The 57,671-nt window shown below is 45.6% G+C and carries 46 protein-coding genes, 2 pseudogenes and 1 riboswitch (2 of these 49 cut by a window edge); of the genes and pseudogenes, 41 read left to right on the top strand and 7 right to left on the bottom strand.

Annotated elements, in window-relative coordinates:
- The 14 genes and pseudogenes from MCG98_RS16265 to MCG98_RS16195 form a co-directional block, all read left to right on the top strand.
- Nucleotides 1-429, top strand: the 3' portion of a protein-coding gene (locus MCG98_RS16265; protein ID WP_240302930.1) for an FRG domain-containing protein. The gene continues 417 nt to the left of window position 1, outside the view; the window shows 429 of its 846 coding nt (coding positions 418-846); the start codon falls outside the window, past its left edge; its stop codon occupies nucleotides 427-429.
- A gap of 3 nt (nucleotides 430-432) precedes the next feature.
- Nucleotides 433-3,456: a type I restriction endonuclease subunit R gene (locus MCG98_RS16260; RefSeq protein ID WP_240302929.1), complete on the top strand. Its 3,024-nt coding sequence runs from the start codon at nucleotides 433-435 to the stop codon at nucleotides 3,454-3,456.
- Nucleotides 3,457-3,942: 486 nt separating this feature from the next.
- The gene (locus MCG98_RS16250) at nucleotides 3,943-4,578 is read left to right on the top strand and encodes an N-acetyltransferase (RefSeq protein ID WP_240302928.1); all 636 of its coding nucleotides are present in this window, start codon (nucleotides 3,943-3,945) and stop codon (nucleotides 4,576-4,578) included.
- Between the two features lie 181 nt (nucleotides 4,579-4,759).
- Nucleotides 4,760-5,020, top strand: a pseudogene (locus MCG98_RS16245) (DUF1905 domain-containing protein); the annotation flags it as partial.
- Nucleotides 5,021-5,092: 72 nt separating this feature from the next.
- The gene (locus MCG98_RS16240; protein ID WP_240303471.1) at nucleotides 5,093-5,383 is read left to right on the top strand and encodes a DUF1801 domain-containing protein; all 291 of its coding nucleotides are present in this window, start codon (nucleotides 5,093-5,095) and stop codon (nucleotides 5,381-5,383) included.
- Between the two features lie 3 nt (nucleotides 5,384-5,386).
- Entirely contained in the window at nucleotides 5,387-5,815 is a 429-nt protein-coding gene (locus MCG98_RS16235; protein WP_240302927.1) for a DUF3795 domain-containing protein, read from the top strand.
- A complete protein-coding gene (locus tag MCG98_RS16230) occupies nucleotides 5,816-6,337 on the top strand; it encodes an isoprenylcysteine carboxylmethyltransferase family protein (RefSeq protein WP_240302926.1) in 522 nt (173 codons plus the stop codon).
- 103 nt (nucleotides 6,338-6,440) lie between these two features.
- Nucleotides 6,441-6,513: riboswitch (Fluoride riboswitch) on the top strand.
- 53 nt (nucleotides 6,514-6,566) lie between these two features.
- The gene (locus tag MCG98_RS16225; RefSeq protein ID WP_240302925.1) at nucleotides 6,567-7,748 is read left to right on the top strand and encodes a cation:proton antiporter; all 1,182 of its coding nucleotides are present in this window, start codon (nucleotides 6,567-6,569) and stop codon (nucleotides 7,746-7,748) included.
- Nucleotides 7,749-7,941: 193 nt separating this feature from the next.
- Entirely contained in the window at nucleotides 7,942-8,688 is a 747-nt protein-coding gene (locus MCG98_RS16220; RefSeq protein WP_240302924.1) for an alpha/beta hydrolase, read from the top strand.
- Nucleotides 8,689-9,110: 422 nt separating this feature from the next.
- Complete coding sequence (locus tag MCG98_RS16215; RefSeq protein WP_240303470.1) at nucleotides 9,111-10,325, top strand: aminotransferase class I/II-fold pyridoxal phosphate-dependent enzyme; 1,215 nt, start codon at nucleotides 9,111-9,113, stop codon at nucleotides 10,323-10,325.
- A gap of 150 nt (nucleotides 10,326-10,475) precedes the next feature.
- The gene (locus tag MCG98_RS16210) at nucleotides 10,476-14,747 is read left to right on the top strand and encodes a PAS domain S-box protein (protein WP_240302923.1); all 4,272 of its coding nucleotides are present in this window, start codon (nucleotides 10,476-10,478) and stop codon (nucleotides 14,745-14,747) included.
- Nucleotides 14,740-15,441: an HAD family hydrolase gene (locus MCG98_RS16205; RefSeq protein ID WP_240302922.1), complete on the top strand. Its 702-nt coding sequence runs from the start codon at nucleotides 14,740-14,742 to the stop codon at nucleotides 15,439-15,441. Before MCG98_RS16210 ends, MCG98_RS16205 begins: the two co-directional genes overlap by 8 nt.
- Entirely contained in the window at nucleotides 15,438-18,242 is a 2,805-nt protein-coding gene (locus MCG98_RS16200) for an ATP-binding protein (RefSeq protein WP_240302921.1), read from the top strand. The genes MCG98_RS16205 and MCG98_RS16200 overlap by 4 nt, the downstream gene beginning before the upstream one ends.
- Before the next feature lie 14 nt (nucleotides 18,243-18,256).
- Complete coding sequence (locus MCG98_RS16195; RefSeq protein WP_240302920.1) at nucleotides 18,257-20,545, top strand: EAL domain-containing protein; 2,289 nt, start codon at nucleotides 18,257-18,259, stop codon at nucleotides 20,543-20,545.
- Between the two features lie 26 nt (nucleotides 20,546-20,571).
- Here the strand turns inward: MCG98_RS16195 and MCG98_RS16190 are convergent, their stop codons facing one another.
- Nucleotides 20,572-20,904: a sporulation initiation factor Spo0A C-terminal domain-containing protein gene (locus MCG98_RS16190; protein ID WP_240302919.1), complete on the bottom strand. Its 333-nt coding sequence runs from the start codon at nucleotides 20,902-20,904 to the stop codon at nucleotides 20,572-20,574.
- A gap of 172 nt (nucleotides 20,905-21,076) precedes the next feature.
- Between MCG98_RS16190 and MCG98_RS16185 the strand changes: the two genes are divergently transcribed.
- From MCG98_RS16185 to MCG98_RS16160, 6 genes are all read left to right on the top strand, one after another.
- Nucleotides 21,077-22,003, top strand: coding sequence for a dipicolinate synthase subunit DpsA (locus MCG98_RS16185; RefSeq protein ID WP_240302918.1), 927 nt, complete (start codon nucleotides 21,077-21,079; stop codon nucleotides 22,001-22,003).
- A complete protein-coding gene (locus MCG98_RS16180; protein ID WP_240302917.1) occupies nucleotides 21,994-22,578 on the top strand; it encodes a dipicolinate synthase subunit B in 585 nt (194 codons plus the stop codon). The genes MCG98_RS16185 and MCG98_RS16180 overlap by 10 nt, the downstream gene beginning before the upstream one ends.
- A gap of 2 nt (nucleotides 22,579-22,580) precedes the next feature.
- Nucleotides 22,581-24,431 carry an asparagine synthase (glutamine-hydrolyzing) gene (gene asnB, locus MCG98_RS16175; RefSeq protein ID WP_240302916.1) on the top strand — a complete coding sequence of 617 codons (1,851 nt, stop codon included), beginning with the start codon at nucleotides 22,581-22,583 and terminating at the stop codon, nucleotides 24,429-24,431.
- 167 nt (nucleotides 24,432-24,598) lie between these two features.
- The gene (locus MCG98_RS16170; protein WP_240302915.1) at nucleotides 24,599-25,111 is read left to right on the top strand and encodes a pyridoxamine 5'-phosphate oxidase family protein; all 513 of its coding nucleotides are present in this window, start codon (nucleotides 24,599-24,601) and stop codon (nucleotides 25,109-25,111) included.
- Nucleotides 25,112-25,461: 350 nt separating this feature from the next.
- Nucleotides 25,462-26,304, top strand: coding sequence for a DUF368 domain-containing protein (locus tag MCG98_RS16165; RefSeq protein WP_240302914.1), 843 nt, complete (start codon nucleotides 25,462-25,464; stop codon nucleotides 26,302-26,304).
- A gap of 63 nt (nucleotides 26,305-26,367) precedes the next feature.
- The gene (locus MCG98_RS16160) at nucleotides 26,368-26,724 is read left to right on the top strand and encodes a hypothetical protein (RefSeq protein WP_240302913.1); all 357 of its coding nucleotides are present in this window, start codon (nucleotides 26,368-26,370) and stop codon (nucleotides 26,722-26,724) included.
- Nucleotides 26,725-27,025: 301 nt separating this feature from the next.
- Here MCG98_RS16160 and MCG98_RS16155 read toward each other — a convergent pair whose 3' ends face one another.
- Nucleotides 27,026-28,942, bottom strand: a complete 1,917-nt coding sequence (locus tag MCG98_RS16155) for a glycine cleavage T C-terminal barrel domain-containing protein (RefSeq protein ID WP_240302912.1) — start codon at nucleotides 28,940-28,942, stop codon at nucleotides 27,026-27,028.
- A gap of 652 nt (nucleotides 28,943-29,594) precedes the next feature.
- Here MCG98_RS16155 and MCG98_RS16150 point away from each other — a divergent pair.
- Both MCG98_RS16150 and MCG98_RS16145 read left to right on the top strand, forming a co-directional pair.
- On the top strand, nucleotides 29,595-29,831 hold the full coding sequence (locus MCG98_RS16150; RefSeq protein WP_275891437.1) for a FeoA family protein: 237 nt from the start codon (nucleotides 29,595-29,597) through the stop codon (nucleotides 29,829-29,831).
- Nucleotides 29,828-29,920 (top strand): annotated as a pseudogene (locus tag MCG98_RS16145) (FeoB small GTPase domain-containing protein); the annotation flags it as partial. The gene MCG98_RS16150 and the pseudogene MCG98_RS16145, both read left to right, overlap by 4 nt.
- Nucleotides 29,921-29,942: 22 nt before the next feature.
- Here the strand turns inward: MCG98_RS16145 and MCG98_RS16140 are convergent.
- Nucleotides 29,943-31,313, bottom strand: coding sequence for a recombinase family protein (locus MCG98_RS16140; protein ID WP_240302909.1), 1,371 nt, complete (start codon nucleotides 31,311-31,313; stop codon nucleotides 29,943-29,945).
- A gap of 114 nt (nucleotides 31,314-31,427) precedes the next feature.
- Here MCG98_RS16140 and MCG98_RS18890 point away from each other — a divergent pair, with 114 nt between their 5' ends.
- Nucleotides 31,428-31,559 (top strand): hypothetical protein, encoded by a 132-nt coding sequence (locus tag MCG98_RS18890; RefSeq protein ID WP_275891342.1) that lies wholly within the window; start codon nucleotides 31,428-31,430, stop codon nucleotides 31,557-31,559.
- Nucleotides 31,560-31,612: 53 nt separating this feature from the next.
- Here the strand turns inward: MCG98_RS18890 and MCG98_RS16135 are convergent, their stop codons facing one another.
- Nucleotides 31,613-31,768, bottom strand: coding sequence for a hypothetical protein (locus MCG98_RS16135; RefSeq protein WP_240302908.1), 156 nt, complete (start codon nucleotides 31,766-31,768; stop codon nucleotides 31,613-31,615).
- Between the two features lie 2 nt (nucleotides 31,769-31,770).
- Nucleotides 31,771-31,917, bottom strand: coding sequence for a hypothetical protein (locus tag MCG98_RS16130; RefSeq protein WP_240302907.1), 147 nt, complete (start codon nucleotides 31,915-31,917; stop codon nucleotides 31,771-31,773).
- A 74-nt stretch (nucleotides 31,918-31,991) separates the two neighbouring features.
- Between MCG98_RS16130 and feoB the strand changes: the two genes are divergently transcribed.
- From feoB to aguB, 12 genes are all read left to right on the top strand, one after another.
- The gene (gene feoB, locus MCG98_RS16125; RefSeq protein WP_240302906.1) at nucleotides 31,992-34,010 is read left to right on the top strand and encodes a ferrous iron transport protein B; all 2,019 of its coding nucleotides are present in this window, start codon (nucleotides 31,992-31,994) and stop codon (nucleotides 34,008-34,010) included.
- 510 nt (nucleotides 34,011-34,520) lie between these two features.
- Nucleotides 34,521-36,149, top strand: a complete 1,629-nt coding sequence (locus MCG98_RS16120) for an FAD-dependent oxidoreductase (RefSeq protein ID WP_240302905.1) — start codon at nucleotides 34,521-34,523, stop codon at nucleotides 36,147-36,149.
- 14 nt (nucleotides 36,150-36,163) lie between these two features.
- On the top strand, nucleotides 36,164-37,117 hold the full coding sequence (locus MCG98_RS16115; protein WP_240302904.1) for a 4Fe-4S binding protein: 954 nt from the start codon (nucleotides 36,164-36,166) through the stop codon (nucleotides 37,115-37,117).
- 194 nt (nucleotides 37,118-37,311) lie between these two features.
- Entirely contained in the window at nucleotides 37,312-38,625 is a 1,314-nt protein-coding gene (locus MCG98_RS16110; RefSeq protein ID WP_240302903.1) for a potassium transporter TrkG, read from the top strand.
- A 19-nt stretch (nucleotides 38,626-38,644) separates the two neighbouring features.
- Complete coding sequence (locus MCG98_RS16105) at nucleotides 38,645-39,316, top strand: TrkA family potassium uptake protein (RefSeq protein WP_240302902.1); 672 nt, start codon at nucleotides 38,645-38,647, stop codon at nucleotides 39,314-39,316.
- 402 nt (nucleotides 39,317-39,718) lie between these two features.
- Complete coding sequence (gene abc-f, locus MCG98_RS16100; protein WP_240302901.1) at nucleotides 39,719-41,206, top strand: ribosomal protection-like ABC-F family protein; 1,488 nt, start codon at nucleotides 39,719-39,721, stop codon at nucleotides 41,204-41,206.
- Between the two features lie 444 nt (nucleotides 41,207-41,650).
- Nucleotides 41,651-43,102: an aminotransferase class I/II-fold pyridoxal phosphate-dependent enzyme gene (locus MCG98_RS16095; RefSeq protein WP_240302900.1), complete on the top strand. Its 1,452-nt coding sequence runs from the start codon at nucleotides 41,651-41,653 to the stop codon at nucleotides 43,100-43,102.
- A 6-nt stretch (nucleotides 43,103-43,108) separates the two neighbouring features.
- Complete coding sequence (speE, locus tag MCG98_RS16090; RefSeq protein WP_240302899.1) at nucleotides 43,109-43,969, top strand: polyamine aminopropyltransferase; 861 nt, start codon at nucleotides 43,109-43,111, stop codon at nucleotides 43,967-43,969.
- Nucleotides 43,966-45,225 carry a saccharopine dehydrogenase family protein gene (locus MCG98_RS16085; protein WP_240302898.1) on the top strand — a complete coding sequence of 420 codons (1,260 nt, stop codon included), beginning with the start codon at nucleotides 43,966-43,968 and terminating at the stop codon, nucleotides 45,223-45,225. The genes speE and MCG98_RS16085 overlap by 4 nt, the downstream gene beginning before the upstream one ends.
- On the top strand, nucleotides 45,225-46,346 hold the full coding sequence (nspC, locus tag MCG98_RS16080; RefSeq protein ID WP_240302897.1) for a carboxynorspermidine decarboxylase: 1,122 nt from the start codon (nucleotides 45,225-45,227) through the stop codon (nucleotides 46,344-46,346). The genes MCG98_RS16085 and nspC overlap by 1 nt, the downstream gene beginning before the upstream one ends.
- Before the next feature lie 15 nt (nucleotides 46,347-46,361).
- On the top strand, nucleotides 46,362-47,498 hold the full coding sequence (gene aguA, locus MCG98_RS16075; RefSeq protein WP_345891685.1) for an agmatine deiminase: 1,137 nt from the start codon (nucleotides 46,362-46,364) through the stop codon (nucleotides 47,496-47,498).
- Between the two features lie 6 nt (nucleotides 47,499-47,504).
- The gene (gene aguB, locus MCG98_RS16070) at nucleotides 47,505-48,383 is read left to right on the top strand and encodes an N-carbamoylputrescine amidase (RefSeq protein ID WP_240302896.1); all 879 of its coding nucleotides are present in this window, start codon (nucleotides 47,505-47,507) and stop codon (nucleotides 48,381-48,383) included.
- Here the strand turns inward: aguB and MCG98_RS16065 are convergent.
- Nucleotides 48,377-48,748 (bottom strand): hypothetical protein, encoded by a 372-nt coding sequence (locus MCG98_RS16065; protein WP_240302895.1) that lies wholly within the window; start codon nucleotides 48,746-48,748, stop codon nucleotides 48,377-48,379. The genes aguB and MCG98_RS16065 overlap by 7 nt on opposite strands.
- An 87-nt stretch (nucleotides 48,749-48,835) precedes the next feature.
- Nucleotides 48,836-50,023, bottom strand: coding sequence for a DUF4317 domain-containing protein (locus tag MCG98_RS16060; RefSeq protein WP_240302894.1), 1,188 nt, complete (start codon nucleotides 50,021-50,023; stop codon nucleotides 48,836-48,838).
- 114 nt (nucleotides 50,024-50,137) lie between these two features.
- Here MCG98_RS16060 and MCG98_RS16055 point away from each other — a divergent pair, with 114 nt between their 5' ends.
- From MCG98_RS16055 to MCG98_RS16030, 6 genes are all read left to right on the top strand, one after another.
- Nucleotides 50,138-50,884 (top strand): LytTR family DNA-binding domain-containing protein, encoded by a 747-nt coding sequence (locus tag MCG98_RS16055; RefSeq protein WP_240302893.1) that lies wholly within the window; start codon nucleotides 50,138-50,140, stop codon nucleotides 50,882-50,884.
- Nucleotides 50,872-52,437, top strand: coding sequence for a GHKL domain-containing protein (locus MCG98_RS18995; protein ID WP_240302892.1), 1,566 nt, complete (start codon nucleotides 50,872-50,874; stop codon nucleotides 52,435-52,437). Before MCG98_RS16055 ends, MCG98_RS18995 begins: the two co-directional genes overlap by 13 nt.
- Nucleotides 52,438-52,552: 115 nt before the next feature.
- On the top strand, nucleotides 52,553-54,049 hold the full coding sequence (locus MCG98_RS16045; RefSeq protein ID WP_240302891.1) for a VanZ family protein: 1,497 nt from the start codon (nucleotides 52,553-52,555) through the stop codon (nucleotides 54,047-54,049).
- Nucleotides 54,050-54,146: 97 nt separating this feature from the next.
- The gene (locus MCG98_RS16040; RefSeq protein ID WP_240302890.1) at nucleotides 54,147-55,166 is read left to right on the top strand and encodes a diguanylate cyclase; all 1,020 of its coding nucleotides are present in this window, start codon (nucleotides 54,147-54,149) and stop codon (nucleotides 55,164-55,166) included.
- Between the two features lie 153 nt (nucleotides 55,167-55,319).
- Nucleotides 55,320-56,159 carry an NAD(+) diphosphatase gene (gene nudC, locus MCG98_RS16035; protein WP_240302889.1) on the top strand — a complete coding sequence of 280 codons (840 nt, stop codon included), beginning with the start codon at nucleotides 55,320-55,322 and terminating at the stop codon, nucleotides 56,157-56,159.
- A 232-nt stretch (nucleotides 56,160-56,391) separates the two neighbouring features.
- Nucleotides 56,392-57,671 carry the start of an EAL domain-containing protein gene (locus tag MCG98_RS16030; RefSeq protein ID WP_240302888.1) on the top strand. 1,729 nt of this gene lie beyond the right edge of the window, so the window shows 1,280 of its 3,009 coding nt (coding positions 1-1,280); it begins with the start codon at nucleotides 56,392-56,394; its stop codon lies off the right edge, out of view.

The raw sequence follows: 57,671 nt of genomic DNA, 5'->3' as shown, positions 1-57,671 counted from the left end.
AATGATATAAATTGTAAGTGTATTGTTGAGTTAACAGAATATACTGGGTCAAGCGAGCGTCAGATGATTGGATTCTTAAGTGAACGGGGATTTAATAATTTGGAGATAGGAAAACTTACAACTACTACACATATACTGATAGAAGCACCAAAAAATAATGAACGAATAAAACGGCAGCAAGGAGCGTTTTTGCTGGTGGGACTCTGTGGACAAGCAGGGAATAACCCATATCAAAAAGAACGATTTGATTTAAAACCGTTGTTGACAAAAGATATGGGTGATGATATTAAACGAACAATATGCATACCTAAAGAGCATAAACAGCAACTGTTACAAGAACTAGAAATTTTAGGCATTAGTCATGCATTTCTTTTTCCAGAATTGGAGCACCAAGCAAGTTATCTCAGAAAAAAACACGAGGAGGTGTAATTTATGTCGTTTACCGAAGCCAACTATGAAAATGCTGTGCTGGAAGTGTTCTGTGAAACTCTGGGCTACGGATATACATATGGACCCGATATTCAACGGGATTACACCGAACCCCTCTATCTGGATGAGTTAATGCCTGCATTACAGCGGCTCAATCCAAGCCTGCCGGAAGCGGCAATAAACGAATCAATTCTCAAGTTGCGTAGTTTAGACAGCGGCACGCTGGTGCAGAAAAACCGGCAGTTTACCGATTTTATGCAAAATGGAGTCTCAGTCAACTACTATCATAACGGCGAGCAATTGGCGGGACTGGTTTATCTGATTGACTATGCTCAGCCGGATAAAAATACTTTTACGGTAGCCAATCAGTGGACGATTACTGAACACAGCGAAAAGCGGCCGGATATCGTCGTATTTCTTAACGGTTTACCAGTGGTGGTATTTGAATTAAAATCCCCCTCACGAGAAGAAACTGATGCCTCCGAGGCTTATTTGCAGCTACGTAATTATATGCAGGAAATTCCATCTTTTTTTATCTATAATGCCTTTTGCGTTATGAGTGATCTTGCTATATCTAAAGCAGGCACTATCACCGCAGGTGAAGATCGTTACATGGAGTGGAAGACAAAAGATGGCAGTTATGAAAATACGTTGTACGCGCAATTTGACACTTTTATAGAAGGGATGTTTCAAAAGGAGAGGCTATTGGATATCCTGAAAAATTTTATTTGTTTTTCTGGCGCTGCGAAAATCTTAGGTGCATATCATCAATATTTTGCCGTAAAGAAGGCAATAGCATCTACAGCGAATGCAACTACGACAGACGGGCGAGGAGGTGTATTTTGGCATACTCAGGGTAGCGGAAAATCTCTGTCTATGGTATTTTATGCACATCTATTGCAAGAGGCGCTCAACTCACCGACTATTGTAGTTTTGACCGACCGCAATGATTTAGACAACCAGTTGTTTTCTCAGTTTGCAAAGTGTACAGAATTTTTGCGTCAAACGCCTCAGCAGGCGGAAAGCCGTACTCATCTAAAAGAACTGCTAGCAGGGAGGCAGGCCAATGGTATTATTTTTACTACTGCTCAGAAATTTGAAGAGAGTACGGAGACCTTATCCGATCGACGTAACATTATTGTCATGGCGGACGAAGCTCATCGTAGCCAATTTATTGATGAAAAAGTGGATACTCGAACAGGGCGAATGAAAAAATCTTTTGGCTTGATTATACGGGAAAGTTTACCAAAGGCTACTTACATCGGCTTTACCGGCACCCCTATTTCCAGTAAAGACCGTTCCACCATTGAGGTATTTGGCAATTATATTGATATTTACGACATGACTCAGGCGGTGGAGGATGGTGCCACCCGACCAGTTTACTACGAAAGCCGGGTCATTCATCTTAAACTTAATCAGGAGATATTACAACTTATTGATGCCGAATACGATATTATGGCACAAAATGCAGAAGAATATGCAATTGACAAAAGCAAAAAAGAGCTGGGACGCATGGAGAGTATTCTCGGTGCTAAGGACACTATCGCAGCCTTGTGTGAAGATATCGTGAAACACTATGAAGAAAATCGACAGTATGAATTGTCGGGAAAAGCTATGATTGTAGGATATTCCCGTAAAATTGCTATGTCCATTTATGATAAACTGTTAGAGCTTCGCCCAGAATGGAAAGATAAAGTGGGTGTGGTAATGACTGAGAATAATAAAGATCCGGAAGCGTGGCGAAAAGTCATTGGCAACAAACACCGACGGGATGAACTGGCCGCTCGCTTCAAAGACAATGATGATCCAATGAAAATTGCTATTGTTGTAGATATGTGGCTAACTGGTTTTGATGTACCATCACTGGCGACTATGTATGTATACAAGCCGATGGCAGGGCATAATTTGATGCAGGCAATTGCCCGAGTTAATCGAGTTTATAAAGATAAGGAAGGCGGTTTAGTAGTGGATTATGTCGGCATAGCTTCAGCCCTACGGCAAGCGATGAACGACTATACCAACCGTGATAAACAAAATTATGGAGAAACTGACATTGCAAAAACTGCTTATCCTAAGTTTATAGAAAAACTAGAGGTATGTAGAAACTTATTTAACGGCTTTAGCTATGCTGTGTTTTTGGAAGATAAGGCATCTGATCTTGCTAGGGCAAAAGCAATTAGCGGTGCGGTGAACTTTTTGTCCGGTATAGAAAATGTGAAGAATAAGGAAGCTTATGTTAAGGAAGCAATGTTACTGCGCCAGGCATTGTCTCTTTGTCGTTCCTTGCTCAACCAGGAACAACGATTGGAAGCTGCTTTTTTTGAAGCAGTAAGAACTGTTTTAACTAGAGTTAGTGGGGAAAATAAACCTTTGTCTTTAAAGGAAATCAATGCACGGGTGAACGAGTTACTGAAAGCGAGCATTCAAAGTGAGGGTGTCATTAACCTGTTTTCAGATGTAGAGACAGAGTTTTCCCTGTTTGATCCTAAGTTCTTGGAAGAAATCTCCAAGATGAAGGAAAAAAATCTGGCTGTGGAAATACTGAAAAAACTTTTGTCTGAACAAGTAAGTATTTACCGCCGAACAAATCTGGTTAAAAGTGAGAAGTTTTCCGAAATGTTATCCAGGGCTATGAAAGCATATTTAAACGGTATGTTGTCTAATGAAGAAGTGATTGCCGAGTTAATGAAAATGGCCTCTGATATGGCCAATGCCCATGCCGAAGGTGCTCAGTTAGGGTTAACAGTAGAGGAGTTAGCTTTTTATGATGCATTAACCAAACCTGAAGCGGTTAGGGATGTTTACGAGAATAGAGAGCTAGTGGCATTGGCTCATGAACTGACCGATATGTTACGGAAAAATCGAACAATTGACTGGCAGAAAAAGGAGTCTGCTCGGGCAGGAATGCGCCGTATGATTAAGAAGCTGCTCAAAAAGTATAAATATCCACCTGAGGGGCTGGAGGATGCTGTAGCTACGGTCATTGGACAGTGTGAAATGTGGACGGATAATGGAGGTTATAGCTAAGCAATACAAAAAGGCAAGATGTGTTTTGAAAAGACATAGGTTTCTTTAGAATAGAGATTTTATATTCAGCTTAACCTAATAATAAGAGGGAGTGCATTATTCGATATTTAAGATTGTGTAAAAGGGGTAAAATTCTTACCAAGAGGGGTGAAAAAAATTATCAAAGGGGTATAACCAAAAATCAGGCACTTTATAATGAAACAAAGAGACTAACCTTTTGCCATGTAGTATAAGAAAAAACTTTCACCGCACATCGAGAGTGTTGTCTTGCTTTCCAAACTTAAATCAAACCATCATATAGAAGTAGAACTCAAATTGGATGGTATGGATATAACTTCTGCAGAGAAAAAGGCGACATATTAGGATGCTTTAAGGGTTAATGAGTAATCAAATTCACAATAATGAACAAGCTAGACAAATGAGGAAATACAGTTTACAGGTAAAGAAACAAATATATTCTATAAACAAATCACAGGAGACTTATGAATGATTAAAATCAGGAATGAAAAAGAAACAGATCACAGCAAAGTGGAAGAAATAACGAGAAAGGCTTTTTGGAACCTGTATATTCCGGGGTGTAACGAACATTACCTTGTCCATGTCATGCGTTCTCACAAAGATTTTATACCGGAGCTGGATTTTGTGATTGAGGTTGATGATCAAATCATCGGAAATATCATGTATACGAAAGCAAAACTCGTGGATGATTGCGGAAAAGAAAAAGATATTCTTACGTTCGGTCCGCTTTGCATTCTGCCTGAATACCAGAGAGCGGGGTATGGGAAAAAATTGCTGGAGCACTCCTTTAGACAGGCAGCTGCACTTGGTTATGATGTGATCGTAATATTTGGAAATCCAGGTAATTACGTAAGCCGCGGTTTTAAGAGCTGCAAAAAGTATAACATATGTCTTGAGAATGGTGCATATCCGGCGGCAATGATGGCCAGGGAATTGAGCCCCGGTGCTTTGGACGGAAGAAAATGGATTTACCGTCAAAGCGCTGTATTTGAGATAGACGAGCAAGAGGCACAGTGCTTTGACGACAGATTAGAAAAGTTAGAGAAAAAATATCAGCCAAGCCAGGAAGAGTTTTTTATTCACAGCCACTCTGTAATACAGTAAGCTGCAATAACCGGCATCAGAAAGTGAGGGATACAGCCGCGAAAAAGGAGACAGTAGCACAAAAGGACTTGCTTGACAACAGGATATGAACTGCGTGAAGTCGACCAATCTGATATTGATCATATAGAAACATTACTGGACAAAGAAAATACGTTATCATCTCATAGGGAAGAGGAGAAAAATGAAAAAACGTCTGGAGTTTGATGCGACGCTGGTGAAAAAACCGGATATGGATGCTGCATATATCGAGATACCGTTTGATGTGAAAGAGGTCTTCGGAAAATCGCGGGTGCTGGTACATGCAACCTTTGATGGGGAAGCTTATGACGGACAGGCTGTAAAGATGGGAACATCCTGCCATATTATCGGTGTCCGGAAGGATATCCGTGCAAAGATCGGCAAACAGCCGGGAGATAAAATACATGTAACGTTAGAAGAAAGGTTAAAACCGGAACCGGCTTTTTCAACGGTAAATGAATACATTGCAAGTTACAGCGGTGATGTGCGGCTTCGCATGGAGACGTTGCGAAAAATCATTTTGGAGTGCTCACCTGATATAACAGAGAAGATTTCATGGGGAATGGCAACTTTTGTACTCAATGGCAACCTTGTTCATTTTTCGGGAGAAAAGAAACACATGGGATTCCACCCTGCTCCGAGTGCAATAAATGCATTTAAAGACAGACTGGGGGACTATAGACATTCTAAAGGTACGATACAGCTGCCGTACAGCAGACCAATGCCGTATGATCTGCTCAGGGAGATAATCATGTTCCGGGTTCAGGAACAGATGGGAGATGGATAAAGGATGAAAATGCCGGAAAAAACAGAGCCTGCCATGTTTGCCCCATGCGGAATGAACTGCATGGTGTGCTATAAGCACTGTTACCACAAAAAAAGCTGTGCAGGCTGTCTGAATTGCGATAAAGGAAAGCCGGAACACTGCCAGAAGTGCCGGATAAAGGACTGTGTCAAAGAGAAAGGCATTACATATTGCTGCGAGTGCACAGAGTTTCCCTGTAAGCAGATAAAATCATTGGAAAAAAGTTATAACACTCGTTATCATACAAGCCTCGTGGAAAACAGCAGAGCGGTTCAGAAATATGGGATAGAAGAATTTCTGGAACAACAGCGGAATGAATACACGTGTCCAAAATGCGGCGGAATTATTTCACTCCACGACAGAGAATGCAGTGAGTGTCAGCATAAAATACCACAGGGGGGCAGAAAGATTTAAATGAATGGCTTTTTATTGTTGATTCCTTTTTTGCTGATAAGATTCGGATTATTGTCAGCTTTTAACAGAGGTGCCGTAAAGCGGGCAGCGTATTTTCCTCCGCTGACGGGAAATGAGATATTTGCATACGGGGTATATCAGATTTCGAATGCGGCGATATTTGTGTACTTATGTTGCCTTGATGTAATGATAGAACGATCATGGCTGTTCTTTGCCGGATTATTTGTCTATGTATTGGGACTGGTACTCTGTGCAGTTTCAATGAAGAATTTTGCATCCCCTTCACGTGAGGGGTTAAATGTAACCGGAATCTACCGTTTTTCCCGGAATCCCATGTATTTGTCATATGATATGCTTTTTACAGGATGTGCACTGCTGACACGGTCGCTGTTATTATATGGCTTAGTTGTGATATTTCAGATTTCATCACACTGGATAATCCTTTCGGAAGAACGGTGGTGTATCGGGAAATTTGGAGACGCATACAGGGAATACATGAAAGAGGTCAGGCGGTATATTTAGATGACAGCAGTCGGTGAGGAAGGTAAAACCTGAATGCGAGGTACAGATGATCTGCAGAATATCACATTGACAGAAGAAACGGAACATGATAAAATTTAATAAATTAAGATGTGGGAATGAAGTTCTCCCGTGGAGTATTCCAAAAGCGCATAATTGCTGATGACTTCTGTGTAAAAGCAGGGGTCGTCAGCTTTTTTTGAGCTTATTTTAAAGTATGGAGGAAGAAAAAATGTTATTGAGTATTGCGTTGATCATGTTGCTTGGTTTGATGGCGGGGACAATTTTTAAAAGGCTGCGGCTGCCGTATATCATCGGGATGCTGGCCGCAGGAATCATTCTGGGACCCTATGTCCTGAACCTGCTGGACGACAGTATCCTGGATATGTCCGCAGATTTAAGACAGATTGCACTCATCATAATCCTGGCAAAAGCGGGACTGACTCTGGATATTAATGATTTGAAGCGTGTAGGGCGTCCTGCTGTCCTCCTGTGCTTTTTACCCGCCACGATGGAAATTATCGCCTATTTGTTATTTGCACCCAGGCTGATGGGAATTTCTCTGCTGGAGGCAGGGATTATCGGAGCCGAGATGGGGGCTGTGTCACCAGCGATCATTGTTCCGTCTATGTCTAAACTCATTGATGAGGGCTGGGGGACAGAAAAAGGAATTCCGCAGATGATCATTGCCGGCTCTTCTGCAGATGACGTCTATGTTATCGTTATCTTTACTGCATTGATATCCCTGGCTCAGGGAGGAGCGGTATCCGCTTCCGAGTTTTTGCAGGTTCCGGTGGCTATCCTGCTTGGAATCGTCCTTGGTGTTGCAGGAGGACTGGTTCTTGTCTTTTTCTTTAAACGGTTTCATATGAGGGATACGGTGAAAGTCATTATTCTTCTTTGTGTCTCTTTTCTGTTTGTCACGCTTGAAGAGGCACTGGAAGGGAGCGTTGCCGTTTCCGGGCTGCTCGCAGTCATGAGCATGGGAATTACTATTTACAACAGATACGATGTTCTGGCAAAACGGATCACCGGTAAATTTTCAAAAATGTGGGTTCCCGCAGAGATTTTACTGTTTGTTCTGGTTGGATCTGTGGTAAATGTTAAATATGCGTTATCAGCAGGAATTATGATGGTCATTATGCTGTTTATCGGTCTGGTCTTTCGGCTGGCAGGCACGTATCTGTGTGTGATCGGCACAAGGCTGAACAGGAAAGAGCGCGTTTTCTGTATGATTTCACAGATACCGAAGGCTACGGTACAGGCGGCGATCGGCGGTGTTGCGCTGGCAAAGGGGCTGGCCTGCGGTAATATCGTGCTGACAGCTGCCGTGGTTTCTATTTTAATCACCGCTCCCATCGGGGCACTTGGAATTGAAACCACATATAGAAAATTGCTGTCGAAAGAAAAATAGGGAAGATTTTTCGGAAACAGTAAGTATTTAATGGAATTCATCTGAGTGTATGGTATACTGGAAACAGATTAAGAACGGAGGTTGTAAATATATGGGTATTTGGATTACAAAACACTAACAGCAAGGCGTTGGTGTTTGCAGGGCCTTGCTGATCAGGCAGTGAAAAACAGTTTTATGATCAGGAGGTAAAACAATGTCATATTTTAATTATCAGTCTAAAAAAATATATTACACCGAAACAGGCAGCGGAAAACCAGTTCTGTTCTTACACGGGAATACGGCGTCTTCCAGGATGTTCGAATTTCTTCTTCCGTTATACGAAGACAAATTTCATGTGATTCTCATCGATTTTCTGGGACATGGAAGATCAGACCGCGTGGAGGAATTTCCCGCGGATCTGTGGATGGAAGAAGCCAGCCAGACGATCGCACTGATGGAGCATCTGAAACTGGGAAAAGTGAATCTTGTAGGAACCAGCGGCGGTGCATGGGTTGCAATCAATGCTGCATTAAAACGTCCGGACCTTGTCGACAGGGTCGTGGCAGACAGTTTTGACGGCCGGGCACTGGCAGATGATTTTTCTGATAACCTGATTCAGGAGAGGACAAGTGCCAGGAATGATGAAATGGGAGTCGAATTCTATAAGTGGTGCCAGGGGGAAGACTGGGAACGTATCGTGGATATGGATACAAAGGCGTTGCTTCAGTGCGCCGCAGCAAAGCTGCCGTTATTTATAAAGCCGCTTGAGAGTCTGCAGGCTCCGCTACTTCTGACAGGAAGTGAAGGTGATGAAATGTCCAGATCGGATTTTCAGGAGGAATACCGTGAAATAGCCGCCAGGACGGGAGCGGAAATCTGTGTGTTCTCAGAAGGAGGCCATCCCGCGATTCTATCCAGCCGGGAACGGGCAGCCGGGGTTATATGCAGATTTTTGGAATGATAAAACATAGATTTACAGATGGGGAGCCAGCGATGGCTCCTCTTTTTATTGAACTTCATTGGAAAATATTGAACTTATGCGCTGCGTGTGATATGATTACAGTAAAACTAATTGAACTTTTGAACGTAAATTGAACTATGGAGGTAAAAATGTATAAAGAAACGTTTGCAGACAGACTGAAAAGTGCGATGAACAGCCAGTGCATGAAGCAGATTGATTTGGTCCGGGAAGCAGAAAAGCAGGGAATCAAGCTTGGCAAAAGCCATATAAGCCAATATGTAAGCGGAAAGACCATGCCGAGAGCAGAGATCATTCACTTTTTAGCAGGAGTACTTAATGTGGAAGAGAACTGGCTGAATGGAAGATCACATACGGAAAAATCAAATGACAGTAGCCATATTGAGGTTATGGGAGGAAGAGAAATGCGAGAATTCAAGAAATCTTCAAAACTGGAACATGTCTTGTATGATGTCAGAGGTCCTGTTGTTGAGGAAGCTGCCAGAATGGAAGGAGAGGGGACGCAGATCTTAAAACTCAATATCGGTAATCCGGCTCCTTTTGGATTTCGAACACCGGATGAGGTGATCTATGATATGCGGCAGCAGCTGACAGAATGTGAGGGATATTCATCAGCCAAAGGTCTTTTTTCGGCCAGAAAAGCGATCATGCAGTATGCACAGATCAAGAAACTGCCAAATGTTTCAACGGATGATATTTACACGGGAAACGGAGTCAGTGAATTAATTAATTTATGTATGTCAGCACTGCTGGACGATGGTGACGAAATTCTGATTCCCTCCCCGGATTACCCGCTATGGACTGCCTGTGCAACACTTGCGGGAGGAAAAGCAGTCTATTATGTCTGCGATGAACAGGCTGAGTGGTATCCTGATCTGGATGATATAAGAAAGAAGATCAATGACAGGACAAAGGCCATTGTTATTATTAATCCTAACAATCCTACGGGTTCCTTGTATCCGAGGGAGGTGCTGCAACAGATTGTTGATCTCGCAAGAGAACATCAGCTTATCATTTTCTCTGACGAAATATACGATCGTCTTGTGATGGATGAAGAAGAACACGTTTCGATAGCATCTTTAGCTCCTGATTTATTCTGTGTGACTTTCAGCGGCTTATCGAAATCTCATATGATTGCCGGATTCCGAATCGGCTGGATGATCCTCAGCGGGAATAAAGAAACAGCAAAGGATTATATGGAAGGCATCAATATGCTGTCCAATATGCGCCTTTGTTCAAATGTACCGGCACAGTCGATTGTACAGACTGCGCTGGGAGGACATCAGAGTGTCGATAATTATATTGTGCCGGGAGGGCGTATATACGAACAAAGAGAGTATATTTATAAAGCATTGACTGATATTCCGGGTATAAGTGCAGTGAAGCCTAAAGCAGCCTTCTACATTTTCCCAAAACTGGATACAAAGAAATTCAATATTAAGGACGATGAACAATTTGCATTTGATCTTTTGCGGGATAAGAAGATTTTAATCATACACGGAGGTGGATTTAACTGGGAGCAGCCGGATCATTTCAGGCTCGTATATCTTCCGCGAATTGAAGTTTTGGAGGAGGCAGTCGGTAATATGGCAGACTTTTTAAGCTATTATCACCAATAACTTAGCCCAGTGTTACATTTATCTTTCGCTAATTCAATGCTTTACAGAGTTTGTGCAGGAATATATAATAAACTTAATGCTTCGTAAGTACTAAAAAGTAAAGTTTCCGCAGACTGGTCACACAGGAAAAACCGAGGGAGGAAAACGGGTATGACAGAGGAGAATCAGCTTTCAATGGATCAGATGACGGTGGTATTAGATAATGCTCCGGTAGCTGTATACGTCACCTCAATCGAAAACAGAAAGCTGTTATATGTAAACCGTATGGCCAGAGATTTATTTGTGGGACGGGATGCGGACATCCGTGGACTTACCTGCTACCGGGCTGCTGGTTTTGACAGTCCGTGTTCTTTTTGCCGTATGGGAGAGATGAGCCGTTCAGAACTCTGGACCCGGGAATTTTGGCATCCGGGTGACGAACGTCTCTATCAGCTCAGCGGCAAAATCATAGACTGGGCAGGAACACCTGCTCATATAGAGTACATACTGGACATAACAGAAAAGAAAAAAGAAGAAGAACTGGCAAATGAGCAGGAACACCTGAGAAAAGAATTGACAGGCATTCATGACAAAATGCAGGATATCATCAATGCCATACCCGGTGGTGTTGCGATATACAAGGTATCGGATGTTTTCGAAACAATCTATTTTTCAGATGGCGTACCAGAGTTGTCCGGTTATACGGTGGAAGAGTATAGGGAACTGATAAAACAGGACGCGGCTTTAATGATATACCGGAGAGATATGGACATGGTGTTGTCAAAGGCCAGAAAAGTAATCCAATGCCACGGTATGGGAGCGTTTGAATTCCGTAAACAGCACAGGGACGGACACATCGTCTGGGTTCATGTCCATGTGAAGTGGATCGGGGAGGAGGATGGCTGTCAGCTGCTTCACTGTGTTTTTCATAATATTACGGAACTGAAACAGGCAAAGCTGGAATTGGAATACCTTGTAAATTCCATACCAGGAGGGATTGCAAGTTACCGCGTGGAGGGAACACGGTTTGTTCCAGTCTTTTTCTCGGACGGAGCGATGGCGCTTTCAGGGCATACCCGGGAAGAGTACGGCAGGATATGTAAACACGATATATTTGATGCTGTTTACGAACCGGACAGAGAGAGGGTGAGGGCATCGGCATACGCTGCATTTGCGAGTGGAGACGTGCTGGATATTTCTTACCGGATGCAGCACAAAGACGGAAACCTGATCTGGATCCATCTGAATGGCCGCCGTATGGGGAATATTTCGGAGGATGCCAGATTTTATGCAGTGTTTACAGGTATGTCTGGGGAAGCACGCCTGTTTCAGAGCATGGCAGATGAGATGACGGATGGGATTTATGTGATCGATAAGGCAACCTATGACCTGCTGTATGCCAATGAGTCCAGAAATTCCATTATGAGAGGGACAAATTATCTCGGGAAAAAGTGTTATGAGTTACTGTTTCACAAAAATGCGCCATGCGAATTCTGTACTTTGAGAAAAGACGGAACGGAGGGCGAAGAGCATGATATGCAGGTCGGAGATACGGACCGGGTATACAGTACACGTTTTCGGGAATTAGACTGGAACGGAATACCGGCATATGTGAAATATATCAGGGATATCACAGAGGAAGTGCAGACAAGAAAAGAAAAGGAGCTGCTGGAGATATATTTCAGGAATGTTGTAGAAAAACTGCCGGGCGGGGTTTCTGTCATCTGCTGTGAGAAGGACGGTACCATGAGACTGGAATTTGTCTCTGACGGTCTTGCAGCAATGACGCATATGACAGTTGAAGAAGTTAAAGACTTATATGCAGGCGATCTTTTTGCGGGAGTACATCCGGATGACCGAAAAGAGAATCTGGAAATATTGAGAAGATATATGGAAAGAGGAGAGGGGCACTGTGAACTTACCGGCCGGATGAAACGGGGCGACGGAGGATATATCTGGACCAGACTGACCCTGTCCCTGATCCGAATGACTGATGGAGCACGCAGACTCTACTGTATGTATACAGACATCAGCAAAAATATCGAAGAGAAAGAGCAGCTCCGACGTCAGTATGAAGAAATTATACTCCAGCATTACCGTACCCCCGGGCCTGATGCATTGATCGTCGGACATTGTAATGTATCACAGAACAGAATACTGGATATTATAGATTATACACATTCGGGACTGCTGCAGACTTTTGGACACAAGAGGGAAGAATTTTTTTCAGGAATAGCAGGTTTTGTTCAAGACGAAGAAGAACGAAAAGCATTTATGCGTACTTACCTCAACGAACCGGTGAGGAAGGCATTTGAAAAAGGAGATATGGAACACCTTATCAAATGCTTCGTCAGGCTGCCAGGGGATCAGAAGGGCCGTTACGTGCAGTTTAAAGTAAATCTGCTGGAAGCACCTGATACCGGTGATATTACCGGAATACTGACAGTGACGGATATCACGGAGCAGATCGTATCAGACCGGATTCTGCATCAGCTTTCAGAGACAAGCCATGATGTCGTCATGGACCTGAATCTTGACCGGGATTACTTTACACTGTTGTCCTGTAATCCTAAGGCCGGCAGTGTTCCGGTAAAGTGCGGACGGCTATCTGAACGTGTGAAGTCCATGCTTCAGTCCTCGGTTGTACCGAAAGACAGGGAAGAGTATGCCAGGGAGCTGGATATAAAAGAAATGCGACGCAGGCTGGAGAAGGAAGGAAGCTACACATTTTCTTATTCCATTCTGGATGAGAATCATGATATCAGAACGAAAAACATTACGGTTTCGGCAATCGACATGCGTCTGGGCCGTGCATGCCTGATGTGTACGGATATCACAGCTTCTGTCCGGGAGCAGCAGGGGCTGCTGAATATGCTGGCATATACATTCGAATTGATGGGATTTATCAATATCAGGGATGAACAGTTTACTCTGTTTACGCGCCAGGCAGTGTTGGAAAACCTGTCTCCGTACATAATCGATCATTATAATGAATCCGTGACACAATTTGTTAACAGATTTGTTCTGGAAGAAAGCAAAGCAGAGGCATTTGACAACTTTCTGCTGGAAACCATGCTGCAGCGTCTGGAAAAAGAACCGGCGGGATACGATTTTGTGATCCCATATCGAGAGGATACAGAAATACTATACAAGCAGGTCAATGTCCTGTGGGGAGATCAGAACCACAGAACCGTATGTATGGTTCGGGCAGATGTGACAGATATGCTGACGGCTGAACGGCAGAGCAAAGAAGCGCTGGAGAAAGCACTGATACTTGCGAAAGAGGCAAATCTGGCAAAAAGTGATTTTCTATCAGCTATGAGCCATGATATCCGGACTCCTATGAATGCCATCATGGGAATGACAACGCTGGCACAGGCCCACCTGAAGAACACTGACCGGGTTGCGGACTGTCTCCAGAAAATAGCAGTTGCTTCCAGACATCTGCTGAGTCTTGTCAATGATGTTCTGGACATGAGCAGGATCGAGCGCTCCAAGATCACATTAAACTGCAGAATAGTGTCACTGGGCGAACTGATACAGCAGATTTCTGCGATTATGGATCCTCAGGCAAGGGAGGCAGGACTTCATCTTGAACGCAGAATGGAGAAGATCTCTCAGGAGCATTTCTGGGGAGACTCGCTTCGCATCAGTCAGATTCTCATCAATATTCTGAGCAATGCGGTTAAATTCACACCGGAAGGCGGACGTATCGATTTTCTGGTGGAACAAATACCCGCTGTGCAGCCTGCCGGACATGTCAGGTATCGTTTTACGGTTCAGGATACAGGGATAGGTATGCCGGAAGAATATCTGGTGAATATTTTTATTCCGTTCAGCCGTGATTACAGCGCCCGGCGTATTGAGGGTACAGGACTGGGACTGAGTATCACAAGAGGGCTGGTAGACCTGATGGGAGGCAGTATTGCTGTAGAAAGCCAGGTGAATGAAGGAACGACGTTTAAGGTCGAACTGGAGTATGAGATTGCGTTGATAGCGGATGAGACCCGTGAAAAGGTTTTGGGTGGAACAGATGGTGATAGAACGGAGGAGTGGTTTGCAGGACGGCGTTTCCTGGTAGCAGAAGATAATGATATCAATGCGGAGATTCTGTGCGAACTGCTGCTGCTTCACGGGGCAGAAACCGTTCTTGTTGATGACGGACAACAGGCTGTAAATGAGTTTGAGAATACGGAACCGGGAACATACGATGCAATTCTGATGGACATTCAGATGCCGGGGATGAACGGGTATGAGGCAACACGGGCGATTCGGAAAATGGGGCGCAGGGATGCCGGAAACATTCCGGTCATTGCGATGACGGCCAATGCTTTTACGGAGGATATCCAGGAGTCAGCGCGAGCTGGTATGACGGCACATGTATCAAAGCCGATTGATATGGATATTCTGCGGGCGACCCTGGAGAGTGTATTGGATGAATAGAGGAGCAAAGGGAAGAGTCATGATAAAAGCAGTATTTATAGATTATACAGGAACTACTGTGAAAGAAGACGGAGAAGAAATCAGAGACGTGGTAAAGCGTGTATGCCATAACAGCGACCTGCATGACCCGCAGGCTGTTCTGGCACTCTGGTGGAAACGTATGAAACAGTATGAGGAAAACAGTTATGGGGAAAACTATCTGACAGAAGATGAGATTGTTGACAAGATCCTGCAAAGCCTTGTTGTGGAAATTCATCTGAAGGAAAATCTGAGGGAACTGCATGTACTGATTCGTAGATCCTGGGTATGCGCTCCTGCGTTTCCGGATGCAAAAGAGTTTTTTGAGAAATGTCCGGTACCGATCTATATGATCAGCAACAATGGAATCGAGTACGTAAAAAAGGGCATGGAGGATAAACAGCTTCAGCCGGAGGCAATCATCTGTGCAGATATGGTCCGGGCGTACAAGCCACACAGGGAGCTGTTTGAAAGGGCATTGGAGGTAAGCGGATGTGGTGCGGATGAAGTGCTGCATATCGGTGACTCCTACAGCTCCGATGTGCTGGGGGCCAGAGCTGCAGCAATACAGCCGGTTCTCGTCCAGAGAACGAAGGGCAAAACATATGATGATGTTATGACAGTGCAGGATTTGTCAGAGGTTTTGCACCTGCTGGACTGGGGGGAAGCTATATGAAGAGAATCCATGGTGCGGGTTTGAGAACAGCAGCAGCATTAATGCTGCTGCTGTTGCTGACCGGCTTTTTTAGTATACAACGTGTTCAGGCCGCGTCAGACACCGAGAGCATGCCTCGGCGGACACTGAAGGTGGGATTCTCTTCCGTACCGGGAATCAGCGAGGTCGATGAGAACGGAAAATATAAAGGGCTGATGGTTGACTATCTCACTGAAATTGCAAAATATACAAACTGGGAATATGAGTATATTGAGGTGAGCGCTGAGAACATAACAAATGATTTTCTGGAGGGAAAGTATGATCTGATGGGAGGAACTTTTTACCTGCCGGGTTTTGAAGAATATTTTGGGTATCCGGAATTCAGTATGGGAAACAGCCGTGTCACACTGCTTGGCAGGCGGAACGATAACAGACTGAAAAGTTTTGACCTTCAGACACTGAATGGAATGGTGATCGGAGTCTATGAAAAGTCGGAGGAAAAAATCAGGCGTCTTACTGAATTCTTGAAATTAAATGATCTTGACTGCACACTGAAATATTATCAGCATGATGAAATGTCAGAGGATGAGAACCTGTTTCAACATTTAAAGAATAAAGAGGTGGACCTGCTGATGGGAAACGAGATGGATTCAGATCCGCAGCTGCGTGTCGTGACCTCATTCAATGCACAGCCGTACTATATTGTCACACAGCCGGGGGAAGAAGAGGTGCTGAATGGACTCAATACGGCGCTGGAAAAGATCATGGACAGCAATCCGGATTTTGCTGACGAAAAGTACAGCAAGAACTTTCCGGTTGTGAAAACAGCGGATATTTCGCTTAATGATGACGAAGTGTCATACATAAAAGAAAAACGGAATGTTACAGTGGCTGTTGTAGAAGAAAGTCATCCGTTTTACTGTTCTGACAATCGGTCACATCAACATGGCCACTCTGGATTCCTGAAAGAATTCCTGGAATATGTGGAGGAGTTTTCGGGTCTTACATTTTCCTTCATTGTTTCTGATACGTACGACGGTGCGGCGGAATTAGTAAAATCAGGGGAAGCAGAGGTACTTGGATATTATATAGGCAGTGATGAAACTGCATTTGACGAAGGCCTGGCGCTCACGGAATCATATATTAGCCTGAACAGCACGATTGTTAAAAATAAATCGGCAGACTACCCGTCGGCGGGACTTGCCGGGGGCGTCGTCAGCGGGTGCGCCGTGCCCTCAGACATTGAAGATTCTGATATTCATTTTTATAAAACAGTACGTGACGGCATGAATGCCGTTAATAAGGGAGAGATAGACTTTTTCTATGGCTTGTCCGCACAGATAGACCAGGAAATGCAGAACCACAGGTTTGCAAATGTAGTACCTGTGACGAGAGTTAACATGGATACACAGATATCTTTTGCCGTGGACCGGCCGATGGATACGGAATTATTTACCATACTGAATAAGGCAATCAGCAGTATTACCATGGAGGAAGTCAATATAATGCTTGACAGAAACCTTGTTTCTGCCGGGTATTCAGATATGTCTCTTTCAGAGATCCTTTATGCAAATCCGGTCGCGTTTGTCGTGACCATTGTCGTGTTTCTGCTGCTGATAGTGGCAGTGATTCTACTGGTTGCCCGCGCGAGAATGAAAAATTCAATAATGCTGGCAGATTTGGAAAAGGCAGAAGCAAAGAATCAGGCGAAGACCGAGTTTTTATCACGGATGAGTCATGAGATCAGGACGCCTATGAATGCGATCGTGGGACTGACAGATTTGACCTGCATGCAGGAAGAGCTGCCGAAAGAGACCAGAGAAAATCTGAATAAGATCCGCCGGTCATCCGAATACCTGCTTTCGCTGATCAGCGATATCCTGGATATGTCGAGGATAGAAAAAGGAAAACTGAAGATTCAGTCAGAATCGTTTTCCCTGAATAGGGTATTGGATGAGATACAGGATATGTTTGCACTTCAGGCAGAGCAAAAACAGATATCTTTTCATATGCTGAGGAATGTGACGCATGACTGTCTGACCGGAGATCCGATACGTATCCGGCAGGTACTGCTGAATTTGCTGACGAACGCAGTAAAATTCACTCCGGAAGGAGGGGAGATTTATCTGGGAGTGGAGGAGAGAGTAAAAAGCGAAGACATTGGCGAGTACTGTTTTTCAGTCAGGGATACGGGAATTGGAATTGCGCCGGAATATCAGAAAGTTATTTTTAATCCATTTGAGCAGGTTGGGACGAATATGACGAAAAGTGAAGGGACGGGGCTTGGTCTCAGCATCAGCAGCAATATCGTTCAGGCGATGGGTGGTGAACTGCGGGTTACAAGTGTACCGGGGAAAGGTACGGAGTTCATTTTCAAACTCAGTCTGAATCAGATAAAAGAAAGTGAGAACGTTTCCCGGAGGGAGGACACCGGGATCGATCTGAACGGCATCAGAATATTGCTTGCCGAGGATAATGATCTTAATGCTGAGATTGCACAGGAGCTTCTTGAGCTGGAAGGCGCACAGGTGGACAGGGCAGTCAACGGACAGGAGGCTGTAGAAATGTTCCGGACAGCAAAGTCAGGGTACTATCAGGCGATTCTGATGGATCTAAGGATGCCGGTCATGGACGGACTTGATGCCTCCAGAGAAATCAGAGCGTGTGATCTGCCGGAGAGCAAAACCATACCGATTATAGCCATGACAGCAAATTCGTTTAAAGAAGACGAGGATGCGGCATTCGCTGCCGGGATGACAGAATTTGTTCCGAAGCCTGTTGATCTGGAGTACCTCTACAACATCATGAAAAAGCTGCTTTAAGCCGGGTATAGTGTATGAAAAAGAACAAATTATTGAACAAAAACACAAAAAACATGGCAGTTCCAATTTTACTCTGTCTGTGTTTTATAGCGTGCAGTCTGGTCTTTCTTATTCAAATGATCCATAAAAATGAGCAGGAGAATATAAATTATATCTACAGTTCAGCACAGCAAAATAAAATCAGTATCGATAAGCAGATAGAAGGTGATTTTCAGACACTGGAGGGCATTTCCCTGGGCATGAAGTATCTTGGAGTGACAGACAGTCAGCAGATCATGCAGATGCTGCGGGGGATCAATGACAAGAATGCTTTTATACGGATGGGCTATGCTAATCTGGAAGGAACAGTCACTCTGGTTGATATAGGGGGGCAATGCCATGAAATTGATCTGTCAGATGAGGTCTTTTTCCAGAAAGCACTTGAGGGTAAAGAAACAATATCGGATACATTTCAGGACCCGTTTAACAAAGATGCATACGTGAATTACTATGCAGTTCCCGTGAAGAACGAGGCAGGGAAAGTCAGAGGAGTGCTGTGTGCGGTTCATGCGACAGAAGTTTTTCGAAATATTATTGATGCTCCTGTGTATAACGGGTATGGATATTCAGATATCATAAAAAGTGATGGCAGTTATATTCTGCGGTCCAGGCAGTCCATGATAACCGGCAGCGATTCCGTCAGTGAAAAGAGGATACCGGATGAGATACGGATAAAACTGGAAAAGCTGAACAAACTCAACACAGAAGATGCGTTTCAGTTTACCGACAGCGAGGGGACGGCGCATAATGCCGTTATCATTCCCATTTCTGAGGCAAACTGGTATCTGCTGAGTATTGTTCCGGTGAAAGTACTCAGAAATAAATATATTAACACGGCAGGCGGTATCATGCTTATGATCGTGGTAGCCTGCGGTCTCTTTGTTTTTTTCCTTGTCCGTCAGCGGAGGATGATGACCCAGAACCATGCAGAGCTGATGCGGCTGGCTTATAAAGATACGCTTGCAGATATCCTGAATTTTGCAGGATTCAAAATGAAGACCTCACCCTTATTGAAGGAGGACAGAAAAACACACTATATTCTGTGGTACTGTGATCTGAAAAAATTCAAATTTCTCAATGACTATCTGGGGTATGAGGAAGGCGATCGGATATTAGTTCAGATGGCAGCATTTTTTGTTACCCAGGACAGGCATAATACGATATCCTGCAGGGTTGCGGCAGATAATTTTGCGGGGATCCGACCCTTTCAGGGAAAGGAAGAATTACATCAATGGTTCCTGCAGCTTTTGGACTGGACGAGGAAGTCAGAGAATGAGACCGGAAGCCAGTCACTGGTGGAATTATGTATGGGCATCTATCACCTTGAAGAAAAGGACAGGGGGCTGTCTGTGGATGTGCTGATGAATTATGCGAATATGGCACATAAGACAGCGAAACAAATGCCAGGCAGCAATTACGTTTTTTACACGGATGATATACGCGCACAGGCTCTGGAGGAAACAGCACTGGAAGCAAGGGCATCCACTGCATTTAAGAATGAAGAGTTTGTTGTATATATGCAGCCTAAGATAGGCATTCAAAACGGAGACCGCATTGCCGGAGCAGAGGCGCTGGTACGATGGGTGAGTGCGGAGAGGGGAACGATTCCACCGGGAAGGTTTATTCCACTTTTCGAAAAAAGCGAACGGATCGTTGAGCTGGACCGGTATGTGTTCAGAAAAGTATGCAGATGGATTCAGGAGTATGTGAGAGCTGGAAATGAGCCCATTAATATTGCTGTGAATGTATCGAGATCCGGTATTCTGCAAAAAGATTTTGTGGATTATTATGCGGAAGTCAAGGCGGAATATAACGTACCTGACGGGGTGCTGGAACTGGAATTTACTGAGAGTATTCTGCTTAATGACAATGAGCTGTTTCTGGACATTGTGTGTAAACTGCAGGAACGGGGATTCATCTGTTCACTTGATGATTTTGGCTCGGGTTACAGCTCGCTGAATCTGTTGAAGGATCTGCCGTTCAATGTTTTAAAGCTGGACATATTGTTTTTTCAGAAGAGTAAAAACAGAGAAAGAGAAAGAATCGTCATTTCTAATTTTATTCATATGGCGCAGGAACTGCAGATCAAAACAATAGCGGAAGGGGTTGAATTACCCGATACAGTCAGCTTTCTGAGGGAAGCCGGTTGTGATGTGATTCAGGGTTTTGTATTTGCGAGACCTATGCCGCTTGGCGATTTTGAAAGAATGTTGTCAGAGATGAAAGATAAGCCTTTCCGGATAAAAGCGGGGGATAAAATTTAGAGGGAAGACTGGCCTGTGCACAGAGGTCAGTCTTCTTCTTGCGATTCCAGATAATGGACCAGAATGGAAATGAATTCTCCTACGGTAGGGCACTGTTCCAGCTGATAGCCGGCGATTTTATGCAGAAGATTTCTGTTTCCGTAATTCCAGCATGCTGCGACAACTGTGCGCAGAGCATGTTCAACGCTGGAGCGGCTCTTGCCATAGTGGGCAGCGATATCATTGTAAAGCCATTTCCAGACGAAGAGAATGTAGTTTTCATCTTCAAGGCAGAGCTGCAGTGCATAACACAAATAATGGTAACCACGGTATGTTGCATGAATACCAAGCGCGTGGATCAGATTAGTGATTTTTTTCATGTTGCTTCTCCTCTACTGTCTTATTCTAAAAGAATACGAATGAATAGGGGAAAAATTGAATAAATGTCAAAATTCGCGTAAATTCGACAAATTCTCTGAAGAGATGCAAAACTACACGTTTTCTAATTTTATGGCATATATTAAAACGAGCAGACACGGAGGTTTACTCGAAGTGACTTTATTTGATATAGCTGTAATCGGGGGTGATTCCCGTCTGGTTTATATGGCAGATGCACTGAAAAGAATTGGATATTCAGTTATCTGTTACGGGACATTTGATACAGGGCGTGATATGACTTCTGCTGTGAAGGCAGGCAGTCTGGCGGAAGCATTGAGCTGTTCGAAATGTGTGGCCGGAGGGATCCCATTTTCAAGAAATAACAGTATATGTGCAGGTGTAGAATGTCCAGATCTGGAATTGCCGGTACTGTTTGAGAACACCGACGGATTAAAGGCGTTGTTTGGAGGTCTGATCACAGAAGAGGTTAAAGAACACTGCAAGAAGCAGGGAATCTGCTGCTGTGATTATATGAAAGATGAGGCACTGTCCATTTTTAATGCCGTTCCCACAGCAGAAGGTGCCATTCTGGATGCGATGAAAAACCACCCTGCAGCTTTGCATGGGAGTGGCTGTTTAATTCTGGGATACGGAAGATGTGCAAAAGTACTGGCAGAAAAACTGAAAGGGTTGTCCGCGGAGGTAACTGTATGCTGCAGAAATGAACAGCAGAGAGCTGCTGCACAGGCATCTGGTTTTCTGGCTGAACCGCTGGAACGCCTGCCGAAGATTATACAGGGAAAAACATTTGTCTTCAATACTGTGCCCGGGCTGGTTCTGGAAGAAGAGAGTTTAGTGAGAACGGATGCAGATGTCCTGATCATTGACATCGCTTCCGGGAAAGGCGGAGTGGACTTTGAATGTGCAAGAAAGCTGAGGCGAAAGACAATGCTGGTGCCCGGACTTCCGGGCCGGTACGCACCTCAGACTTCCGGTGAGGGATTTGCAGCGTATATTAACAGACAGCTGAAAATGATGCATATATTGATGCCTGACGGAGAGAATAGTAATAGCGTGGGAAGGAAAGAAGTATGGAATTAAAAGGAAAAAAGGTCGGTGTTGCGATCACAGGTTCGTTCTGTACTCTGGATAAAATTTTTGTTGAACTTGGAAATCTTGTGGAGGAAGGGGCAGATGTGGTGACTGTTTTTTCAGATGCGGTGCGAACCACGGACAGCCGCTTTGGAAAAGCTGAAGACTTTCTGGAAAAGGCGGAAAGGATAACCGGAAAACCGCCGATTCTGTGTATCCGGGATGCAGAGCCTATTGGACCGAAGAGTTTGCTGGATGTGCTGGTGATTTTTCCGTGTACGGGGAATACGCTTGCGAAACTTGCAAATGGTATCACAGACACACCGGTACTGATGGCAGCTAAAGCACATCTCAGAAATAATAAACCGCTCGTCATATCGATTTCAACGAATGATGCTCTCGGCATGAATATGAAGAATATCGGACTTCTTCTGAATGCTAAAAACATATTCTTTGTCCCGTTCGGGCAGGATAATCCCCGCAAGAAGGCGAATTCATTGATTGCCCATACAGAAATGTTGATCCCTACCCTACAGCTTGCGCTGGAAAATGAGCAGTATCAACCGATATTGGAGGCATTTTAATTATGTGTGGAATTGCAGGTTTTTGTGATTATACGGAGGATTATCAGAGAGTCGGCAGCAATTGGCTGCCGGTTCTCAAAAAAATGAACCGGGTATTAAAACACCGCGGTCCGGATGAGGATGGCATCTATATTGACAGACACTGTTCCCTCGCACATGTGCGGCTGTCTATCCTGGATCTTGCAGGAGGCCATCAGCCTATGACAAGGTGTGAAGGCACGGGAAAATGTACGATCTCATATAACGGCGAAATCTATAATATGCCAGAACTCCGCAGAGAATTACTGGATGAGGGAATAAAATTGTCCACGACAAGTGACACGGAGGTGATTCTGGCCGGCTATATGCATTATGGATGGGAATATGTGAAACGCCTGAATGGAATTTTTTCATTTGCTATCTGGGACGGCAGAGCAGAAAAACTGTTGCTGTTCCGGGATCGTGCGGGGGTGAAACCTTTATTTTACTGCGTGAAGAAGAATTCGCTGATATTTTCGTCAGAAATCAAAGGTATCCTGCAGTATCCAGGCATGGAGGCAGCACTGGACAGGGAAGGCCTTTGCGAAATTTTCGGACTTGGTCCAGCAAAGTCATATGGAAAAGGAGTATTTAAGGGAATATCAGAGCTTTTGCCGGGACATTTCATGGAGTATGACAAAAGCGGAATGAACACATATTGCTATTGGAAATTAGTCAGTCAGCCGCACACGGACAGCTACGAAGAAACAGTTGAAAGGACAGCATGGCTGGTGACAGATGCCGTCCGTGGCCAGATGCTCTCGGATGTTCCAGTCTGTACATTTTTATCCGGCGGGGTGGACAGCAGCCTGGTGACGGCGATCTGTGCAAAAGAATGTGAAAGACAGGGAAAAATCCTGGATACATTTTCTTTTGACTTTAAGGATAATGACAAGAATTTCAAGGCCAATTCATTCCAGCCATCCCAGGACCGGCCGTATGTTGACAAGATGGTGGAATTTGCCAAGACAAACCACCGTTATCTGGAGTGCACGAACCGGGATCTGTATGATTACCTGTTTGAAGCGGTGGATGCAAGAGACCTCCCGTGTATGGCAGACGTGGAATCTTCCATGCTGTATTTCTGCCGCCAGGTGGCACAATATGATAAAGTCACTCTGACCGGAGAATGTGCAGATGAGATCTTTGGCGGGTATCCGTGGTTCCACAAAAAAGAATGCTTTGAGGCCGACATATTTCCATGGTCGATGGATTTTGAAATGCGTCAGATGCTGTTGAAGGATGAGGTACTTCGGGAGCTGCCTCTGGAGGAATATGCAAAAGCCGCTTACCAGAAGACAGTGGATGAGACGCCTGTGCTGTATGGCGAGAGCACTGAGGAGGCACGAAGGCGCGAGATTTCTTATCTGAATTTAAAGTGGTTTATGCAGACGCTGCTCGACCGGATGGACCGCACCAGCATGCATTCAGGGCTGGAGGCAAGGGTACCTTTTGCAGATTACCGTATCATTGAGTATCTTTGGAATGTCCCGTGGGATATGAAGTGCCATGGAGGTGTCGTAAAAGGACTGCTCAGGGCAGCAGGTGAAGAGATCCTCCCCTATGAGGTCCTGTACAGGAAGAAAAGCCCGTATCCCAAGACGTATGATCCAAATTATGAGCAGCTTTTGAAAAATCAGCTGATGGAAGTCATATCAGAACCGAATGCCCCTCTGGGAACACTGATTGACAGGAAAAAGGTGGAAGCCTTTCTGCGGACCCCGTCGGACTACGGAAGGCCGTTTTATGGACAGCTGATGGCAGGACCACAGCTCATTGCATACCTGCTGCAGATAAACTACTGGCTTGAACATTATAAAATCAGAATTGTTTGATAGGCAGTGTATTTCATGATACAATAAGGCTTATAAAAGATATATTCAGATGAGAAAGAAAACAATGAACAGAAGAGAAAATAATCAAAAAACAAAAGATCAGGAGCTGAAGCCTATTTGCTGTAAAGGCTTCAGAAGATATGCTTTTGAGATGGAGGATGAGTAAAATGCGACGGAGAGATCGGGAAATTACAGATATTGAAGAAATGCGCCAGGTATTGGAAACATGTAAGGTAATCCATATCGGGCTGCACGATGGTGATGATATTTACATATTGCCGATGAATTATGGCTATACCCTGGAGGGTGAAAAACTGACGTTTTATATGCATGGAGGCATGCGAGGGAAGAAGCTGGACCTGATCAAAAGCTGTTCGAATGCAGCGTTTGAGATGGACTGTGACCATGAACTGATTCAGGGAAGAGTGGCCTGCCAGTACGGATATGGCTATGCCAGCATCATGGGCAAGGGAAGAATTGAACTGGTAGAGGATGTGAAGGAAAAAACAGAGGCGATGGAAATATTGATGCAGTGTCAGACCGGAAAGCAGTTCGAATTCAATGAACGTCTCGTGTCCATCGTGACTGTGATAAAACTGACCGTATCAGAATTTACAGGAAAACGGCGTCCGGTAAAAACACCAGGTGAGTCAGAAGAGTGTCAAAATGGACATATGTAACCTCTGAGAAGGTGACCCGGGAGTTATGAGATAACCTCTGGGGCACCTTTTTTAGCAGCGTGCCTGAAAATGGCACTGTCGTTAACAGGCAAGGAAATGATGCTTCACGATCTGATCCTCGCTAGTCTTTGATTCTGGCAAATACTGCACAAATATTCCGGTTTTAAATTATACAAATTATACAAAAAACAATAATGAAAATAGTGCAGCAATGAAAGATGAATAAGAAGAGAGGGGAACATAATATACATAGGTATAAAATTCTTAAATAAATATAAAGTCACTTGCCTCAATACGGTATGAACTCTATAATCGGATATAACTTAAAAGATGATAATAAGGAGATTTTGATGAAAAAAGATGGAATCAGTACCGCTGCAAAAGGTTTGATTGTCGGAGGTACAATGCTGGTACCCGGCGTCAGCGGGGGATCTATGGCAATGATCCTTGGCATATACGACAGGCTCGTCTCATCGGTAAGCTCATTCAGAAAGCAGAAAAAAGAGAATTTTCTCTTTTTATCAGTGTTTACTTTTGCTGCTCTCGCCGGTATGATGCTTTTTGCAAGTCCTTTACTGGCGCTGATAGAAGCATATACGAAACCCATGATGTTTTTTTTCCTCGGAGCTGTGGCAGGCGGAATACCCATGATGTATCAAAAAGCCCAGGTACAGGCATTTTCCTGGAAGCTTCCCGTTTATGTGATCGGAGGAATCTTTGCTGTCATGCTTATTTCACTCTTTCCAGCGGAAGCGTTTGGCAGCAGCGGGGGAAGCACTGGAATTCTGGTTCTGGTTTCGGCAGGTTTTATTGCTGCGATAGCGCTGATTCTGCCCGGGATCAGCATTTCTTATCTTTTGCTCATGCTGGGGATATACCAGGATACAATGAAGGCGATCAGTTCGTTTGATCTGGGATTTCTCATGCCGATGGGCATTGGCCTGCTGCTTGGGATTGTCCTGACGACAAAGGTACTAGAAGGTGCCATGCAGCGGTATCCGCAGCCAACGTATTTGATCATTATGGGGTTTATCATCGGTTCAGCCGCAGATGTATTTCCGGGACTTCCTGCAGGGTGGGAATGGGTACTTTGCAGTGCATCCCTGCTGACGGGGTTTGGACTGATTCGTCTTCTGACGGAAAATGAAATGATAAAAACTGAAAAGTTAAAAAAACCAAGCCAAATGTATTGACTATTCCAGGTTTCGGAGGTATTATAAAGATAATAACAAAGTATTGCGAAAGGGGATGAGCTTATGCTGGAGGCATATGGTATTTATTTACGGATCAGCTGCATTATCCTGGTTGGAATCGCAATTGCTGCATATGCCAGCGATGGTTTGGATTATAAGAGTACTGTAATCCACAGGATTGGTACAAGCCTGCAGTATGCGTATCTGAAACTATACATCGCAGTTCAGTATGGGATCGAATACGTGCGGAACGGTCGCAGTGTAAGGTGCGGGGAAGAAATCAGCAGATACCAGCCGGTGAGCAGGAGAATGGCAGATATCAGGAAGAGAGAAATGCAGCTGGAACATCTTCGGGAACGTAAAAACCTGTCTGAGATACCGGTAAAACAAAACCGATATAAGATGAAGATACTGAAATAAAAAAACAGAGAATCAGGGGGTGTCGGTTAATACCGATTTTTAACCCCTGATAAGCAGGGAAGAGACAATTCCACAGAATCCGGGATTTTTCAAGATCCAGATTCTGTAAGGGACGGTCTCTTCCTTTTCATATTTCTTATTGTCGGGGGTTCTGGAAGCGCTCCTTCATGATATTCCGCCCGATTGGTCACATGCCACCCTGTAATTATCCCTATAAAAAGAGAAAAAGATGGCTGACGACAACCATCTCCTCTCCGTTACATGTTATTATGTAACTATACTCTGTAACCGACGTTACTACTTACCCTCTGATTCTTGCATTCTCAGGATCATAGAATATGCGATCAGTCAGAGTTGCCTTATAACCATGGATGTTGACAGTATCACCTGGTTTTGCAGCGTCAACATCAATCAGGCAGTAGCCAATAACCTTCTCTACTGTGTATCCGTAGGTATAGCAAGTAATGCGACCGATTTTCTTTGCATCTTTTAACACCTTACCTTCAAACTGGAGAGCTGCCCTCGGATCATCAATCATGAAGCCCATCATGGTTCTTCCGGGACCGCCTTCTGCCTTGATTTTCTCAAGCACATCCTTGCCGATGAAGTCCTTGCTCCAATCGATAGTCCAGTCAAATCCTGCCTCAAGCGGATTCAGTCTCTCCAGATCACTCATCAGAACATAGCCCTTTTCCTTAGGAAGGCTGGTTATGATGACATCTGTAGTGATGCGTTGAATATTGTACTCTTTTCCGCACTCCTCGAGCTTAGTCTCTACCAGCAGCTCATTATCCGGATCACAGTAGATCTCGTATCCAAGCTCACCGGTATAACCACAACGAGCAATTTTAACTGGATGACCATCGATCGCATTGTCACAGATTGTATAGAACTTCTGGTCCGTAATATCCTTCGCAAGCATCGCATTCAGCACTTTACGAGAGTTTGGCCCCTGTACGGAGTACATTGTTTTTTCACTGGTGATTTCTCTGTAAGATACATCCTCATCCTGTTTGTTCATGTCAAACCAGATAAACATCTTGTCAATCTTCAGCGTAGAAACCCAGTACTTGTCTTCCTCTGGACGAAATACAATAACATCGTCGATGATGATGCCGTCCTTGTTCAGCATAGTCATGTACTTAGCCTGTGTTGTCTTGAGTTTGCTGACACCTCCAACCATCATACGGTCAAGGAACTTAGCTGCATCTTTTCCGGTAACTTCCATAAGCTCATGTGTGAAGTCATAGTAACCAACAGAGTTACGCACATAGTTATGTTCTTTTCTCGCCTGTACATCATTTTTACGTACATAATCATTATCCTTGATTGGACGCCAGATCATCTCTTTAAGCAGCTCAGTCAATTCATGCTTAACTTCTCCATTCGCAACAGGATCAGAATTGCGAATCCAGCTCTTGTTGAGGAGCAGGAGTTTCTTGTACTCTTTCTTTGTAATACGGCCTCTGTGAAGCTCGGAAGTCATCCAGGATTCAAAGGTTCCCTTCCACTCTTTTTCGTCACCGATCGTACTTGGGCAAGGCAGAATTTTGTTCTGGTCAATCAGACCGTAGTTCATACGTGCCGGGCTTCCAGTCAGAGACATCTCAAATACGAGGTCTGTTCCACCAATACCCAACTGATATTTACTATGTCTATCACGATCAAGGGCTTCCTTGTCAACGCTCATACCAACGATCTCAACAACGAAGATTGTTGTATTGGAAACTTCCACTTCATTGACAACACGTGCTTCCATATTAGAGATACACTCTTTGATGCCGGCTGGTTTAACCTTCTTTGATGGAAGCGGGGTAAATTTAGCAACATCCATTTCACTGATACCATATGGAAGTGGACAGCAGGCAATGGTACTTTCCCTTAATTGTCTTGCGTTTGCATAGCTGATAACACATTCCTTATTCAGTTTCAGATTACGGTTGGTGTTTCGGGTATGCTGTACACCAAGAGTGTAGTAATGCCTTCCCCAAGGATGCTCTCCCCAGCAGCAGGTTCCGAGAGAAATCGGAGCCACATTAGAGTTACCGTTCTCATCGAGTGTGGAGACATAGTAGATTGGAATCGGCGGTTCAATCCAACGCATGTTAAAATCTGTGTAATCATAAACAGCTACACACTCGCCTGTCCCCCCCTCGACTTCCTGTCTGTTTTTGAAAATGTCTAAAAGATCAAAAAATTCAAACTCCTGTCCGTACATTATGTTTCCTCCTTGTTATTTGTTTTTGAAGTAGTACTTTCTTGTAGTTGCCACTATAGCATGGGCGACCTTTCGGAACAACAGAACCAGGAGTAGGAATTCCCAAAACATTTTAGTGAAACGTTTAAATTTAATGTTTAAGCCTCTTTAAGAACTGAACGAGGAGATTAATAATCTTATATTCCAGCTTTCCTTCTGATAATTCTCGGCTGCATCTGCCGTACATAGTACGCTTAATCATTTTTAGCCTGCTTTTATTCCTTCTACTAAACCATTACTAAAATCATATGCAACTGCATTTTCAATGGCATCTATATCATTTTCCAAACCTCTGGTGCAGGCGGTTTGAATTATTTACCAGCTTTTTTTTGCGGGTCACTATGTTACAATTTTGCTGGAGGTGATGTGAATGAACATAAAGTTCAAGTTCATAATTAAGCTGAAAAGTATCATTGTAAATGCATACTTAAAAAAAATAATTTCGTTTGAGCATGAAATAGAAGATATGCTAGAAGCCCCCAGATCTCCGTATCTTTATAATCCGCATCTTTCTGTACTGATGGAAAATGGCCAGACTGAAGATTAACAAAAACATTTGCGGCTTCATACAGTAATCATAAGGAAATGCTGAAGCAGGAGGGCAAATGTGGAGATGGATTTACGGTTGTCACAGCTCAAGCCAGGTGAGAAAGCTGTTGTGGTCAGGCTTATGACTTCCGGCAATATGCGCAGGCGGCTGCAGGATATCGGATTGATTGATGGAACAGCAGTTGAGTGTGTGGGAAAAAGCCCGATGGGAGATCCGACAGCTTATTTAATACGCAGGGCGGTGATTGCTTTGCGGGATGAAGATTCAAGACAGGTGAGAGTCAGGATGGTGGTTCAATGAGTATGACAGTTGCGCTGGCTGGAAATCCCAATGTGGGGAAGAGTACGGTGTTTAACGCGTTAACCGGGATGAAACAGCATACAGGATCTCTCACTTAAAGGCAAAACAAAATTATAAAAAGGAAACATCCATGTAACACGTTCTGGCGGAGCTTTTTGAGATACGTATATCTGAAATAAAGCTCCGCCAGAATCTGCGTTTCTCAGCGTTTTCCAGTAAATCATACAGGGATTTAAAATCATATTCCATGAATTCCTTAAAGTCAGTTACGTTTTTCGACGGCTTTTCGATATCCGGCAGGGAACAGAGCTCCTGCTCCAGTTTCAACCTGTCTGATTTATATTCATCGATAGAAATAGCATTATTCAGATACAGTTCTTTCAGGCGCTGCATTTTATTTTTTATGGCAGATTTCCGGGGGCGGTTGTCAACCGTACGGCTTTCCGAAATTTTTGCAACAGCTTTATATGTCTCCAATTCTTCTTTTAAAGTCTCCAGAAGAGCTTTTTCAATCTGTGTTTCACGGATTTTTCCCTTCATGGAACAAGTTCCGGAAGCAGCGTGCTGCCTGCATTGATAAGCCGGATAACAGTACCGGTATATTTTGCCGCTGTTTCTTTTTACAACGACATGGATCTGACAGGCATTCAGCCTTGATCCGCATTCTGCACAGCTGAGGAGTCCTGAAAACAGATAGTCATATTTCTGGTGTGACCGGATGTTTCTTGACAGCGCTTTTTGAATCCGGGCAAAATCTTCGTCTGTGATCAGACGGGGACAGTAGTGTTCGTTTCCACGGTATTTTCCCGTATATTTTTCATTTTTGAGAATGCTGCTTTTTAAATTTTGCAGCGTCATGATAATCTGATATTCCTCACTCATATACCGCAGTGTTGCATTCAGGGAGTTTGTTTTAAGGTAATACATGATGCTGTCGCGGATTGCCGGTGCTTCATCCGACAGTACGAGATGTTTATCCTGAATCCGGTATCCGCGTGGAACTTTTCCGGTAATGACTTCTCCGTACTTAACTTTATTCCGGAATACGTCGCGGATACGGATACCATCGTTTTGAGCTTCCAGTTCTGCCCACATCATGGATTGTGCTACGAAGGCACGGCCATGAGGCGTCGAGGTGTCAAAATACGGCTGATCGATAGCGATCCATGCAACACCGTTTTCTTCAAGCATTGCCTGCGTGTTCAGATAATGCCTCAGATTACGAAACCACCGGTCCAGCTTGGTGAAGACGATCAGATCGATCTCCTGATTCTTGACGGCACCCATCAGATTGGAAAAGTCACCGCGGTCCAGTTTCTGGCCGGAAACCCCGTCATCGATATAGATTCCCTGAAGTATGGCATCTTTTCTGGTTTTTATGTACTCGATCCCCCGTTCCTTCTGATCGCGCATTGAATCTCCGTATTTTGCCTGTTCATCACTGGATACCCGGATATAGACAGCACAGCGCAGCAGTTTCATAATATCATTCCTGTTTTTTATTATTGTATTGCCGAGGTTATGTCCAGAAGTACCATGTGAGGAAAGTAGTACAGGCAGCAATTCATAGAATTTATCAGAGGGGAGGGAGACTTGATGAATAAAGTCAGAAAAACCAATACCTATGATGTGAAAATGGTTTACCAGATACTCTATCAGATTCTGGGAGAAAAATACGGACTTAATATAGCTGTCACCAGTGTTATAAAGCGGGAAAATAAAACGTGAGGCATCACAGAAAAAAGATGCCGGTGCTGTCTGTCTGCACCGGCACTCAAAGTTTAACTGACTTCATTATCTGCAACGATTTCTTCTAAAACGCGTATCAGATCATGGATGTTTTCGAGACGCACATCCCGTTCCAGGATCATATTCTTTAGATCGACAGATAATGTTTCAAATTTTTCCCGAACTTCGGGAGATACATAAGATGCCATGATCAGTCTCCTCCTGGTCCGTCTTTTCTTGGCCGTTCTGATTCCGGCAGGGGTTCTGTGACCCAGGTTTCTTTTGGCACTGTCACTTCAGGACCATTGAGGGTATTGTATGGAAGTTCCTGTCTGTCTTTATTGGCTTGTTCCTGCATAGAGCACCATCCTTTCTGAAATAGAATCCCCGGATGAAAGGAAAAGTATTCTGTGTTAAACAGAAATATAAAGAATGTTTTGTCTGTTAGTGAAACAGCATACAGGAAACTGGCCGGGCAAAACAGTCAGCAATGCAAGAGGAACCTGCATCCGGGGCGGTCAGAGTTTTCATTTGATCGATCTTCCGGGCTGCTATTCTCTGCTGGCACATTCTGAAGAAGAAGAAATAGCCAGGGACTTCATTTGTTTTGAAAACCCGGATGCAGCAGTTGTGGTTTGTGATGCCACCTGTCTGGAGCGCAATCTGAACCTTGTACTTCAGGTCATGGAGGCGACAAAGAGAGTTGTAGTCTGTGTCAATCTGATGGATGAGGCCGGCAAAAAAAGAATACATGTGGACCTGGATACCATGTCTGAAATTCTGCAAACGCCGGTTATCGGGATAACGGCAAGGGCCAATAAAGGGCTTGATGAAATTTTTGTCTGTCTCAGGAAATTAATGAATCAGAGTGAGGAATGCCGTCATCTGACTGTCACTTATGATGCAGCTGTTGAAAAAGCGATAGCTTCACTTATGACAGAAGTTGAAAAATATGTTGGAAGAGAAAAAAATCTTCGTTGGATCTGTGCAAGATTACTGGATGCTGATGAGAGTCTGCTAAGTTCAATGGAACGCGAATACGGAGCCTTTTTTAAAGAAGAATCAGTGAAAGAACTGCTGAGGGAAGAAAAAGAACAGCTCGCCGGGGAAGGCTATACAGAAGAAGTACTGAAAGACGCAATTGTGTCTGCTTTTATTCAAAAGGCAGAGGAGATCGGGCATAAATCAGTTTGCTATCAGGATAAAGAATATGCAGTAAAAGACAGGAAGCTGGACCATCTTTTTACGAGCCCGACGACCGGATTTCCGATTATGTTTTTGCTGTTGTTTGCAGTGTTCTGGATAACGATCAGCGGTGCAAATGTGCCTTCCCAGTTATTGTCAAGAGGATTGTTCTGGCTGGAAAGCCGTATGCTGGATTTTGCAGTATGGGCACAGCTGCCTGCGGCGTTCTATGAGCCGATTATTTTTGGGATTTACCGGGTACTGGCATGGGTAATATCTGTTATGCTGCCGCCCATGGCCATCTTTTTTCCGCTGTTTACACTTTTGGAGGACTTTGGGTATCTTCCGCGTATCGCATATAATCTGGACCATTGTTTTAAAAAATGCTGTGCCTGCGGAAAACAGGCGCTGACGATGTGCATGGGATTCGGATGTAATGCGGCAGGTGTGACCGGCTGCAGGATTATTGATTCGCCGAGAGAGCGGCTGATTGCGATTATTACAAATAATTTTGTTCCGTGCAACGGACGTTTTCCTATGATCATTTCTATTATATCCATGTTTTTGATCGGAGGTGCCGCCGGTCTCTTTTCTTCCTTTTTGTCCGCGGTACTTCTGGCAGCAGTGATTGTATTTGGGATTGTGATGACTTTTGTGATATCCAGGATACTGTCGAAGACAATACTAAAAGGGATCCCATCATCTTTCGCATTAGAACTGCCTCCATACAGAAGGCCTCAGGTTGGAAAGGTGATTATAAGATCCATTATGGACCGGACCTTATTTGTACTCGGCAGGGCGGTTGTAATTGCGGCTCCGGCAGGGCTGTTCATCTGGGTTCTGGCAAACATAACTGTGGGCGATATGACGCTGCTTTCACATTGTGCAGATGTACTCGATCCATTTGGACGTCTGCTGGGGATGGACGGCGTTATCCTTCTTGCCTTTATATTAGGAATGCCGGCAAATGAAATTGTAATCCCCATTATGCTGATGGCGTATCTGGCTCAGGGCAGTTTGACAGAGATTGAGAATCTTAATACGATGAAAAGTATTCTTCAGGACAACGGATGGACCTGGGTTACTGCAGGCAGTATGATACTGTTTTCGCTGATGCACTGGCCGTGTGGTACGACATGCCTTACGATCAGGAAAGAAACACAAAGTATAAAATGGATGTTGGTCTCCATTCTGGTGCCAACAGTTTCCGGAATAGTAATCTGCTTTTTATTTGCGTCAGCTGCCAGAGGACTTGGATTCTATTGAAAATTTCAGGATACATGAATGATAATGTCTTAAATAGCGGAAAGCAAAGTCAAACGCTTTTCGCTATTTTTTGCGTTTTTCACGAAAGATTCAGAATTTCAGGCTGAGGTGTGTTATAATGTGTAAAAACAATATGGGGTCAGGAGAGAGATAAAAAATACAAATGAAGCATCACCGGGAAAATCGGCAACCGGTAATTTTCATGAACACGGAGCCGGACAGGTATCTGTGAATGTAAAATATGATACAGAATTTGTCTGGAATCTTTGCCGAACTGCCGAGTCGTTGGAATTTCCGCTCGGTGTGCTGGGAGAGAAGGGAGAAAAACTAGATCATGCAACGATGATCCTTCATTGAACAGTATGAACACGGAAAGACGCGCTTCATGTAACCAGGGAATTGTTAAATATAGGGAAAATCTATAACATATATAAGTTTATAATATTTTACATATAGAATAAGAAGTGCTATGCTCTTGTTAAGAGGTAAATACAGGAAAGGGGCAAAGCCATGAAGGTATTAATTATTGGCGGGGTTGCAGCCGGAACGAAAGCAGCAGCAAAACTAAAAAGGAAAAATCAGGATGCAGAAGTTAAGATTCTGACTATGAGCAAAGACATTTCTTATGCGGGGTGCGGGCTTCCTTATTATGTTGGCGGAGTAATTCAGGAAAGAAGCGAATTGATCGTGAATACGCCGGAGAATTTCAGCAAGCTGACAGGTGCTCTTGTGGAGACGGGAGTGGAAGTGACGGGCCTGGACAGAGAGAACAGGTCAGTAAAGGCAGTTCGAATGGACACCGGAGAAGAGATTTTCCATACATATGACAAACTGGTGATTGCTACAGGGGCATCTCCGGTGAAGCCTCCGGTAGAAGGTGTGGACTTAAAACATGTGTACTTCATGAGAACACCTGACGATGCCGAAGCACTGCGCTGTGCGGTGGAAAGCGGAGAAATCAAACGGGCGGTAGTTGCAGGCGGAGGTTTTATCGGACTGGAAGTAGCTGAAAACCTGAAAGAAAAAGGCATCCGTGTGACCGTGATCGATATGGCATCACAGATTATGCCTGGATTTGATCGTGAGATCGCAGCCTATGCAGAAGATTATCTGGCAGATCAGGGGATCATGGCGCTGACAGGAACGAAGCTGGAAGGGATTCTCGGTGACGGAAAAGTAGAAAAAGTCAAAACTGACAAAAGAACACTGAAGGCTGATGCCGTCATCCTGTCACTTGGAATACGGGCCAATACAGGATTTCTGGCCGACACGGGCATAGAATTGATGCCCAACAGGACCGTAAAGGTGAATGAATATCTTCAGACCAATGATGAAGATATCTATGCAATTGGTGACTGTGCGATGGTGACAAACCGTATAACGGGAGAACATGCATGGTCTCCGATGGGATCGTCTGCCAATATGGAGGGACGTATTGCAGCGAGGAATATCTGCGGCGAAAAAATAACATATCCAGGTGTCCTGGGAACAGGAATCGTAAAACTGCCCGATCTGAACGCAGGGCGCACCGGGCTTTCAGAGGAAGCTGCCAGGGCAGCCGGATTTGAGCCGGTATCTGTCATAACCGTCGTAGATGATAAGGCACATTATTATCCGGGAGCCGGACTGTTTATTGTTAAAATGGTTGCGGATATGAAGACCGGAAAGTTTCTGGGAATTCAATGCCTGGGAAAAGGCGCGGTAGATAAAATGGTGGATATTGCTGTGATGGCACTCAGCATGAAAGCTTCCATACAGGATCTGGAGCACTTGGATTTCGCTTATGCGCCACCGTTTTCAACTGCAATTCATCCTTTTGTGCACACGGTCAATGTACTCCTCAATAAGATGACAGGTGAATTCCAGACAATCACACCTGTACAGTTTGCGGAAGGGGAAGCCTGCGATTACCGTATCGTCGATGCATCACCGGCACCATCCATTGAAGGTGTACCTTACGTAGATCTGACTGCTGTAAGAGGTGAAGTGGAAGGGCTTGGAAAAGAGGAGAAGCTGCTGCTGGTATGTTCCAAGGGCAAAAGAGCGTATCTGCTGCAGAACCGCCTGAAACATTACGGATATACGAATACGCGTGTTCTGGAAGGCGGAACAACATTTAACGGAAAAGATTTTTCATAACAGGGAGGAAAGAGATGGCAACGTTAACAGTCAGCAAAGAAGAAGAAAAGAGAGTAAAGGGACTTGGTTTTCTGAGCAATAAAGGCACAGATGACTTTTCAGGAAGGATCATTACCAAAAATGGAAAGATCACGGCAGAGCAGATGAAGGCGATCAGCGAAGCTGCAAAAGAATTTGGCAGCGGGGATGTGGTATTCACAACCCGGCTCACTGTAGAGGTGCTGGGCATTCCGTTTGAAAAAATTGATGCATTCAGAGCCGCTATTGAGAAGGCGGGGATGACAACGGGTGGTACCGGCTCTAAAGTACGTCCTGTCGTATCGTGTAAAGGAACGACATGCCAGTATGGATTGATTGATACGTATGCACTGTCAGAGGAAATCCATGAGCTGTTTTATGAGGGATACCGCCAGGTGAAACTGCCGCATAAGTTTAAGATCGCAGTTGGCGGATGTCCAAACAACTGTGTGAAACCGGATCTGAATGATCTTGGTATCGTAGGACAGCTGGTACCCGAATTTGATGAAGACCTGTGCAACGGCTGCAAAAAATGTGGAGTTGAGAAGGCCTGTCCGGTAAATGCTGCGAAAGTAGTGGACGGAATGCTGGAGATAGACAAAGAAAAATGCACCAACTGCGGAAGATGTATCGGAACCTGCCATTTCGATGCGATTGAAAGCGGTAAGAGCGGATACAAGGTATACATAGGCGGAAGATGGGGAAAACAGGTTGCGCAGGGCCGGGCACTGGATAGAATTTTTGCGACGAAAGAAGAAGTCTTAAGTGCGGTTGAGAAGGCTATTCTTCTCTACAGGGAACAGGGCAAGACCGGCGAACGCTTTGCACAGACGATCGATCGTATTGGTTTTGAAAAGGTGCAGGAAGAAATTCTTTCAGATGAGATTCTGGGGAGAAAACAGGAGATACTGGATGCCAGACTGCATGATGCCGGAGGCGCCACCTGCTGATAATAAAGTTTCATAACAGGTCTTGACTTAAGAGGTAATATCTTATATAATACGGATAATTTATTTATCCGGAAGGGACCTGAAATGGACGACATAGACCAAAACATATAATATAAGAAATAAGGCATAGCTTGTAATAGTCTATTACAAGTTGTGTCTTTTTCGCGTTTTAAGACAGGGAAAGGAAACTTAAGATGGGGACGATTAACAAAGGAATTGCATTTTTCAGGAAACAGCCGCCGGCGCGCCTGATTGTTTTGGGATTCGCGGCAGTCATCGCAGTGGGCACACTGCTTTTACTTTTACCGGTTTCGGTCAATGATGGGGCAGATGTGAGTTTTATTGATGCGCTGTTTACTTCTACGAGTGCTGTCTGTGTGACAGGACTGATCGCCATTGACACGGCAGAGCACTTTACGGTATTTGGCAGAACAGTAGTGGCGCTGCTGATTCAGATCGGTGGACTGGGGGTTACCTCGGTGGGTGTCGGATTCATTCTGATCGCAGGTAAACGTGTTGGAATGAAGGGGAGGACACTTGTCAAAGAGGCGATGAATGTCGGGAATTCAAAAGGACTGATCCGGCTGGTAAAATCAGTGCTGCTGATGACACTCTGTTTTGAGGCGGCAGGAACGGTGCTCAGCTTTCTGGTATTTGTACAGGATTTTCCGCCGCTGGAGGCGCTGGGGATCAGCCTGTTTCATTCAGTGGCGGCATTTAACAATTCAGGATTTGATATTCTGGGCGGACTTCAGAATCTGATCCCTTACCAGAGCAGTGTTCTTCTGAACCTGACGACAGCGGGACTTATCATTTTTGGAGGTATCGGTTTCCTGGTTATTCTGGATATCCTGAAAAACCGTTCGTTTCGTAAACTGTCGCTGCATTCGAAAGTTGTACTGTCGGTGAGTGCGGTGCTTCTGCTGACGGGAACGCTGCTGCTCAAGGCAACGGAGGATGTTACGTGGCTGGGTGCATTCTTCCAGAGCGTGTCCGCCAGAACGGCCGGGTTTTCTACATATCCGATTGGAAGTTTCACGAACGCGGGACTGTTTGTTCTGATCATGCTGATGTTTATCGGCGCGTCTCCCGGATCCACAGGAGGCGGTATCAAAACGAGTACGCTGTTTGTACTGCTGCATGCAGTTAAAAGTGCCGCAACAAATCAGCACTGTACCGCGTTTAGAAGAAGAATACCGCTGGAAGTGATCCACAGAGGATTTATTATTACACTGCTGTCTGCGATGGTGGTATGTGCAGGAACATTTATCCTGTGTCTGCTGGAACCGGAATATACGTTTATGCAGCTTCTGTTTGAGATCACATCTGCATTTGGAACGGTTGGATTGTCTACCGGAATTACGCCGGATCTGGCTGCATCCAGTAAGTTGGTTGTGATTCTTACGATGTTTATCGGAAGACTCGGGGCGCTGACAATTGCAACGATCTGGCACTTTAAGACACCGTCATCAGCAACATTTACAGAAGAAAATATAACGATCGGTTAAGGTTAAGGAGGAAAAAAGAATGCTGGGAAAGAAAGAGAGTGCATCTTATGCAGTCATTGGACTGGGAAGGTTTGGAATGGCGCTGGCCAAGGAGCTTGCAGTTGCCGGAAAAGATGTGATCGCTGTAGATAACAACGAAAATAAAGTAAAAGAACTGAGAGTCTATACTGATTATGCATACGTTGCAGATGAACTGACGAAAGAAGTCCTGGAAGATATGGGGATACAGAATTGTGATACCGTCATCGTGTGTATCGGTGAAAAAATTGATACCAGTATCCTGGTCACTCTGAATGTTGTGAATCTGGGAGTACACCGGGTGATCGCCAAGGCAATCAGTGAGGACCAGGGTGCTGTTCTGGAAAAAATCGGAGCGGAAGTTGTGTATCCGGAACGGGATATGGCACTGCGTCTTGCCAAGAAACTCCTGACAAGCAGTGTCATGGATTACATATCACTGGACAATGATGTTGAAATCACGGAGATCAAGATCACTGACAGGCTGACAGGAAGGTGTGTCCGGGACTTTCCTATCCGCCAGAAGTTCGGCCTGAATATCATCGCAATCGAGTACGGGGGAAAGACAGACACAGAGATTCGCCCGGACTACGCGTTTCAGGATGGGGATGTGATCGTAGTTATCGGGAAAAGCGAGAATGTTCAGCGTTTTGAGCGGGAGTATGGATGCTGAGCTGATTGACCGCAGTGTTATAACATACCGGTTGACTTGCCAGACAAAACATGATAGACTTTGTACATTAAACGAAAAAGGGGTGAAAGAATGAAATAAACATTTTTGCAGAAGTAACCGCATGAAAGAAGAGAACGCGGCGGGAGCCCGTACTTTTGTCATGCCTGTTTATGCAAGGATGTTATTTCATTCCGCACCTGGATATTCAGTCTGAAGGTCCGCCGTATTTTGTTCCGGAGACGGCTGCAGGAATGTTAGTTCTTGCAGCCGTTTTTTGCATGCCGGGAAATTTCTTCAAAATTCCCTGGCATACAAAAGCGCTTCGGTGTCAGGGTACGGATCACCGGACTCTATGCACGTGAATCCCAGGAAAGGATTCATGTGATACAGGAGGGATAAAATATGTCAATACTACAGGTAACAGATCTTTCCTTTTCGTATGAAGAGAGTTATGATCCGGTATTTCAAAACGTATCATTCAGAGTGGATACGGATTGGAGAACTGGAGTTGTTGGACGAAATGGTAAGGGAAAGACAACATTTTTAAAGCTGCTGATGGGTGAGATGGAATACAGCGGGAGTATCACTGCCGATGTCGGTTTTGATTATTTTCCGTATCCCGTCACCGGCAGGGAACTGGATACCATAGACGCAATGTACTGTCTGGAACCCGGACTGCTGCTCTGGAAACTGAAAAAAGATATGGCAGAACTCGGCGCAGATGAAGATATTCTGTATCGTCCGTTTCATACACTGTCCTATGGAGAACAGACTAAAGTAATGCTGGCGGTTTTGTTCCAGCGGGAGGGAAACTTTCTGCTGATCGATGAGCCGACCAATCATCTGGACCGTGAATCCAGAATGCTCGTCAGCGCCTTCCTGCGCAGACAGAAAGGGTTCCTGATGGTGTCACATGACCGGTCATTTCTGGATGGGTGTATCGATCATGTGCTGGCATTCAACCGATCGGATATCGAAGTACAGAAAGGAGACTTTTCCTCCTGGTATCAGAACCGTCAGATGCGGGATGCGTTTGAACTGGCTGAGAATGAGCGGCTGAAAAAAGATATACGGAGGCTTTCAGCCGCAGCAGACCGGACAAAGCGCTGGGGGGACGCCGTGGAATCCACCAAAATCGGAAAAAAATCGATGGAAAATGGACAGCATGTAGCGAACCGGGATTATATCGGCGAAAAATCCAGGCGAATGCAGCAGAGAAGGAAAAACCTTGCACGCCGGCAGGAACAGGCGATTCAGGAAAAAAAGGTGCTTCTGAGAAATCAGGAAGATCCGGATATCCTGAGGATGGAGCCTCTGTTATATCATAAAGATGCCCTGATCTCATCGGAAGATCTCACACTGTATTACGGAAAACACGAAGTCTGTAGTGGTGTGAATCTTGTCGTCAGAAGAGGCGAGCGCATTTCCGTGCAGGGAAAAAACGGATGTGGAAAATCCAGCATCTTAAAATTGATACTGGGAGAACAGATCACATACCGCGGTGAGCTGAAAGTCGGAAGTGGACTGAAGATTTCCTATGTATCCCAGGATACTTCGCATCTTAAAGGAAGTCTTTCTGAATATATCCGGGAATCCGGCATTGAAGAGCATTTATTTAAGACTGTCCTGCGCAAGCTTGATTTTTCGAGGGTTCAGCTTGAAAAAGATATGGAGTCCTACAGCGAGGGGCAGAAGAAAAAAGTACTGATTGCAGGGAGCCTCTGTGAAAGTGCACATCTTTACATCTGGGATGAACCGCTGAATTTTATCGATGTGTATTCACGGATACAGATTGAAGATCTGCTGCTTCTGTGGAAACCGACCTTGCTTTTTGTGGAGCACGATGCGGCATTTACAGAGAAAATAGCAACGTCTGTATGCAGGATCTGAAATGGGCGGGTGCATGGCGAAAATATGTTGACAGGGGAAATTGTTTTATGTTAAAGTAAAGGGGCTATAGAAAGCATAAGATTATTTTGTTTTCAAGCAAATATATGATCCAAAATCATAAGCCGGACGGACAGGCGGGATCGGTTGCCGAGCGCGGATAAGAAGCCGCATTATTGATTGAGTTAAAAGCTCAAATTTTATAAGTTGATTACTTTATAATCAGCGTGAATACGCATCATCTTGTGAAACGGTCAATAAGAGTACGTAACTTTATATTTGCTATTTATACCCGGAAAACAAATGCAGTCTGTTTGAATTCTATTTGGATAAAGCATAAAAAACGTAAATAGATAGATTGATGGTAAGCAGATGAATTTTTCATCTGCTTATTTTTTGTAACAGTTCATACGGCGTCTTATATGGGGCAGACAGAAGGGGGAAAATATGAACAGGAATCGACAGACATCAGCGCCAATCTACGAGGCGCTTGAAGTGTTAAGAAAAAAAAGAGTGGTGCCGTTTGACGTGCCGGGCCACAAGAGGGGGAGGGGGAACCCTGAACTGGCTGAACTGCTGGGTGATAAATGTGTCAGCCTGGATGTGAATTCCATGAAACCCCTTGACAATCTCTGCCATCCTGTTTCCGTGATACGGGAGGCGGAGGAGCTGACGGCAGAGGCTTTCGGATCCGATCATGCGTTTTTAATGGTGGGAGGGACCACCTCGGCGGTACAGAGTATGATACTGTCTGTGTGCAAAGCCGGTGATAAGATCATACTGCCGAGGAATGTGCATAAGAGCGCGATCAATGCACTTGTTCTGTGCGGAGCGGTTCCTGTATATGTCGATATGAAAGTACAGGAGCGAATCGGAATTGCACTCGGCATGGAGGCGGACCGGCTCACAGATGCGATTAGGAAAAATCCGGATGCAGTTGCAGTTCTTGTCAACAATCCTACCTATTACGGTATCTGTTCCGATCTGCATTCGATTGTAAAGATTGCGCACGAGGCGGGGATGAAAGTGCTCGTTGATGAAGCTCATGGTACACATTTATCATTTGGTGAGAATCTGCCTGTCTCCGGCATGGCGGCAGGAGCTGATATGACAGCGATATCCATGCATAAGTCGGGGGGGAGCCTGACACAGAGCTCCATCCTGCTGGCAAGTGACAGCATGAATGCAGAGTATATCCGTCAGATCATCAACCTGACGCAGACGACAAGCGCGTCTTATCTGCTGTTGTCAAGCCTTGACATTTCGAGAAGAAATCTGGCGCTGCGGGGAAGAGAGTCCTTTGCGAAGGTTGTACAGATGGCAGAGTATGCACGGAATGAAATCAATGCGATCGGCGGATACTATGCATATGGAAAAGAGCTGATCAACGGCGGCAGCGTCTACGATTTTGATGTGACAAAGCTGTCTGTCTATACACAGGGGATTGGGCTTACGGGAATCGAAGTGTACGATCTGCTGCGGGATGAGTACGACATTCAGATTGAATTCGGAGATATTGGCAACATTTTAGCCTATATTTCCATCGGTGACAGAATCCGTGACATCGAACGGCTGGTGGGAGCACTGGCTGATATTAAACGGTTATACGAGAGGGACGGAAGCGACCTGATTGCAGGAGAGTATATACAGCCGGAGGTTGTGATCTCACCGCAGAAGGCATTTTATGCAAAAAGGAAGCTGATGCCGATTGAGCAGACACAGCAGCAGGTCTGTGGTGAATTTGTGATGTGTTATCCCCCGGGAATACCGATTCTGGCTCCTGGTGAGCGCATTACCCAGGAAATTATCGATTATATTATATTTGCAAAAGAAAAAGGCTGTTCTCTGCAGGGGACGGAAGATCTGCAAGTGGAAAATTTGAATGTGATACAGGAGTGATACGGCATGGAAATGTGGTTTTCGGAAATACATACACAGAATGTGAAATTATCGATCCGAACGGAGAAGCAGCTGTTTTCCGGAGAGAGTGAGTATCAGCGCATCGATGTCTTTGAATCACCGGAGTTCGGAAGATTCCTGACGCTGAACGGAGATATCCTGTTCTCCGATGCGGATGAATTTATTTATAATGAGATGGTGACACACGTACCCATGTCGGTGCATCCGAATGCCAGGAAGGTATTGATCATCGGCGGGGGAGACGGCGGCGTTGCCCGTGAGTTCTGTCATTATCCGGAAATTGAAGAGATTGACGTCGTAGAGCCAGATGAAATGTTCATGGAGGTCTGCCGGAAGTATTTTCCGGATATGACACGGGGGCTGGAGGATGAACGGGTGAAGATCTTTCACGAGGACGGTCTGCGGTTTCTGAGAAAATGTACGGAAGTGTATGACATCATCATCAATGACTCTACGGATCCGTTCGGATATACGGAAGGATTGTTTACCAAGGAATTTTACGGGGCAGGCTTTCGTGCTCTGAAGGAGGACGGCATCATGGTATATCAGCACGGCAGTCCATTCTACGATGAGGACGAAATGGCATGCCGGAGCATGCACCGCAAGGTATACAGAAGCTTTCCGATCAGCCGGGTCTATCAGGCACATATCCCTACGTGTCCGTCAGGCTACTGGCTGTTCGGCTTCGCCTCGAAAAAATATCACCCGATCAAAGATTTTGACGGAAAGAAGTGGCGGGAACGGAAACTGAAGACATGGTACTATACGGCGAACCTGCATATCGGGGCGTTTATGCTGCCGCGGTACGTCGAGGATTTACTGGAAGAGGAGGAACACAGAATATGAGCAGATTATTGATTATCGGATGCGGCGGTGTGGCGCGTGTTGCCATCTGCAAATGCTGTCAGAACAGCGATGTATTTACAGAGATTATGATCGCAAGCCGTACGAAAGAAAAATGTGATGCGCTGAAAGAAGAGCTTCAGCCAAAGACAGAGACAAAGATTGAAACGGCTCAGGTAGATGCGGACAATACGCAGGAAGTGATCAGCCTGATCAGGGACTGGAAACCGGATGCCGTATTGAATGTGGCACTTCCGTATCAGGATCTTACGATCATGGACGCATGTGTGGAGACGGGTGTACATTATATCGATACTGCCAACTATGAGGCGGAGGATACGGAAGATCCCGCCTGGAGAGAAATCTATGAGGCACGCTGTAAGAAACTTGGCTTTACGGCTTACTTTGATTACTCCTGGCAGTGGGCGTATCAGGATAAATTCAGAGAAGCAGGGATCACAGGGCTTTTAGGCAGCGGATTTGATCCGGGTGTCACAAGTGTGTACACGGCGTATGCACTGAAACACTATTTTGATGAGATTCATTCCATCGATATTCTGGACTGCAACGGCGGCGACCACGGTTATCCGTTTGCGACAAACTTCAATCCGGAGATCAACTTGCGGGAGGTATCCGCACCGGGTTCCTACTGGGAAAATGGAAAATGGGTTGAGATAGAACCCATGAGTATCAAAAGGGAGTATGATTTTCCGGAGGTTGGTAAGAAAGACATGTATCTTCTTCATCACGAGGAGATTGAATCTCTCGCGAAAAACATTCCGGGGGTTAAGAGGATCCGCTTCTTTATGACATTCGGCCAGAGCTATCTGACGCACATGAAATGTCTTGAAAATGTGGGGATGCTGAGAACAGACCCGGTTTCTTTTGACGGAAAAGAAATTGTGCCGATCCAGTTTTTAAAAGCGCTGCTGCCGGATCCCGCGTCACTTGGACCGCGGACAGTCGGCAAGACGAACATCGGCTGTATTTTTACAGGGATCAGGGATGGAAAAGAGAAAACCATCTATATCTACAATGTCTGCGATCATCAGGAATGCTACAGGGAAGTCGGATCGCAGGCAGTCTCCTACACGACCGGTGTTCCGGCTATGATCGGAGCCATGCTGGTGGTAAGCGGAGCATGGCAGAAGCCTGGTATCTTTAACGTGGAAGAATTTGATCCGGATCCTTATATGGACGCACTGAACCGATTCGGACTCCCATGGGTAGTCTGCGAAAATCCGCAGACGGTTGCGTGATGAGGATCTGCGATCTTCCCACCCCATGCTATGTGGTGGACGAAAAAAAACTGGAAGAAAATCTGAGGATCTTAAGAGGTCTGGAGCAGGAGACAGGCTGTAAAGTTCTGCTGGCACAGAAAGCCTTTTCCATGTTTTATGAGTATCCGCTGATCAAAGCCTATATCAGCGGGACGACGGCCAGCGGCCTCTATGAGGCAAGGCTGGGACATGAGGAGATGGGTGGCGAGACGCACATCTTCTCTCCGGCTTATAAGGAGTCAGACTTTGAAGAAATCACAAAAATCTGTGATCATATTATCTTTAATTCCTTTGCACAGCTGCTGAAATACCGGGAACGCTGTCCGGAGGGCAGCATCGGTATCCGCGTGAATCCGGAGTGTTCGACGCAGGGAGAGCATGCGCTCTATGATCCGTGCGCGCCGGGATCGAGGCTTGGTGTCACGAAGGCGAACTTCCGGGAGGATCTGCTTCCACTTATCGACGGGATTCATTTTCATACGCTGTGTGAGCAGAACGCCGATGCACTCGCCAGAACCCTTGAAGCGGTGGAAGAAAGATTCGGAGCATATCTGCATCAGGTTAAATGGCTGAACATGGGCGGGGGACATCACATTACGCGTCCTGATTATGACCGAAGACTGCTCAGGGAATGCATTTGCCGCGTGAGGGAAACGTATGATGTGGAAATCTACCTGGAACCGGGGGAGGCAGTCGCTTTGAATGCCGGCTATCTGGTGACGGAGGTGCTGGACATCGTGGACAATGGTATTCAGACACTGATCCTGGATGCCTCTGCCGCCTGTCATATGCCGGATGTACTGGAGATGCCGTACCGTCCGCCTCTGCGCGATGCGTATGAGGCAGGGGAGCAGCCATACACGTACCGGTTGTCTTCCAATACGTGTCTGGCGGGAGATGTCATCGGGGATTATTCTTTTAAACACCCGGTATCAGTGGGGGATAAACTGTATTTTGAGGATATGGCCATTTATTCCATGGTGAAAAATAATACGTTCAACGGCATACCGCTGCCGGCAATCGCAGTGATGGACGGGGAGGGCAGCTGCCGGATCGTCAGGACTTTCGGATATGAGGATTTCAAAGGAAGACTTTCATAGAAAAGGAGATATCTTGTGGCTTTTGATAACATGAAAAACCCCCGGGAAGATGGTTTCATCATGCCGGGGGAATTTGAGCACCATCAGGGCTGTATGATGGTATGGCCGGTGCGGCCGGGTTCGTGGCCTTTCAAAGCCAGAGCCGCACAGAAGGTATTTGCTGAGGTGGCAAAGATCATCGCGCGCAGTGAAACTGTCTATATGCTGACGGACAGAGCCCATTTCGATCAGGCACGCAGTATGCTGCCCGGGCAGGTACAGATTATCGAGATAGAGACAGACGATGCCTGGGCGAGAGATACGGGTCCTACCTTCGTGATCAATGACGCAGGGGAACTGCGCGGCGTCGACTGGAGATTCAACGCCTGGGGCGGAGAAGCCGACGGGCTGTACGACCACTGGGAGCGGGATGACCAGGTGGCATCCGCCTTTTGCAGGAAATTGAAAATTGAATGCTATGATGCCCATCCTTTTGTACTGGAAGGAGGAGCCATCCACAGCGACGGGGAGGGTACGGTGCTGGTCACGGAGGCATGTCTGCTGAGTGAGGGGCGCAATCCAAATCTTACCAGGCAGGAGATTGAAGAACAGCTGGGGATGTGGCTGGGGGCTCGAAAAATCATCTGGCTGCCCCATGGGATCTGGCAGGACGAGACGAACGAGCATGTGGACAATGTCTGTGCTTTCGTGCGCCCGGGCGAGGTCGTGCTGGCGTGGACTGACGATGAAAGCGATCCCCAGTACCGCTATTCCAGGAGCTGTCTGGAAGTGCTGGAGAGTCAGACGGATGCCAGAGGAAGGCAGCTTCTCATACACCGCCTGCCGGTTCCCAAAGTTCCCGTATGTGTCACGGCGGAAGATCTGCCGGGATATGTTTACGAAGAGGGAGAGGAAGAACGGCGGGAGGGTGAACGGCTGGCGGCAAGCTATGTGAATTTTTATATTGCCAATGACAGTATCGTTGTTCCGCAGTTCGGAGACGAGCATGATCAGGGGGCAGTGGAACTTCTGGGAAAACTGTTTCCAGAACGGAACGTGGAACCAGTATATGCCCGGGATATCCTGCTGGGCGGCGGCAATATCCATTGCATCACTCAGCAGATTCCAGATTCGTGCCGCAAAAGGTACGGTGCAGTGCAGGAAGGAGTGTGAAGTCTTATGACAGGAGCAGTGACAGCGGCAGCGGTGCAGATGAGCTGCAGCCGTGATATAAAGGAAAATATAGAAAAAGCAGATGGTATGGTACGGGAAGCAGCCGCATTGGGGGCGGGAATTATCCTACTGCCGGAATTGTTTGAACGGCAGTACTTCTGCCAGGAACGGCGGTACAGTTATTACAGGTTCGCCAAACCGGTGATGGAGAATGACGCAGTGCTCCATTTCCAGCAGACGGCGCGTGAGCTCGGCGTGGTAATCCCTGTCAGCTTTTACGAGCAGGATGGGAACTGCCTGTATAATACGGTTGCGGTGATAGACGCCGACGGCAGTATACTGGGGGTTTACCGCAAGACACATATTCCGGATGACCATTATTATCAGGAAAAATTCTATTTTTCACCCGGAAACACGGGATTTAGAGTGTGGAAGACTAAATTTGGTACGGTCGGTGTAGGCATATGCTGGGACCAGTGGTTCCCGGAGACTGCCAGATGTATGGCACTGATGGGAGCGGAGCTTTTGCTGTATCCGACGGCTATCGGCAGTGAACCGATCCTGGACTGCGACAGTATGCCGCACTGGCGGCGGACCATGCAGGGGCATGCGGCTGCCAATATCGTGCCGGTGATCGCCGCGAACCGGATCGGTCTTGAGGAAGTGAAACCCCACGCCGAGAATGGCGGACAGTGTTCTTCTCTTCTGTTTTATGGTTCCTCTTTTGTTACGGATGAAGTTGGGGAGGTTGTTCAACAGGCATCCAGAGATAAAGAGGAGATCCTGATCTCCGAAATCGATCTGAGGCAGGCGGCGGACTGCCGGCTGGAGTGGGGACTCTACCGGGACCGCAGGCCGCACTGCTATGGCAAGATCGGTCAATAAGAATAAGTAAGTCCGTTTAATATCTGTTCCAGGAGAAACAGGGCACCTCGAATGCCGAGGTGGGTTTTTGATGTGACGTTGATATAGCCCATTCCGGGAAGTGAGTTTTCAATGCCCGAGAAAATGTGATTCATAAGTTTCAGTTTTGCGATGGTACATCCGTCTGCGAGAACAATCTCTCCTGGTGTTTTCAACATATCTGCCTCCAGAGTCTGGGGGCATTTATATTGCCCGGCAAGATTCAGCAGGATCTGACGGCTGCAGTCACTGTCCGGACTGGTGATGGAAAAACACACGGGAGCCATACCCAGATAGTGGAGCAGAAAGCTGCCGTATGCGTATGCTTCCGACCAGGTGCCTTTCACGGAGAAGGTGACTCCCCGGGGGAGCCCTGTCAGGGAGTTAAGACGCGACAAATGAACATAGGCTCTTCCTCTGGCGGGTTTCTGGTCTTATTCAGAAAGAGTGGCTGCCGCTTCTTCGGAGGAGTTGTCAGCGGATTCTTCCGATGCAGGTGCGTCCACACTCACCGGCATTCCGTTGACTTCCAGATAGTCATCCACGGGAATCACGAGGAAGGCACGGCCGTCAATGACGCGTGTCTCCACAAGATCCATACGCTCCGGATTGACTTTTATGACCACATCAGGAGTCTCGATACTGAATTTCCGGGTCTCTGCAATATTGGATACCAGGATCGGGGTGTCCGGTTTTACCACCTCTTCAAATTCTTTCTCAAAGAACTGAATCTTCTCATCCGGGACACCGCTCTCCTCCAGAACGCAGCGTACATCATGTGTCGAAAGGGTCAGGGGATCCGGATTGTCTTTGCCCGCCTCGACCATCTCGTGCAGGTTTTCATGCAGATTTTTCACCACCTCATAATGACAGTCGTCCCCCAGGGCATCCGCGATCATATTCTGAAACGTTTCTTTCTGGCCGGAGGCGGAGAGCGGCGGCGTACAGCCGAGCACATTGTCGATAAAATCCTGCTGCAGTTCTTCCGGGTTCCTGGAGTAATAGAGAATGCTGTGGATATCGGTATTGCGGTCGTTGAAGGCGGGGAACAGGAAACCGCTGATGGGGGCTGCCACAATCCAGTCGCGGATTCTGTCTTCAATACTGTTTTTTTCTGTATTATAGCACAGCCCGGCTTTCGAGAGGTTGACCGGGCAGATGCTGCACAGCAGGTACTCATAGACATTGTCGGAAGCATCAAACATTTCCAGATTGTCGGAGGACTTGCCTGGAATATCGTAGGCTGCGTGAATCAGAATAATGTAGTAGTTTGTACCGTATGTATAATGATCGATGACTTTCTGATAAAATTCTTCCACCAGTATATCATCCTCCAGACGGCTGCCTTTCAGCTTCATGAGAAATGCTTGTGTTCCATCCGGCATCTCCTGTTCAAGCGGAAATTCCATGTTCAGCAGATTTTTTCCAATGCTGCCGGATAATGTATGTTTGAAAATGTCAAAATATTTAAAAGCCTCTTCTTCCTGGACAGAGCCAAAAGCTTCCTTTATTTCCAGTTTTATATTTTTCTCACCATCTACATAGCATCCACAGATGCGGGAGATGGTACAGTTTTCAGGAGTGAACTGTTTCCGGATTTCCAGAGTTTCTTTTTTATTCATAATCAGCAATACCTCCATGATTTGTAGTTTACGGAACTCCATTGTACTCTTATTTTGTTTTGCATGTCAAGATGTGGTACACTAGAAAAAAACAAGCTGAAAGAGGAGACATTTATGATTCAGGTGATGTTGTGTGATGACGATCCGTTCATCCTGAAGCTGGCAGGGCAGCAGATAGAAGAGGAAATTGCAGAGAAAAAGCTGGATGCACAGATTGTCTGTGTGGCAATGGAGAGTCTGGAGATTTTTCGATATATACAGAAGAACCCGGGAGAGTATCTGGTGTTCCTGGATCTGGACTTTGGTGCCGGCAGGTTAAATGGAATGGATGTTGCACGTAAGATTCGTGAACTGAGTCAGGCATCCAAGATTGTGTTTGTTACGAATCATCAGGAGATGGCGATGCAGGTTCTGCAAAGCGGGGTGGAACCCTTCGGGTTTCTGGAAAAGACAACGGATATGAGAAATCTGAAGGAGGGGTTTGGCCGCTATATCCGGATGGCGTCAGCCGTCTGGGGAGAAGCTAAAAAGACGGAGGATAAAGATCTGCTGGTTCTGACGATCGGGATTGGTGAGACGGTGAACGTCAGGAAGAGCAGCATCCTCTATGTGGAAGCGGAAAAGGCCGTGTCACATGGGGTGACGTACCATACGATGGATGGCTCAGCGGTGACGGTGAGAGATACCATAGAACGCGTGCTGGGGATGCTTGGAGATGATTTTCTGAAGGTTCACCGGTCTGTTGTTGCAAGTAAGCGGTATATGGTGGGGATGCAGCAGGGTATGCTCAAGCTTGCAAACGGGGAACTAATTCCATGTTCGGTTCGGATGCGAAATGAGGTGAAACGGTGGCTGGAATAATTGGATGGTACTTCGTATGGCAGGTTGTCAAACTGTTACTCGTGAATGGAATGATATTGGCTGCCGCGCTGGCATGGTACAGGATCTGGACCAGGATCAACAGGCCGAGACTCGAACTTGCAGCCGGATTTCTGGTATCCTGCGGGATAGTACTCTTTCTCTATCCGGGATATTTTCTGAAATCGATCAGCTGGATCAAAAGCTGGGAAGCAGTCTTATTTCTTCTTATTTTTGCGACTGTGCTCTCTGTCTGGGCGGTCGGCTACCTGAAACTTTCTGTGAGTGATTACCTGCTCCTGGGCACTGTACTGTTTCTGCTGCAGAAATACAGCTATCATGCGCTGTACTGCCGCAGCATGCTGCTGATTATCGGATGGATACTGCTGCTTGTAATCGTGCAGCGGAGATACCATTCTGCAAAACAGCAGGCGATGCCATGCCTTCTCACGCTGTTCTCTGCAACGATCTGTTACTGTGTTTATCAGATGATCTTTGAGGGGAAGGTTCTGCAGATTTATTATAATATTGCAAGGAAGTATGATTTTGACAGGGTACAGAAATTTTTCTGCCTGCTTTTGATCACGTTCTGTTTCCTGCTGATCTTTGCGCTGCTGATGTTTCTGCTGAAAAGAGGACTCCACTATTATTTCGCGAAAGCACAGGAAATGAGTGAAAAATACGAAGAGATTGGTGCGTACCTGCTGGCTGTTCCCGTTATGCTGTTTGTTGTTTTATTTCTGCTTGACATCGTGGGCATGTTTTACGATACGGAACGGATGCCGTTTCGAATGGGTACGGTAGCGATTTTTATCATAGCATTTCTGGGCATGCAGTTGTTTTACCTGAAGATGCTTTTAAAAACGGTGCAGCTTAAAGAGCATCTGGAATATCAGGAAAAAGTACAGGAGCATATGCAGCTTTATCATCGGAAAATGAATGAGAATATGCAGGAGATCAGGGCGATAAAGCACGATATGAAGAATATCTTTCTGACAATGGGCGAACTCGTAAGAAGAAACGGAGATGCCCCGCTTCAGGAATATTACTATTCTCAGATAGCACCGTTTGCACAGTCGGAAATCCAAAAGAATGATATGTATGTACAGCTGCAGATGCTGCAGAATGAGACGCTGGAGGCGTTTCTGCACTATAAACTGCTGCAGGGAATCTCAGCAGGGGAGGATATCCGCATTGTGACCATGCTCGACCATACGTATTTTCCACACTGCGTGGATGTATCGGATATTGTGCGGATCATTGGGATTTTTTTGGACAACGCGATGGAGGAGGTCGAGCAGATGGAGGACGGTCATGTGGAACTGGAACTCCGGGAACAGGAAGGAAACATGCAGATCCTGATAAAGAACACGGTGCGCACAGCGACACTTGAGAGAGGCGTTCATGCAGGAGTGACAAGCAAAGGACTGGGGCGCGGCAACGGGCTGACCATTGCCAGAAGGCTGATAGACAAGCACAGTGACATTCTCTGGAATTCTTATTTTCAGGGAAACCTGTTTGTACAGTCTATTCAGGCGTTTCGGCCCGGACGTTGATAAAATTGCCTGGATGTACTGCCTGAAGAATTATCTGTGCACAGTAAGAAAAAGTAAAGCCATAACAGACATGGCTTTATTTTTTTGTATTATATTCGTTCTCAAGAGGTGATGAATGATGTTAGAAAATGTATTAATGTATCTGCTGCCTGGAATAACAGTCTGGGCAGTATATCTTGCAGTATTTGAAGTGTATCTGAGGGTATCACATCAGACAGTGACATTGCAGTACCGGGCAGCCACACTGCTTTTGGCAGCGGCAATGACAGCGGTCTTTTCCATGACAGTGTCTCCGGTGTTTGGATTTACGCTGGGGCTGGGAAAGGGGCAGATTAACCTGATACCAGGCCAGGTACTCCGGGATATCGGAGACAATCCCCTGAATTTTTTTGGAAACATTCTGATGTTTATCCCGCTTGGGTTTCTGCTCCCGATGCTGTCCCGGAAATTTCAGAAAGTGGGAAATGCCGTGTTGTTCTGCGCCGGAACTTCACTGCTGATTGAGGTCCTGCAGCTGTTCCTGACGCGGGGGACCGATATCGATGATCTGATCTTAAACACATTGGGCGGACTCATTGGATTTCTGGCTGCCATGATGCTTCTGGCAGGTGTCAGGAAACTATATGGCGCAACGGGAATCAGGGACCAAAAAACCGGAAAGATCAAAAAAAGAGATGGAAAGCCCGTATTGATTCTGGTGGTACTTATGCTGATCGGAGTGATGGGGACCGGCCTGTGGAATTGCAGACAGTTTGCAATGCCACAGACACAGGCGGCAGGTCATGATTTGACAGAAGAAACAAATGACTGGTTTGACGACATCGGCATAGAAGCAAAAAATGCATGCCTGATCGATGCCCGGGAAGGAAATATTCTGTACGGGAAAGAAGAAAATCAGCAGATTGCGCCCGCCAGCACTGCCAAAATTCTGACGGTGCTGACGGCCGCCCGCTTCTGCGCCGCTGATGAGGAAGTTACTGTGGGCGAAGAAATCAACCGGATTGAGAGTGATGCCTCACGTGCCTGGCTTGTTATTGGCCAGCGGCTGAGCGTAAAACAGCTGATGGAAGGAATGCTGCTTCCATCCGGAAATGATGCGGCATACGTCCTGGCAGTGTATGCGGGAAGGAAGATCAAAGATCAGGCGGATCTGTCGATCGATCGGGCACTGGAAATTTTTATGGATAAAATGAATGAGACAGCAGTCCTTGCAGGCGCTGAAAATTCCAGATTCTTAAGGCCCGATGGATATGATGCAGACGGTCAGTATACGACAGCCTATGATCTGGCATGCTGTGCGCGCGTGTTTATGAATACAGAATACGGGGACGGGTATCTGTCAGATATTGTCAGACAACCTTCGATCCGCACCTGTTTTGCGGATGGAACGGATGTGACGTGGCAGAATACAAACCAGTTGCTCAGTCCGGAGAGTACCTATTATGATAAAACAGTTGTCGGTCTTAAAACGGGGAGTTCAGATGCGGCCGGAAAGTGTCTGGTTTCGGCTGCCTATCGGAATGAGCGGCTTTATATCACAGTTGTCATGGGAGACTCTGAGGAGGGGCGTTATCAGGATACACTGGACTTATTGAATAAGATCGAAGGATAAAAAATTTATTCCGATATTGTATTCTTTCTTGCAATTCAGTTCTTTATAAGATATGCTAGGACTATATATACACGAGAGCTGGCTGGAGGGATTACAATTGGAAAAGATCAGTAATGCAGAAGCATTTTGCCGGTGGATCTGGTACACCTATTTAAATAAAAAGAATTATCGTGCGTTAAAAGAAATTGTCGATGACAGCATATCCGTAATAGGAACCGGCGAGCATGAGATCAGCAGGACTCTGGAAGAGTTTGCCGCACAGATGGAAAAAGAGGAGCTTAACCGCAGGGAGTCTTTTTTTGTGGAAGATGACTGGTATCAGACCAGGGATTTGGGGAATCATCTTTTTCTTGTGATCGGTCAGGGCAAGTGCAGGGAAGATGCAGAAGACCGTATTATCTACGAGTTTGCATTTCGTTTTACCATGCTTGTCATACAGGACCCGGACGGCTACCGACTGCTTCATGTGCACCAGTCGGTAGCAGACAGTGCTCAGGACAGCGATGAATTCTTTCCGCGCCGGCTGGTTGAACAGAGTAATCAAATATTGCAGGAACGTATAGAAGAAAAGACGAAAGAGCTGGAGGCGGCGCATAAGCAGGCACTTTTCTATGCAAGGTTTGATCCTCTTACAAAGTTGATGAACCGCCAGTTTCTTGAGGAGAAGATTTCTTCCAGGATGTTGGAACAGCCATATGGGACAATGCTCATAATGGATACTGATGTGTCCAAAGAAATCAATGGAGTTTATGGACATGCCGTTGGAGACCGTATTCTGCAGGCGTTTTCAAAATCTCTGAAGAATGTATTCTGCAATGATCTGATCGGCAGGCTTGGGGGCGATGAGTTTATCGTTTATGCCAGCTTTGGGATCGAGCATCAGGAACTGCTGGAGCAGCGCTGGCGTCAGCTGAAGGAAGAATGGGAAGAAAATCAGAAGGATATTAAAATGGATGTTCCTGTTAACCTGTCAGCAGGTGCGGCTTTTTATCCCAAATACGGCGATGATTTTAGCAGCGTTTTGGATCATGCCCATAAAGCACATTATTATTTGAAAAAGTGCGAGAAAGAAGGAATCTGTTACTATGGACAGGATGGATTTGTAAAAATCCTGTGATAACGATTCCCTTATTATTTAAATGCTGCATAAACAGCCGGAATCTCCCTGTGTCAGCAGGGAGATTCTTTTTATGGGTAAAACAGTAAAAGTCTTTTCGCGGGTAAAAGATTTTGCTATAATAGTTACAAAAGCAAAGGATGGTAAAGTATTATGATACAGGATATCGAACCGCATCAGTTTAGGAATGAATACCGGCCCCAACCGCCTGGAAGGGACAGTTATATTTTATATTATCGAAAAAAGCAGGTGTTGATCAAATGGAAGGATGGTGAAATCGCATTTCCAAAGTTTTCGGACCTGGAAGCAGATAATGATCATCTCTACGAAAACTATACGTATCTGTTCTCTGTAGATGGGGACAGTTATTATCTGTTGCATAACATAGTCTTTCCGACAAAGGCGAACTATTCTCTGGAAAATACGGAGATCTTCCGGACTGCCGAGCCAAGACACCTTGCCTTCGCCGGAATCACCGGGTATCAGCTGTATAACTGGTACGGCATACGCAAATACTGTGGAAGGTGCGGGACACTCATGCAGCACAGCGATAAAGAACGGATGGTTTTTTGCCCGGAATGTAACAATATGGAATATCCCAAGATCTGTCCGGCCGTCATTGTCGGGGTAACGCATGGCAACAGACTGCTGATGTCTAAATATGCGAACCGTGATTTTGCCAAATACGCATTGATCGCCGGGTTTACAGAGATTGGTGAGACGGTAGAGAATACTGTGCGAAGAGAAGTTATGGAAGAAGTCGGTCTGAAAGTGGGAAAAGTGAAGTATTATAAAAGTCAGCCATGGGCTTTTACGGATACGATCCTGATGGGATTTTTTGCCGAACTGGAAGGAGATGAAACCATTACCCTTGACCGAGAAGAACTTGCGATGGCGGAATGGTTCGAACGGGAAGACATTCCGGTAAAAGAGACGAATCTGAGCCTGACGAATGAAATGATTATTTATTTTAAAAAGAATGGTAACGTCTGAAGCGGTGCAGGAGCCTATGCGGCTCCTGTTTTTTGCTTTTGTTTGGGTTTACAGTAATGCTTTGTAGGCAGTAAAATGTTTATAAAGGAGCTCCGTAATTGACATAGCAGTCTTATGTTTAGTATAATGTAAAATAACATTACAGCGAAAAACATGAGACTGGGAGGGATGGAATAAAGGCTGCTTTTTGCAGTCTTTTTCCGTCTTGTCTGTCAGATATGGAGAGAATAAGATGGGTGTGGCAAAGAATTCCAAAGAGGAGATGCAGATATTTGCTTATCATCAGATTTTGGATAAGCTGGATGCTTTGATTTATATTACAGATATTGAAACAGATGAAATTTTGTATATGAGTCCCGGAATGAAGGCTGAATTTTGTGTGAAACATCCGGAAGGACAGGTATGCTGGAAAATATTTCAGAAAGAGATGTATGGAAGGTGTCCGTTTTGTCCCATAACGGAGCTGAAAAAGCGTGCCGGGCGTAATGATGTTATTTCATGGGAAGAATGTAATGAAAAGACCGGGCAGATATATGAAAATTATGACTGCCTCCTGGAATGGCCGGATGGAAGACTGGTGCACATGCAGCATTCCGTCAACATCACAGAGCGGAAAGAACTGTCACATACTGCCAATATGGATGAGCTGACGGGGCTGCTGAACAGACGCGCCGGCAAAGCAGATCTGGAAGAAAAGCTCAGAAGCGCGTCCAGGAAGGGAGTCCCTGTAACTATCTGCCTTTCAGATCTGAATAATCTAAAGGTGATCAATGACACTTATGGGCATAAGGAAGGGGACTACGCGCTTGTCAGTGTTGCGCACATTGTGAAAGAGTATTTGTATCCGGAGGACACTGTTTTTCGTCTCAGCGGTGATGAATTCATTATTGCCTTTTATGGGTGCAGCCTGGAAAACGCCACCAGAAAAATACAGATTATACTGAATGCCATGGAGCGAAAGGCGGCAGAAGAAAGGCTGGCTTATCAGCTTTCTTTCAGCTACGGGCTTGTGGAGGCACAGCCGTGTGATGAATGTTCCGTGATGGAACTGATCTCACAGGCGGACGAAATTATGTATGAGCAGAAGCAGCAGTATCATATTGAGCAGGCGCGCAGACGCCTGGCATGTTCACCGGAGGAAGAAAGGCAGAGAATCCGTGATTTTGACTATGATAAAGAGCATCTGTGCGATGCATTGATGGAAAGTACGGACGATTATATATTTGTTGGCAACATGAAGACAGGTACCTTTCGTTATTCTCCGCGTATGGTAGAAGAGTTTGGGCTTCCCGGAACCGTCATTCCAAATGCATCAGCAGTGTGGGGAGAAAGGATTCATCCCGGGGATCAGAAGGAGTTCCTGGCATCCAATCAGGAGATTGCGGATGGCCGTGCTGAATCCCACTGCATACAGTACCGTGCACGAAACCGTAATGATGAGTGGATCTGGCTACAGTGCCGGGGCTATATGATCCGTGATAATCTGGGGGAACCGGATTTATTTGCAGGCAT

Source organism: Ruminococcus sp. OA3 (assembly GCF_022440845.1).
GTDB lineage: Bacteria > Bacillota > Clostridia > Lachnospirales > Lachnospiraceae > Ruminococcus_G.
The sequence above is the reverse complement of the archived record's forward strand: the minus strand, read 5'-3'. Positions and strand labels throughout refer to the sequence as shown.

Excerpts from the sequence above, each read along its gene's own strand:
- MCG98_RS16105 (WP_240302902.1), top strand. The coding sequence starts at position 38,645 with ATGCTGGGAAAGAAAGAGAGTGCATCTTATGCAGTCATTGGACTGGGA.
- MCG98_RS16120 (WP_240302905.1), top strand. The coding sequence starts at position 34,521 with ATGAAGGTATTAATTATTGGCGGGGTTGCAGCCGGAACGAAAGCAGCA.
- MCG98_RS16215 (WP_240303470.1), top strand. The coding sequence starts at position 9,111 with ATGCGAGAATTCAAGAAATCTTCAAAACTGGAACATGTCTTGTATGAT.
- MCG98_RS16130 (WP_240302907.1), bottom strand. The coding sequence starts at position 31,917 with ATGCAGGAACAAGCCAATAAAGACAGACAGGAACTTCCATACAATACC.
- MCG98_RS16195 (WP_240302920.1), top strand. The coding sequence starts at position 18,257 with ATGAAAAAGAACAAATTATTGAACAAAAACACAAAAAACATGGCAGTT.
- MCG98_RS16220 (WP_240302924.1), top strand. The coding sequence starts at position 7,942 with ATGTCATATTTTAATTATCAGTCTAAAAAAATATATTACACCGAAACA.
- MCG98_RS16190 (WP_240302919.1), bottom strand. The coding sequence starts at position 20,904 with ATGAAAAAAATCACTAATCTGATCCACGCGCTTGGTATTCATGCAACA.
- MCG98_RS16165 (WP_240302914.1), top strand. The coding sequence starts at position 25,462 with ATGAAAAAAGATGGAATCAGTACCGCTGCAAAAGGTTTGATTGTCGGA.
- speE (WP_240302899.1), top strand. The coding sequence starts at position 43,109 with ATGGAAATGTGGTTTTCGGAAATACATACACAGAATGTGAAATTATCG.
- asnB (WP_240302916.1), top strand. The coding sequence starts at position 22,581 with ATGTGTGGAATTGCAGGTTTTTGTGATTATACGGAGGATTATCAGAGA.
- MCG98_RS16205 (WP_240302922.1), top strand. The coding sequence starts at position 14,740 with ATGAATAGAGGAGCAAAGGGAAGAGTCATGATAAAAGCAGTATTTATA.
- MCG98_RS16055 (WP_240302893.1), top strand. The coding sequence starts at position 50,138 with ATGATTCAGGTGATGTTGTGTGATGACGATCCGTTCATCCTGAAGCTG.
- MCG98_RS16155 (WP_240302912.1), bottom strand. The coding sequence starts at position 28,942 with ATGTACGGACAGGAGTTTGAATTTTTTGATCTTTTAGACATTTTCAAA.
- MCG98_RS16085 (WP_240302898.1), top strand. The coding sequence starts at position 43,966 with ATGAGCAGATTATTGATTATCGGATGCGGCGGTGTGGCGCGTGTTGCC.
- MCG98_RS16180 (WP_240302917.1), top strand. The coding sequence starts at position 21,994 with ATGGAATTAAAAGGAAAAAAGGTCGGTGTTGCGATCACAGGTTCGTTC.
- MCG98_RS18890 (WP_275891342.1), top strand. The coding sequence starts at position 31,428 with ATGAATAAAGTCAGAAAAACCAATACCTATGATGTGAAAATGGTTTAC.
- MCG98_RS16250 (WP_240302928.1), top strand. The coding sequence starts at position 3,943 with ATGATTAAAATCAGGAATGAAAAAGAAACAGATCACAGCAAAGTGGAA.
- nspC (WP_240302897.1), top strand. The coding sequence starts at position 45,225 with ATGAGGATCTGCGATCTTCCCACCCCATGCTATGTGGTGGACGAAAAA.
- MCG98_RS16140 (WP_240302909.1), bottom strand. The coding sequence starts at position 31,313 with ATGAAACTGCTGCGCTGTGCTGTCTATATCCGGGTATCCAGTGATGAA.
- MCG98_RS16210 (WP_240302923.1), top strand. The coding sequence starts at position 10,476 with ATGACAGAGGAGAATCAGCTTTCAATGGATCAGATGACGGTGGTATTA.
- MCG98_RS16115 (WP_240302904.1), top strand. The coding sequence starts at position 36,164 with ATGGCAACGTTAACAGTCAGCAAAGAAGAAGAAAAGAGAGTAAAGGGA.
- MCG98_RS16200 (WP_240302921.1), top strand. The coding sequence starts at position 15,438 with ATGAAGAGAATCCATGGTGCGGGTTTGAGAACAGCAGCAGCATTAATG.
- nudC (WP_240302889.1), top strand. The coding sequence starts at position 55,320 with ATGATACAGGATATCGAACCGCATCAGTTTAGGAATGAATACCGGCCC.
- MCG98_RS16260 (WP_240302929.1), top strand. The coding sequence starts at position 433 with ATGTCGTTTACCGAAGCCAACTATGAAAATGCTGTGCTGGAAGTGTTC.
- MCG98_RS16060 (WP_240302894.1), bottom strand. The coding sequence starts at position 50,023 with ATGAATAAAAAAGAAACTCTGGAAATCCGGAAACAGTTCACTCCTGAA.
- MCG98_RS16045 (WP_240302891.1), top strand. The coding sequence starts at position 52,553 with ATGATGTTAGAAAATGTATTAATGTATCTGCTGCCTGGAATAACAGTC.
- MCG98_RS16170 (WP_240302915.1), top strand. The coding sequence starts at position 24,599 with ATGCGACGGAGAGATCGGGAAATTACAGATATTGAAGAAATGCGCCAG.
- aguB (WP_240302896.1), top strand. The coding sequence starts at position 47,505 with ATGACAGGAGCAGTGACAGCGGCAGCGGTGCAGATGAGCTGCAGCCGT.
- MCG98_RS16230 (WP_240302926.1), top strand. The coding sequence starts at position 5,816 with ATGAATGGCTTTTTATTGTTGATTCCTTTTTTGCTGATAAGATTCGGA.
- MCG98_RS16240 (WP_240303471.1), top strand. The coding sequence starts at position 5,093 with ATGGAGACGTTGCGAAAAATCATTTTGGAGTGCTCACCTGATATAACA.
- MCG98_RS16225 (WP_240302925.1), top strand. The coding sequence starts at position 6,567 with ATGTTATTGAGTATTGCGTTGATCATGTTGCTTGGTTTGATGGCGGGG.
- MCG98_RS16135 (WP_240302908.1), bottom strand. The coding sequence starts at position 31,768 with ATGGCATCTTATGTATCTCCCGAAGTTCGGGAAAAATTTGAAACATTA.
- MCG98_RS16110 (WP_240302903.1), top strand. The coding sequence starts at position 37,312 with ATGGGGACGATTAACAAAGGAATTGCATTTTTCAGGAAACAGCCGCCG.
- feoB (WP_240302906.1), top strand. The coding sequence starts at position 31,992 with ATGTTTTGTCTGTTAGTGAAACAGCATACAGGAAACTGGCCGGGCAAA.
- abc-f (WP_240302901.1), top strand. The coding sequence starts at position 39,719 with ATGTCAATACTACAGGTAACAGATCTTTCCTTTTCGTATGAAGAGAGT.
- MCG98_RS16150 (WP_275891437.1), top strand. The coding sequence starts at position 29,595 with ATGGATTTACGGTTGTCACAGCTCAAGCCAGGTGAGAAAGCTGTTGTG.
- MCG98_RS16160 (WP_240302913.1), top strand. The coding sequence starts at position 26,368 with ATGCTGGAGGCATATGGTATTTATTTACGGATCAGCTGCATTATCCTG.
- MCG98_RS16235 (WP_240302927.1), top strand. The coding sequence starts at position 5,387 with ATGAAAATGCCGGAAAAAACAGAGCCTGCCATGTTTGCCCCATGCGGA.
- MCG98_RS16095 (WP_240302900.1), top strand. The coding sequence starts at position 41,651 with ATGAACAGGAATCGACAGACATCAGCGCCAATCTACGAGGCGCTTGAA.